This window comes from Pauljensenia sp. C0170B5 (assembly GCF_056590195.1).
On sequence record NZ_JBWPVR010000006.1, the window covers coordinates 1 to 57671 of the forward strand.

At 57.3% G+C, this 57671-nt stretch carries 51 protein-coding genes and 3 tRNA genes (1 of these 54 running past the window's edge); 32 read left to right on the forward strand and 22 right to left on the reverse strand.

The window, feature by feature from the left end:
- The 6 genes from AC1EJZ_RS07910 to AC1EJZ_RS07935 all read left to right on the forward strand — a co-directional run.
- On the forward strand, window positions 1–1056 hold a 1056-nt coding region (locus AC1EJZ_RS07910; RefSeq protein WP_480294499.1), incomplete at its 5' end, for a TNT domain-containing protein.
- Window positions 1053–1604, forward strand: coding sequence for an Imm61 family immunity protein (locus tag AC1EJZ_RS07915; protein WP_092648379.1), 552 nt, complete (start codon window positions 1053–1055; stop codon window positions 1602–1604). The genes AC1EJZ_RS07910 and AC1EJZ_RS07915, both read left to right, overlap by 4 nt.
- A 99-nt stretch (window positions 1605–1703) precedes the next feature.
- Window positions 1704–2177: an Imm61 family immunity protein gene (locus AC1EJZ_RS07920; protein ID WP_157886334.1), complete on the forward strand. Its 474-nt coding sequence runs from the start codon at window positions 1704–1706 to the stop codon at window positions 2175–2177.
- 99 nt (window positions 2178–2276) lie between these two features.
- Window positions 2277–2750, forward strand: coding sequence for an Imm61 family immunity protein (locus AC1EJZ_RS07925; protein WP_157886333.1), 474 nt, complete (start codon window positions 2277–2279; stop codon window positions 2748–2750).
- A gap of 5 nt (window positions 2751–2755) precedes the next feature.
- Complete coding sequence (locus AC1EJZ_RS07930; protein WP_480294501.1) at window positions 2756–3328, forward strand: Imm61 family immunity protein; 573 nt, start codon at window positions 2756–2758, stop codon at window positions 3326–3328.
- 5 nt (window positions 3329–3333) lie between these two features.
- Entirely contained in the window at window positions 3334–3900 is a 567-nt protein-coding gene (locus AC1EJZ_RS07935; protein WP_157886331.1) for an Imm61 family immunity protein, read from the forward strand.
- Between the two features lie 145 nt (window positions 3901–4045).
- Here AC1EJZ_RS07935 and AC1EJZ_RS07940 read toward each other — a convergent pair whose 3' ends face one another.
- The 5 genes from AC1EJZ_RS07940 to AC1EJZ_RS07960 form a co-directional block, all read right to left on the reverse strand.
- Window positions 4046–5533, reverse strand: coding sequence for a DUF1846 domain-containing protein (locus AC1EJZ_RS07940; RefSeq protein ID WP_480289020.1), 1488 nt, complete (start codon window positions 5531–5533; stop codon window positions 4046–4048).
- Window positions 5534–5648: 115 nt separating this feature from the next.
- Window positions 5649–5721, reverse strand: a tRNA-Glu gene (locus tag AC1EJZ_RS07945).
- Between the two features lie 23 nt (window positions 5722–5744).
- A tRNA-Glu gene (locus tag AC1EJZ_RS07950) sits at window positions 5745–5817 on the reverse strand.
- Between the two features lie 34 nt (window positions 5818–5851).
- Window positions 5852–5923 (reverse strand) — tRNA-Gln (locus AC1EJZ_RS07955).
- 104 nt (window positions 5924–6027) lie between these two features.
- Window positions 6028–8697 (reverse strand): DEAD/DEAH box helicase, encoded by a 2670-nt coding sequence (locus AC1EJZ_RS07960; protein ID WP_092648373.1) that lies wholly within the window; start codon window positions 8695–8697, stop codon window positions 6028–6030.
- 153 nt (window positions 8698–8850) lie between these two features.
- On the opposite strand from AC1EJZ_RS07960, the gene AC1EJZ_RS07965 reads away from it, so the two are divergent.
- From AC1EJZ_RS07965 to AC1EJZ_RS07980, 4 genes are all read left to right on the forward strand, one after another.
- Window positions 8851–10266, forward strand: coding sequence for an alanine/glycine:cation symporter family protein (locus tag AC1EJZ_RS07965; protein ID WP_371935767.1), 1416 nt, complete (start codon window positions 8851–8853; stop codon window positions 10264–10266).
- A 48-nt stretch (window positions 10267–10314) separates the two neighbouring features.
- Entirely contained in the window at window positions 10315–11109 is a 795-nt protein-coding gene (locus tag AC1EJZ_RS07970; protein WP_092648372.1) for a fumarylacetoacetate hydrolase family protein, read from the forward strand.
- 156 nt (window positions 11110–11265) lie between these two features.
- On the forward strand, window positions 11266–12708 hold the full coding sequence (locus tag AC1EJZ_RS07975; protein WP_480294552.1) for a purine-cytosine permease family protein: 1443 nt from the start codon (window positions 11266–11268) through the stop codon (window positions 12706–12708).
- A gap of 2 nt (window positions 12709–12710) precedes the next feature.
- Entirely contained in the window at window positions 12711–13523 is an 813-nt protein-coding gene (locus AC1EJZ_RS07980; protein ID WP_070725108.1) for a purine-nucleoside phosphorylase, read from the forward strand.
- On the opposite strand, the gene AC1EJZ_RS07985 is transcribed toward AC1EJZ_RS07980, so the two are convergent.
- The 3 genes from AC1EJZ_RS07985 to AC1EJZ_RS07995 form a co-directional block, all read right to left on the reverse strand.
- The gene (locus AC1EJZ_RS07985; RefSeq protein ID WP_227469069.1) at window positions 13514–15103 is read right to left on the reverse strand and encodes an MFS transporter; all 1590 of its coding nucleotides are present in this window, start codon (window positions 15101–15103) and stop codon (window positions 13514–13516) included. The genes AC1EJZ_RS07980 and AC1EJZ_RS07985 overlap by 10 nt on opposite strands.
- A 124-nt stretch (window positions 15104–15227) precedes the next feature.
- Window positions 15228–16442 carry a Gfo/Idh/MocA family protein gene (locus AC1EJZ_RS07990; RefSeq protein WP_070725104.1) on the reverse strand — a complete coding sequence of 405 codons (1215 nt, stop codon included), beginning with the start codon at window positions 16440–16442 and terminating at the stop codon, window positions 15228–15230.
- 175 nt (window positions 16443–16617) lie between these two features.
- Entirely contained in the window at window positions 16618–17835 is a 1218-nt protein-coding gene (locus AC1EJZ_RS07995; RefSeq protein ID WP_058236314.1) for a MalY/PatB family protein, read from the reverse strand.
- Between the two features lie 304 nt (window positions 17836–18139).
- Between AC1EJZ_RS07995 and AC1EJZ_RS08000 the strand changes: the two genes are divergently transcribed.
- Window positions 18140–19702 (forward strand): MFS transporter, encoded by a 1563-nt coding sequence (locus AC1EJZ_RS08000; RefSeq protein WP_092648368.1) that lies wholly within the window; start codon window positions 18140–18142, stop codon window positions 19700–19702.
- Between the two features lie 47 nt (window positions 19703–19749).
- A complete protein-coding gene (gene gltX / locus AC1EJZ_RS08005) occupies window positions 19750–21264 on the forward strand; it encodes a glutamate--tRNA ligase (protein WP_092648367.1) in 1515 nt (504 codons plus the stop codon).
- A gap of 65 nt (window positions 21265–21329) precedes the next feature.
- Here the strand turns inward: gltX and ybaK are convergent, their stop codons facing one another.
- On the reverse strand, window positions 21330–21833 hold the full coding sequence (gene ybaK / locus AC1EJZ_RS08010; protein ID WP_480294504.1) for a Cys-tRNA(Pro) deacylase: 504 nt from the start codon (window positions 21831–21833) through the stop codon (window positions 21330–21332).
- A 2-nt stretch (window positions 21834–21835) separates the two neighbouring features.
- Window positions 21836–22225 carry a YccF domain-containing protein gene (locus AC1EJZ_RS08015; RefSeq protein ID WP_480294506.1) on the reverse strand — a complete coding sequence of 130 codons (390 nt, stop codon included), beginning with the start codon at window positions 22223–22225 and terminating at the stop codon, window positions 21836–21838.
- 120 nt (window positions 22226–22345) lie between these two features.
- Between AC1EJZ_RS08015 and AC1EJZ_RS08020 the strand changes: the two genes are divergently transcribed.
- On the forward strand, window positions 22346–23050 hold the full coding sequence (locus AC1EJZ_RS08020; protein WP_092648366.1) for a YggS family pyridoxal phosphate-dependent enzyme: 705 nt from the start codon (window positions 22346–22348) through the stop codon (window positions 23048–23050).
- On the opposite strand, the gene AC1EJZ_RS08025 is transcribed toward AC1EJZ_RS08020, so the two are convergent.
- The 3 genes from AC1EJZ_RS08025 to cimA all read right to left on the reverse strand — a co-directional run bounded on the left by AC1EJZ_RS08025 (window position 23047) and on the right by cimA (window position 26909).
- A complete protein-coding gene (locus AC1EJZ_RS08025) occupies window positions 23047–24165 on the reverse strand; it encodes a pyridoxal-phosphate dependent enzyme (RefSeq protein ID WP_480294508.1) in 1119 nt (372 codons plus the stop codon). The two genes, AC1EJZ_RS08020 and AC1EJZ_RS08025, sit on opposite strands and share 4 nt — an antisense overlap.
- Before the next feature lie 9 nt (window positions 24166–24174).
- Entirely contained in the window at window positions 24175–25236 is a 1062-nt protein-coding gene (gene lplAB / locus AC1EJZ_RS08030; protein ID WP_480294510.1) for a lipoate-protein ligase LplAB, read from the reverse strand.
- A gap of 65 nt (window positions 25237–25301) precedes the next feature.
- Entirely contained in the window at window positions 25302–26909 is a 1608-nt protein-coding gene (cimA, locus tag AC1EJZ_RS08035; RefSeq protein WP_058236306.1) for a citramalate synthase, read from the reverse strand.
- A 134-nt stretch (window positions 26910–27043) separates the two neighbouring features.
- On the opposite strand from cimA, the gene AC1EJZ_RS08040 reads away from it, so the two are divergent.
- The 4 genes from AC1EJZ_RS08040 (at window position 27044) to AC1EJZ_RS08055 (ending at window position 28971) form a co-directional block, all read left to right on the forward strand.
- A complete protein-coding gene (locus tag AC1EJZ_RS08040; RefSeq protein ID WP_285014401.1) occupies window positions 27044–27460 on the forward strand; it encodes a twin-arginine translocase TatA/TatE family subunit in 417 nt (138 codons plus the stop codon).
- Window positions 27457–27780, forward strand: coding sequence for a Sec-independent protein translocase subunit TatA (gene tatA, locus AC1EJZ_RS08045; protein WP_480294513.1), 324 nt, complete (start codon window positions 27457–27459; stop codon window positions 27778–27780). The genes AC1EJZ_RS08040 and tatA overlap by 4 nt, the downstream gene beginning before the upstream one ends.
- A gap of 15 nt (window positions 27781–27795) precedes the next feature.
- A complete protein-coding gene (gene tatC / locus AC1EJZ_RS08050; RefSeq protein WP_227469065.1) occupies window positions 27796–28635 on the forward strand; it encodes a twin-arginine translocase subunit TatC in 840 nt (279 codons plus the stop codon).
- 75 nt (window positions 28636–28710) lie between these two features.
- Window positions 28711–28971 (forward strand): DUF6457 domain-containing protein, encoded by a 261-nt coding sequence (locus AC1EJZ_RS08055; protein WP_058236302.1) that lies wholly within the window; start codon window positions 28711–28713, stop codon window positions 28969–28971.
- A gap of 4 nt (window positions 28972–28975) precedes the next feature.
- On the opposite strand, the gene AC1EJZ_RS08060 is transcribed toward AC1EJZ_RS08055, so the two are convergent.
- A complete protein-coding gene (locus AC1EJZ_RS08060) occupies window positions 28976–29674 on the reverse strand; it encodes a TetR/AcrR family transcriptional regulator (protein ID WP_480294515.1) in 699 nt (232 codons plus the stop codon).
- A gap of 336 nt (window positions 29675–30010) precedes the next feature.
- Here AC1EJZ_RS08060 and AC1EJZ_RS08065 point away from each other — a divergent pair, with 336 nt between their 5' ends.
- From AC1EJZ_RS08065 to AC1EJZ_RS08105, 9 genes are all read left to right on the forward strand, one after another.
- Window positions 30011–32464, forward strand: coding sequence for a DMSO/selenate family reductase complex A subunit (locus AC1EJZ_RS08065; RefSeq protein WP_058236300.1), 2454 nt, complete (start codon window positions 30011–30013; stop codon window positions 32462–32464).
- A 161-nt stretch (window positions 32465–32625) separates the two neighbouring features.
- Window positions 32626–33312, forward strand: a complete 687-nt coding sequence (locus AC1EJZ_RS08070) for a DMSO/selenate family reductase complex B subunit (RefSeq protein WP_070725083.1) — start codon at window positions 32626–32628, stop codon at window positions 33310–33312.
- Between the two features lie 28 nt (window positions 33313–33340).
- Entirely contained in the window at window positions 33341–34489 is a 1149-nt protein-coding gene (locus AC1EJZ_RS08075; RefSeq protein WP_480294517.1) for a dimethyl sulfoxide reductase anchor subunit family protein, read from the forward strand.
- Window positions 34490–34532: 43 nt separating this feature from the next.
- On the forward strand, window positions 34533–35315 hold the full coding sequence (locus AC1EJZ_RS08080; protein WP_480294519.1) for a TorD/DmsD family molecular chaperone: 783 nt from the start codon (window positions 34533–34535) through the stop codon (window positions 35313–35315).
- Window positions 35219–36007, forward strand: coding sequence for a TorD/DmsD family molecular chaperone (locus AC1EJZ_RS08085; protein ID WP_083314315.1), 789 nt, complete (start codon window positions 35219–35221; stop codon window positions 36005–36007). The genes AC1EJZ_RS08080 and AC1EJZ_RS08085 overlap by 97 nt, the downstream gene beginning before the upstream one ends.
- Window positions 36004–36876, forward strand: a complete 873-nt coding sequence (locus tag AC1EJZ_RS08090) for a hypothetical protein (protein WP_154955688.1) — start codon at window positions 36004–36006, stop codon at window positions 36874–36876. The genes AC1EJZ_RS08085 and AC1EJZ_RS08090 overlap by 4 nt, the downstream gene beginning before the upstream one ends.
- Before the next feature lie 115 nt (window positions 36877–36991).
- Window positions 36992–37366, forward strand: a complete 375-nt coding sequence (locus AC1EJZ_RS08095) for a TOBE domain-containing protein (protein ID WP_070725133.1) — start codon at window positions 36992–36994, stop codon at window positions 37364–37366.
- A gap of 36 nt (window positions 37367–37402) precedes the next feature.
- Window positions 37403–38251 carry a molybdate ABC transporter substrate-binding protein gene (modA, locus tag AC1EJZ_RS08100; RefSeq protein WP_480294522.1) on the forward strand — a complete coding sequence of 283 codons (849 nt, stop codon included), beginning with the start codon at window positions 37403–37405 and terminating at the stop codon, window positions 38249–38251.
- 64 nt (window positions 38252–38315) lie between these two features.
- Window positions 38316–39884 carry an ABC transporter permease gene (locus AC1EJZ_RS08105; protein WP_480294523.1) on the forward strand — a complete coding sequence of 523 codons (1569 nt, stop codon included), beginning with the start codon at window positions 38316–38318 and terminating at the stop codon, window positions 39882–39884.
- A 115-nt stretch (window positions 39885–39999) separates the two neighbouring features.
- Here the strand turns inward: AC1EJZ_RS08105 and moaC are convergent, their stop codons facing one another.
- Genes moaC through AC1EJZ_RS08120 form a run of 3 tightly spaced genes read right to left on the reverse strand, consistent with a single transcriptional unit; the run spans window position 40000 to window position 42645 of the window.
- Window positions 40000–40488, reverse strand: coding sequence for a cyclic pyranopterin monophosphate synthase MoaC (moaC, locus tag AC1EJZ_RS08110; protein ID WP_058236293.1), 489 nt, complete (start codon window positions 40486–40488; stop codon window positions 40000–40002).
- On the reverse strand, window positions 40485–41786 hold the full coding sequence (locus AC1EJZ_RS08115) for a molybdopterin molybdotransferase MoeA (RefSeq protein WP_480294525.1): 1302 nt from the start codon (window positions 41784–41786) through the stop codon (window positions 40485–40487). Before AC1EJZ_RS08115 ends, moaC begins: the two co-directional genes overlap by 4 nt.
- A 49-nt stretch (window positions 41787–41835) precedes the next feature.
- Complete coding sequence (locus tag AC1EJZ_RS08120) at window positions 41836–42645, reverse strand: HesA/MoeB/ThiF family protein (protein WP_480294554.1); 810 nt, start codon at window positions 42643–42645, stop codon at window positions 41836–41838.
- Between the two features lie 163 nt (window positions 42646–42808).
- Here AC1EJZ_RS08120 and AC1EJZ_RS08125 point away from each other — a divergent pair, with 163 nt between their 5' ends.
- Entirely contained in the window at window positions 42809–43789 is a 981-nt protein-coding gene (locus AC1EJZ_RS08125) for a molybdenum cofactor biosynthesis protein MoaE (protein WP_257590391.1), read from the forward strand.
- 149 nt (window positions 43790–43938) lie between these two features.
- Here the strand turns inward: AC1EJZ_RS08125 and AC1EJZ_RS08130 are convergent, their stop codons facing one another.
- From AC1EJZ_RS08130 to AC1EJZ_RS08150, 5 genes are all read right to left on the reverse strand, one after another.
- On the reverse strand, window positions 43939–44196 hold the full coding sequence (locus AC1EJZ_RS08130) for a MoaD/ThiS family protein (protein WP_058236289.1): 258 nt from the start codon (window positions 44194–44196) through the stop codon (window positions 43939–43941).
- Entirely contained in the window at window positions 44197–45279 is a 1083-nt protein-coding gene (gene moaA / locus AC1EJZ_RS08135; protein ID WP_480294527.1) for a GTP 3',8-cyclase MoaA, read from the reverse strand.
- Window positions 45280–45374: 95 nt separating this feature from the next.
- Window positions 45375–46007: a molybdenum cofactor guanylyltransferase gene (gene mobA, locus AC1EJZ_RS08140; protein WP_257590389.1), complete on the reverse strand. Its 633-nt coding sequence runs from the start codon at window positions 46005–46007 to the stop codon at window positions 45375–45377.
- 338 nt (window positions 46008–46345) lie between these two features.
- The gene (locus AC1EJZ_RS08145; RefSeq protein ID WP_082628476.1) at window positions 46346–48286 is read right to left on the reverse strand and encodes a glycoside hydrolase family 2 protein; all 1941 of its coding nucleotides are present in this window, start codon (window positions 48284–48286) and stop codon (window positions 46346–46348) included.
- Between the two features lie 52 nt (window positions 48287–48338).
- Window positions 48339–49382: a LacI family DNA-binding transcriptional regulator gene (locus AC1EJZ_RS08150; RefSeq protein ID WP_074026145.1), complete on the reverse strand. Its 1044-nt coding sequence runs from the start codon at window positions 49380–49382 to the stop codon at window positions 48339–48341.
- A gap of 184 nt (window positions 49383–49566) precedes the next feature.
- On the opposite strand from AC1EJZ_RS08150, the gene AC1EJZ_RS08155 reads away from it, so the two are divergent.
- The 5 genes from AC1EJZ_RS08155 to AC1EJZ_RS08175 form a co-directional block, all read left to right on the forward strand.
- Complete coding sequence (locus AC1EJZ_RS08155; RefSeq protein WP_082628475.1) at window positions 49567–50916, forward strand: ABC transporter substrate-binding protein; 1350 nt, start codon at window positions 49567–49569, stop codon at window positions 50914–50916.
- An 8-nt stretch (window positions 50917–50924) separates the two neighbouring features.
- A complete protein-coding gene (locus AC1EJZ_RS08160) occupies window positions 50925–51809 on the forward strand; it encodes a carbohydrate ABC transporter permease (protein ID WP_058236285.1) in 885 nt (294 codons plus the stop codon).
- Window positions 51806–52756, forward strand: coding sequence for a carbohydrate ABC transporter permease (locus AC1EJZ_RS08165; RefSeq protein ID WP_070725063.1), 951 nt, complete (start codon window positions 51806–51808; stop codon window positions 52754–52756). The genes AC1EJZ_RS08160 and AC1EJZ_RS08165 overlap by 4 nt, the downstream gene beginning before the upstream one ends.
- A 599-nt stretch (window positions 52757–53355) precedes the next feature.
- Window positions 53356–53553, forward strand: a complete 198-nt coding sequence (locus tag AC1EJZ_RS08170) for a hypothetical protein (RefSeq protein ID WP_058236283.1) — start codon at window positions 53356–53358, stop codon at window positions 53551–53553.
- 142 nt (window positions 53554–53695) lie between these two features.
- On the forward strand, window positions 53696–57671 hold the 5' portion of the coding sequence (locus AC1EJZ_RS08175) for a phosphodiester glycosidase family protein (RefSeq protein WP_480294529.1). Its footprint extends 137 nt past the window's final position; 3976 of the gene's 4113 nt are visible here — the first part of the coding sequence; its start codon is at window positions 53696–53698; the stop codon falls past the right edge of the window.

Here is a 57671-nt window from a genome sequence, read left to right on the forward strand (position 1 = left end):
GGGTATACGCGCTCTGACCTGTCATCTATGAGCGGGCAAACCATCAGCGCGATCACCGTCTTGGAAGCCGACCTGGGTAAGCTGATTGAGCAGGCAGGCAAGTGGGCCAGCGCGATGGGGCAGGCTCTTAACGTTGCTGCCACGCTTGTTCAGATTGTTCACGACCTGGTGCGTGATGCTCTATCTGAAATCATCGGCAAGTTCGCATCCGCCATTATCGAAGCGGTTGCCACCGCTGGGCTGGGTATTCCCGCTATCGCGGCGCAAATATCCACCAGTGTTGCCACGATGACATCCAGGATCAGCACAACTGTTCACAAGGTCATTGATTCAGTTAAGAATCTTAAGGGGCTGCTCGGCAAGCTCACCGAGTTGTTCAGGAAGTTCTCTGACACCCTCAACAGGCTCCTCCGCAAAGGCGCAGACGCCCCAGTGAATACAAAAGGCCTGGACGTGTCTTCGGTGCACTCACCGAAGGGCGCGCATCCCACCACGGGTCCGCCCGTCCCTGAACCGCACACCCGTGCGAGTGAACTCCCGCGAACCAAACAGGAGTTTGACCAATACAACATAGACTTGGAGCATTCGGATCCGCTCCTGAAAGATACGGATGCTGAGTGGGGCAGGAGACCTGACCACACTCCGTACACTGAAAATGAGTGGACACACGAGTTTGTTGATCCAGTAACAGGCGATGAGCTGTATCCTGATCCACCGTATGTGCCGGGCACTAAGGTACGCATGGGACTCGATGAATTCACAGCCGCATACGGCACCAGCGTTGACCGCATCGGCGAACCAAGAGGAAGATGGCTGGCTGTGGCGCCTGGCGGTGTGCCTGTCTCATTTGAAAGTCGCGCACTACCACACAAATCGCTCGCAGAGCCTCACTACTCCTATACGGTATCCAGTTTGCCTGAGGGCTGTACGTTTGAAGTGAGTAAGGTTGCACCCGGGTTCGGCTATTCTGGCGGCGGAACACAGATACAAGTCTTCGACCCAAAGGGCATAGAACTAACGGTCAAACAAATGATCACACTAGGGATTTTGAAATGATGCCACTCACGAGTCTTGACGAGCCGTTTTTCGAGGAGCTGAGGCTGCTGGCGGAATGTCGTAATGCTCTTTTTATGCGCAATATTCACCATCCTCGTTCGATCAGTATCAGTCATGCTGGTGATCCGATTTACCACTTGGCTCAGCTTGAGGATGGGCAGTTCGCATATGGAGGGAGCTCGCGAAACGGGGATATTCAATTTACGTTTTTTTCCCCGGATCTTGACCTGGTGACACGCTGGTTCATTTATCAGGCGGGCGAATCATTCCGCTGGGCGCAGCGCGGCTACGCGTCCTTGTACTTTCCGTGTTACACCTACGAGCAGCGGCCCGGATATGAACTGGTTGAGGTAGAAAAGTACACGTACGCTCTTAAGACGCCAGCTGGCCAGGTCCTGCCTTTCCGTATGCATGACTATATCGTCAATGACTATTCAGAGACTGTGCTGTTTTCTTATATCTGTGATATTCCGGTCCGGGATCTTCTTGACTCTTTTCTGGATCCTGATGGTCATCCAGCCCTCGAAGCATTCGTTGTCGAGGAATAGCGGGTGTGAGGGTGGTGTGAGGCTGTGTCGTTGATGAGTCTTGATGAGCCGTTCTTCGAAGAGCTGAGGCCGCTGGCGGAGAGTTCGGACGCTCTTTTCATGCGTAATGTGTTTCATCCGAATTCAGTCAGCCTCAGTTTCAACAACGGGGATCCGGTCTATCACGTGGCTCAGCTTGAGGATGGGCAGTTCGCATACGGAGAAAGCTCGCGAAACGAGAAGATTTTCTTCACTTTTTTTTCCCCGGATCTTGACCTGGTGACACGTTGGTTCATCTACCAGGCAGGCGAGGCGTTCCGCGTAAGAGCTGACTACGCGTCCTTGTACTTTCCGTGTCACACCTACGAGCAGCGGCCCGGATACGAACTGGTTGAGGTAGAAAAGTACACGTACACTCTTAAGACGCCAGCTGGCCAGGTCCTGTCAATGCGTATGGATGACGATCTTATCAACGACTATTCAGACACAGTGCTTTTCTCCTATATCTGTGACATCCCGGTCCAGGATCTCCTTTACTCTTTCCTGGACCCCGACGGGCGTCCAGCCCTCGAAGCATTCGTTGTCGAGGAATAACGTGTGTGCGGGTGGTGTGAGGCTGTGTCGTTGAAGAGTCTTGATGAGCCGTTTTTCGAGGAGCTGAGGCCGCTGGCGGAGAGTTCGGACGCTCTTTTCATGCGTAATGTGTTTCATCCGAATTCAGTCAGCCTCAGTTACAACGACGAGGACCCTGTCTATCACGTGGCTCAGCTTGAGGATGGGCAGTTCGCATACGGGGAAAGCTCCCGAAGCGGGGGTATCCAGTTTACGTTCTTTTCCCCGGATCTTGAACTGCCTACTCGCTGGCTTATTTACCAAGCAGGCGAGGCGTTCCGCGTAAGAGCTGACTGTGCGTCCTTGTACTTTCCGTGTTATACCTATGAGCAGCGGCCCGGATATGAACTGGTGGAGGTAGAAAAGTACACGTACGCTCTTAAGACGCCAGCTGGCCAGGTCCTGCCTTTCCGTATGCATGACGATATCGTCAATGACTATTCAGAGACTGTGCTGTTTTCTTATATCTGTGATATTCCGGTTCGGGATCTTCTTGACTCTTTTTTGGATCCTGATGGTCGCCCGGCTTTGGAAGCCTTTATCGTCGAGGAATAACGTGTGTGAGGAAGGTTGTAAATGCTGTGTCGTTGATGAGTCTTGATGAGCCGTTTGTCGAGGAGCTGAGGCTGCTGGCGGAATGTCGTAATGCTCTTTTTATGCGTAATGTGTTTCATCCGAACTCTGTCAGTCTCAGTTACAGTAATGGGGATCCGATTTACCACGTGGCTCAGCTTGAGGATGGGCAGTTCGCGTATGGAGGCAGCTCGCGGAATGAGAGGATTTTCTTTTCGTTTTTTTCCCCGGATCTTGACCTGGTGACGCGCTGGTTCATCTACCAGGCGGGCGAATCATTCCGCTGGGCGCAGCGCGGCTACGCGTCCTTGTACTTTCCGTGTTACACCTATGAGCAGCGCCCCGGATATGAACTGGTGGAGCTGGAAGCCCGCCGATATACGCTGAGAACGCCGGCTGGTCGGGTTTTGCCTTTTCGTATGCATGACGATCTCGTCAATGACTATTCAGAGACTGTGCTGTTTTCTTATATCTGTGATATTCCGGTTCGGGATCTTCTTGACTCTTTTCTGGATCCTGATGGTCATCCAGCCCTCGAAGCATTCGTTGTCGAGGAATAACGTGTGTGAGGAAGGTTGTAAAGGCTGTGTCGTTGAAGAGTCTTGATGAGCCGTTTTTCGAAGAGCTGTCGAAGCTGGCGGATTGTGCAGATGTTCATTTTATGCGCAATATTCACCATCCTCGTTCGATCAGTATCAGTCATGCTGGGGATCCGATCTACCACTTGGCTCAGCTTGAGGACGGGCAGTTCGCATACGGAGAAAGTACGCGAAACGAGAAGATTTTCTTCACTTTTTATTCCCCGGATCTTGACCTGGTGACGCGCTGGTTCATCTACCAGGCGGGCGAATCATTCCGCTGGGCGCAGCGCGGCTACGCGTCCTTGTACTTTCCGTGTTATACCTACGAGCAGCGGCCCGGATACGAACTGGTTGAGGTAGAAAAGTACACGTACACTCTCAGGACGCCAGCTGGCCAGGTCCTGCCGATGCGTATGGATGACGATCTTATCAACGACTATTCAGACACGGTGCTTTTCTCCTATATCTGTGACATCCCGGTCCAGGACCTTCTTGACTCTTTCCTGGACCCCGACGGCCGCCCGGCGCTCACCCGATTCATTGAAGACTAGAAGCGGGTGTCTTCGGATCCCGCCGCAGCGTGGAAGGCGATCGGGGTGACCGCTCAGCAGATTAGCTGGCCTCGTGCGGCGAGGCGGATGACTGCAGCGGTGAGGCGGCGACGGCGCTGACGCAACCGCCGCCATGTACAGCCTCTTACTTGCGGTACAAACTCTTGCGCCAGTACTCCGGCTCAGAGGTGACCTGAATGTCGAGATTGCGGAAAATTCCTTCATCCACGGATCCCAGAATCGTGGTGGTGTGAACCTGGCATCCGCGCAACTGTTTGAGATACTCCAACGCCTTCGCAGCGTTCGGATCAGTATCAGCCGACACGGACAGCGCAATCAGCACTTCATCTGTGTGCAGGCGCGGGTTGCGACTGCCCAGATGCTCAGTCTTCAGAGTCTGAATAGGCGCGATTGAGGAGGGCGCCAGCAGGTCGATCTTCTTATCAATCCCCGCCAGCACCTTCAACGCGTTCAGCAGCATCGCGGCCGAACATCCCAGCAGTTTCGACGTCTTACCTGTGATGATTCGTCCGTCATCGAGCTGCAGCGCACTGGCCGGCAGATGCGTCTTTCTGGCCAGCTCCAGTGCGGGAACCACCACCGGGCGGTCCTGGCGCGTGATGCCCAGTTTGCTCATCACAATGGCAATGCGTTGAGATTCAACTGGATCCTTGACATCACGCTTTTCAGCGACCAGAGCCTTGAAGTAACGGCGGATCACTTCCTGTTTGGCAGCTTCGCGGCATACCTCGTCATCGCTGATGCAGTAGCCAGCCATGTTGACACCCATGTCTGTGGGCGACTGGTAGGGGCTCGCCCCGACAAGTTCTTCGAGCAGTTGACGCAACAACGGGAAGACTTCCACGTCACGGTTGTAGTTAACGGCCTGTTTGCCGTAGGCAGCCAGGTGATAGGGGTCAATCATGTTGACGTCATCCAGGTCAGCCGTTGCCGCTTCATAGGCCAGGTTCACCGGATGGTCCAGTGGCAGGTTCCAGATCGGGAAGGTTTCAAACTTTGCGTATCCGGCCTTGTTCCCTCGAGCAAATTCGTGGTAGATCTGCGACAGGCACGTGGCCATCTTGCCCGATCCCGGCCCCGGGGCCGTTACGACGATCAGGTCGCGGCTGGTTTCGACAAAGTCATTACGCCCGAAACCCTTTTCCGATACCACCGTGTGCACAGCAGCTGGATATCCCTCGATAACGCGGTGACGCGCCACCTTCAAGCCCAGTTTCTCCAGCTTGCGTTTAAACGTCTTGGCCGACTTGTTGTCATCTTCCATCTGCGTCATCACGATGTTGTCAACCAGGAACCCACGTTCGCGGAACACGTCGACCAACCGCAATACGTCCTGTTCGTAGGAAATGCCCAGGTCGGCGCGCACCTTGTTGCGCTGGAGGTCTTTGGCGTTCAAGACGATGAGGATTTCCAGGTCGTCCTTGAGCTGTTCCAACATAGCGATCTTGTTATCCGGTGTGAATCCGGGCAGGACACGCGAAGCGTGCAGATCATCAAAAAGCTTGCCACCCATTTCCAGGTAAAGCTTGCCACCTATTTCTTTCCTGCGAGTGGCGATGTGGTCGGACTGTAAAGTGATGTATTTTTCGCGATCGAATCCACTACGGGCCATGAGTCCTCCAAAGGGGGTGTTTCACCGACAAGCCGCCGACAAGCGGATTGCCACCCGGCGACCCTGAAAAAGAGGAAGGACGGACCCGCTGTCAGGTCCGTCCTCCAACGTTTCGTACCCCTAATCGGATTTGAACCGATGTTACCGCCGTGAGAGGGCGATGTCCTAGGCCGCTAGACGATAGGGGCTCTGTTCAGTTATGACGCACTTGTACCCCCAATCGGATTTGAACCGATGTTACCGCCGTGAGAGGGCGATGTCCTAGGCCGCTAGACGATGGGGGCCTGTGAATGGACGGCAAGAAAATGGCCGAATCCGCTGGGGTACCAGGACTCGAACCTAGACTAAGTGAACCAGAATCACTCGTGCTGCCAATTACACCATACCCCATGGCGTTGGTTGCACTCACAGTACTGAAACTATGCCTGCAACGAAAGAAAACACTACCCGACGCGGGCTCTCCTGACAAATCCTACGGACGTGGAACAGCTCACCTACCGCGGCCCTACGTCCACAATATGCAGGACAACCCGGTTCGCCTCGTCGGTCGCATCCACGTCCACGACGGCCACGATGCGCCAGTCGCCATCACCGTTGGGATCATCCAACGTCTGCTCAACCAGCCACAGGTTCGACCCCACCAGTTCGTCAGGCACGCCAACTGCCAGTAGTTCAGCCTCGCTCGGATTTTCATTCAAATTGACGAGGGCGCCTGACCGCGCATTCTGATCAATCCCGATCCAGTCGTACTCCGCCCAGTATCGTTCCAGCGCATGATCCCAGCGCTCCTCATCCCATCCGCACCAGCTGTCCAGACGCGCCAGAGCGTCCACATCGTCTCGACTCATCAACTCCACGCGTTCGAACAGTGCGCGCAGCACGGCGGTGCGCATGGCATGACGGTTGGCGCTGAAAGCAACTGTTCCGTCCTCGCTGGCTCCAAACGCGACTTCCTGTCCTGACGCATCATCCTCACCCTCCTCGCGACGCTGCCCAGATGCCAGGGATTCCCATTCGTCCAGCAGAGAAGAGTCAATGGCGCGGATGAGGTGCGAGAGCCACTCCATGATCGCTGCCACTTCCTCGGTGACAACCCGGTCGGGCAACACCTGCCGCAATGAACGGTATGCATCGGTCAGATACCGCAGGATCACGCCTTCGGAACGCGCCACGTCATAGCGGGAGACAAGCTGCGTGAATGTCATCGCGTGTTCGATCATGTCGCGCACAACAGACTTGGGTGAGATGTGCTGGTCCCCGACCCACGGATTCGTCTGCACGTAGGTACGGAACGCGTCTTCAAGCAGATCAGCCAAAGGTTGCGGCCATGTCACCTCGGCCAGTGCTTCCATCCGCTCGTCATATTCGAGGCCCTCTGCCTTCATCGCGGCCATCGCCTTCGAGCGCGCCATGCGCTGCTGAGCGGCCAGCAGGGGACGAGGATCTTCCAGCACTGATTCGACAACTGAGACGACATCCAAGGCGTATGTGGGTGATTGCGCGTCCAGCAGGTCCAGCGCTGCCAGCGCGAACGGCGACAGCGGCTGGTTGAGTGCGAAGTCATCAGGCAGGTCACGCACCAGACGCACACGCGCCATCCCATCAGATTCAGCCTGCTCAGTGGAGACATGGTCGATGACGCCGGCCTGCCGCAAGGAGCGGTAAATGTCTGCGAGTGCGCGCATATGCGGATTGGAGTCGCGCGGCGGGTCGTCGTTCGTGCGAGCCAGTTCAATGAGGTGCGCAGCGGGATCATGACGCTGCCCTGCCAGCACGTTAAGCACCATCGAGTGACTGATCGCAAAATGTGACTGGAGACGTTCGGGTTCTGCATCACGCAGACGTTCAAACGTTGACCTCGTCCATGAAATCTGACCCTTCGCGGGTGCTTTCGTGGAGCGTTTAGCCGACTTCTTGGCGGCCTTCTTCGCAGCTGCCTCATCGCGCGCCTGACGGGCCGCTTCCTGCGCGGCGCTGAGCCGAGCCTTTTCGCGCGCAGCCTCCACCTCATGTTCGGGAGCGAGAACGCGGACAAATCCAACGGTGTCGTATCCCGTGCGCCCTGCTCTGCCGGCAATCTGATGAAATTCGCGTGCCGACAGGTGGCGCATGCGCCGCCCGTCGAATTTCACCAGCGACGTGATCAGCACGGTGCGGATCGGCACGTTGATCCCCACACCCAGCGTGTCAGTGCCGCACACAATAGCCAGGAGTCCCTGTTGCGTCAGGCGCTCGACGAGTCGGCGGTAGCGCGGCAGCATCCCCGCATGATGCACACCGATCCCCTGTGCGAGCAGTCCGCGCAACTGCTGCCCGAATCCGCGTGCAAAGGAGACAGTCCTGAGGATGCGGCTGATCTGCTTCTTTTGATCGTCGCTGATCAGGGAGGCCCGATCAAACGCGGCAGCAGTTGAGACGGCGTCATTTTGCGAAAAGTGCACAATGTAGACCGGCCAGCGTCCCTCTTTCAGGAGGCGCTCCACGCAGGTGCGCACGTCCTCGACCACATAGTCGAACTCGAGTGGCACGGGTCGTTGCGCATTGTCGACGAGGGCGACGTCCCGACCGGTGCGTTCTTTCCACTGTTCCTGAAAACGGGTGGTGTCACCGAGTGTGGCCGACAAGGCAATGAACTGTGGGGCGGTCAGTTCCAGCAGCGGCACCTGCCAGGCCCAGCCGCGCTCCGGGTCGGCGTAGAAGTGGAACTCATCCATGATGATCATGTCGGCATCGAGCGCATCGCCCTCACGAAGGGACTGGTTCGCCAGAATTTCGGCGGTGCAGCACACAATCGGTGCAAGCGGGTTGAGCGAGACATCCCCCGTGACCATGCCGACGTTGTGCGCACCGAACAGCTCGACCAGGTCGAAAAACTTTTCTGAGACCAGCGCTTTGAGCGGTGCCGTGTAATAGGAGCGGCCCGAATGAGCCAGGGAAACGAAATGTGCGGCCAGGGCGATCATGGATTTACCTGAACCGGTGGGCGTGGCTGCGATGACGTGATTGCCCATCACGATCTCCAGCAGTGACTGCTCCTGATGCGGGTACAGGGGTCTGCCCGTTGATGCCGCCCACGACTGGAACGCGCGCACCAGTTCATCGGGGTCGTCCAGATGTCCGGCATCTTCCAGGTCGTCGAGCAGTTCGTTCAGCGGGGCACTCATACACGCCATTGTGTCATTACTTGCCGCAGTCTCACATGGAGGATGACGCAAACATGATATCCGCGCCCTGTGGAAAGATGAGAACCGCTTTGTTAACTAAAGTGCCCATCACGCGATGAGATGAGAGAGGAGCTCGACGTGGAAATTGCCGATATGATCAAGGTCGTTGCGGATTGGATCACCGGTCACATCACCATGTGGATCCTTATTGGTGTCGGTATCTACCTGACAGTTCGCACCCGCGCCGTGCAGGTTCGCCTCTTTGGTCACATGGTCAAGACCGTGGGGTCATCCCGTCAGGACTCCAAAGGCGGGATCTCATCATTCCAGGCTTTCACCATTTCACTGGCAGCCCGCGTCGGCGTCGGCAACGTCTTCGGCGTAGCCGCAGCACTCCTGCTGGGCGGACCAGGCGCAATCTTTTGGATGTGGATCGTGGCAGCGGTTGGCATGTCCACCGCATTCGTGGAAGCGACCCTCGCGCAGGTCTTCAAGGTGAGGGACGCTGATGGTACGTATCGCGGTGGCCCGGCCTACTACATGCATCTGGGTATGAAGAGCAAACCCCTGGCGAACATTTTCGCCATCATCACGCTGCTCACCTGCGCATTCGTTATTACATCCGTTCAGTCCAACGCGATTGCGGAGACAATGGCCGCCGCCACTCCGATGAGCAAGTGGGTCATCGCAGCATTCCTGCTGGCATTTGCAGCACCTGTCATCTACGGCGGCATCCGCTCCGTGGCTCGGGTGACCGAGTGGATGGCACCGATCATGGCTCTGATATATCTGGTGATGGTCTTCATTATCTGCATCATGAACGCAGGCGAGATCGGCAATGTGCTGTCGATGATTTTCCGTTCCGCATTCGCACCTCAACCTGTGGTGGGCGGCCTGGCCGGCGGCATCATGGCTGCAGTGATCAACGGTGTTCAACGCGGCCTGTTCTCCAACGAGGCCGGTCAGGGCACCGCGCCGAACGCGGCCGCAACCGCAACCGTGTCCCACCCTGTCAAGCAGGGCCTGATCCAGTCTTTGGGTGTCTTTGTCGACACAATCATCGTGTGTACGGCAACCGCATTCGTCATCCTCATTGCAGGACCTTCGGTGTGGAGCGCTGAAGGCGTCAACCCCTCGAACCTGACTGCTCTGGCCGTTGCCGACAAGCTCGGCGCGTGGACCACCGTGCCGATGGCACTGATGATCTTTGTCCTGGCGTTCTCCTCCATCATCGCGGCCTACGTGTACTCCGATGTCAACATGGCGTTTGTGACGAAGCGCCCCTGGGCCACGTGGATGGTGCGCACCGTGTCAGTGGCCTCCGTCGTCATCGGTGCAGTTGCCCAGCTTCCATTGGTGTGGAACGCCGTGGATATTGCAATGGCGATCATGACAGTGACGAACCTGGTCGCCCTCGTCGTTCTGGGTCAATGGGCGTTCGGAGCACTGCGCGACTACGAGGACCAACGCAAGGCGGGCGTCAAGGATCCGGTGTTTGTCGGAGTGGATAATCCGCACCTTCCTGCGGACGTTCCCACCGACGTGTGGACCAAGTCGCGTCAGGAGTAGGACGCGTCATCCAGGAAGATTCAGGCGTGATGTGCGTTACAGTACAGTATGCGCATTGCACACTACATTGATCCGAATTTCCACTCCCCCGCCTGGGGGATCCTGAATGGTAATTGCACAACAATCACTCGCCTGGCGGGCGCGCCTTTCGAGGGGGAGCTGACTCCCCCGCTGCAGGCCACGAACTACGATGTGACGTCGGTTCACCTGCTCGCTCCCACTGAGGTAGCCACGGCCAAGGTGGTTGCTGTCGGGAAGAACTACGCTGACCACATTCAGGAGATGGGCGGGGAAGCACCACAGGAGCCACTGCTGTTCTTTAAGCCATCGACCGCCATCATCGGGCCTGGTGAGACGATCAAGTACCCCTCGTGGTCATCAAATGTGCATTACGAGGGGGAGCTGGCTGTCATTATCGGGTCGACATGTTCACAGGTCGCACCCCAGGATGTGCCGGCACATATTTTGGGGTTCACCTGCGCCAACGATGTGACAGCGCGCGATAAGCAACGCAGCGACGGGCAGTGGACGCGTGCGAAAGGCTTTGACACCTCGTGTCCTCTGGGTCCGTGGATCCTGATTCCTCAGGCAGATGATGAGTTCTCAGTCGGCGACGCTCATCTGCGCACCGTTCTGCGTGACACAGTTGTGCAGGACGTCTCAACTTCTTTCATGATCCGTCCGGTGTACGACTTGATCTCGTTCATCTCCCAATCCATCACCCTCAAGGCGGGAGATGTTGTACTGACAGGCACGCCAGCAGGGGTGGGGGAGCTACAGCGTGGTGATACGATCAGTGTCGAAATAGACGGGATTGGAACGCTGACGAATCCGATCGCCTGAGGCCGATACCTCACACGTAAGTTCCGGTCCTGACTTTTTCGCATCCCATTGGTCACGTTGAAGGAAGCAATCGTGAGTTCCACTGAGCCAATCGCACCCAACGCTGGGGCACCACATGCAGTACAGACACAGAAGGAACAGGGCCTGTCCGTTGAGATGGCCGGCCTGGATGTCATTCCTGAGTCGGATCGTAAAGGCAAACCATCAGATCTGTTCATGCCGTGGTTCGCTGCGAACATCTCCGTTCTGGGAATCTCATGGGGCGCATGGGTGCTCGGGTTCGGCATTTCCTTTACACAGGCCGTTATCGTCTCCATCGTCGGCATCACGTTCTCATTCCTGACCTGCGGCATCATCGCCATCGCAGGTAAACGAGGATCCGCCCCGACGCTCGTTTTGTCGCGCGCAGCATTCGGTGTGAACGGCAACCGCATTTCCGCCGCGATTTCATGGATCCTGACGGTGGGCTGGGAAATGTTCCTGTGCATCATTGCCACGCAGGCGTCCGCAACGGTGATGGGCGCCCTCGGCATGCACAATCATGTTGCCGCGCAGATCATTTCACTGGTACTCGTTGTCGCCATCGCAGGCGGTGCCGGCATCCTCGGGTTCGACACCATCATGAAGGTGCAGACCTGGATCACCTGGTTGACGGCGATCCTGACTGTCATCTACCTGGCATTGACCATCCCCACCATCGATCTCAGCGCGATCTCCGCTCTGCCGTCCGGCCCGTTCTCCGCAATGCTCGGCGCACTGTGCATGCTGCTCGCCGGTTTCGGATTCGGCTGGATCAACGCGGCCGCCGATTACTCGCGTTACCTTCCTCGTCGTGCCTCCACCGGCGGCGTGGTCGGCTGGACCACCTTCGGTGCCACGCTGCCCACTGTTGTCCTCGTGATCTTCGGTCTGTTGCTCGTTGGGTCCGATGAGTCGCTGGGACAGGCAATCGACCTGGATCCGATCGGCGCGCTGACCACGATTCTGCCGACCTGGTTCCTCATTCCGTTCGCCCTTGTCGCGATCCTCGGCCTGGTCGGAGGCATCGTCATGGACATCTATTCGTCGGGCCTGTCGCTGCTGGCGACGGGTGTGCCCATCAAGCGTCCGGTTGCCACCGCTCTGGACGGCACCATCATGCTGGTTGGCACAATCGCCGTCGTGTTCTTCTCCGCGAACTTCATTGACCCATTCACCGGCTTCCTCACCACGCTCGGCGTGGTCATCGCGGGCTGGGGTGGCGTCATGATCGCTGATATTCTGCTGCGTCGCTCCGACTACAACGAACCTGATTTGTTCCGCTCCTCCGGCGTGTACGGGTCCGTGAACTGGGGCGCGATCGCCTCCCTGGCTGCTGCAACATTCGTGGGTTGGGGCCTGGTGGTCAACAACGCCGCCAGCTGGCTGTCATGGCAGGGCTACCTGCTCGGCCCGATCGGTGGCCGCGAGGGTGACTGGGCGTACTCGAATATCGGGATCCTGCTGGCCATGCTGATCGGTTTTGCCGGCTATTTGCTGACCAGTCGTTCGCGTGTGCGCAAACAGGAAGAGGCTGGTGCCCGCACTTACGCTGACGGCGCCCAGGAAAGCGAGCTCTGACCATGTCTGACGAGTCGATCCGCAGCGTTCTTCTGGATCAGCAGGCCCAGGACGGGGCCCGCGCTATTGCGGAGCTGTCGGGGCGTGACCACCATGACCTGTTCGTGGTGCTCGGCTCGGGTCTGGCACATGCACTGGATGCTGTGATCGACGCGCCGGATTCTCAGCGCCGCTCGTTCGCACTTTCCGACATTCCGGGGGTTGAGGCTCCCGTGGCTGATGGACACGTCAACACGATCCACTCGGTGCGAGTCGGCGCATTGAATGTTCTCATTGCTCTGGGGCGTACGCATTTGTACGAGGGTGTCTCCCCCGCGTGCGTCACAGCATGTTCGAGGGCGGCTGCCGCAACCGGTGTTCACACTGCCCTGTTGTGCAACGCGAACGGGTGCGTGCGTCAATGGCAGTTGGGCGATGTTATGGCTATCGATGATCACCTGAATTTCTCAGGATATTCCCCATTTAACGGGCCAACATTCGTGGATGTGACCGGCGTGTGGAATCGCGAACTGACCGATATCCTCGCTCAGCATTGTCAGCGCCGGGGCATCTACGCATGTATGCGCGGACCGGAGTATCAGACGCTTGCCGAGGGCCGCTGGCTCATGTCGACGGGTGCCGACTGCGTGGGCATGTCCACGGTAATGGAGGCAATCACCTTGCACGCTTTGGGCGTGCGCGTGTGCGGGATGAGTGTTGTGTCCGACCTGTCGTTTGCCGACGCACCCACTGACCCAAACGCAGTTGTCGAGGCAGCCGCAGCTGCCTCGACAACGATTGAATCAGGTTTCAGAGCGATCTGTTCTTACGAGTAGATCTTCTGCATGTGCTCTTCGATTTCTTCCAGAGACCGCTTCGAGGTCTCCGGCATGATCTTGAACAGCACGACTGCGATCACGAGGTTCATCACACCGTAGATGGTGTAGGTAATTCCGCCACCGAGCGTGTCCATCATCTTCGGAAACGTCCAGGTGATGATCGCATTCGTGATCCACATGCAGAAGACCGCGAATCCGTTCATGACACCGCGCGCATTTGCCGGGAACATTTCGCCCAGCATGGTCCAGACAACGGTTCCGTTGGTGGACTGCACGATCAGCATGAAGACGCCCATCATGCCCAGCACTGCGTACGGTGCCCATGATGGAGGCACACCACCATCATTAATTGCCGGAGCAATGGTGAACTGGAAGAAAGCGGCAATGGCCAGCAGGCAGATGCCCACACCTGTGACGTCGAAAATCAGCAGCTGGCGCCTGCGGAAACGACCGATCAGCAGCAGGCCCAGTGCTGAGCCGATCACTGACATGACACCGTTGGCGACCTGCGCGGTAATCGCGGCAGACGTTCCCATGCCGGCGAAGGACAGAACCTTCGGCGCGTAGTACATGATGGTGTTCACGCCGGTTGTCTGGTTGACGATTGCAAGGAAGATGCCCACGGCCAGAAGCTTGCGCAGCCACGGGATCCGCATGATCTCACTCAGACTGAGTTTCTTCTCAGCGACCTGGCGTTTGCGGGCCTCGATCATTTCGTTGATTTCGTCCTCGATCGGGCCGTCCTTTTCAGGGTCACGAACGCGCTTGAGCGTGCCGATCGCTTCGTAGACCTGTTTCTGGATAATGTGCCAACGGGAGGATTCGGGCATCAGGTGCATGCCAATCCACAGGAACACTGCGGGCAGAGTACATAGGACGATCATCCAGCGCCATGCCGAACCGTTGCCGGCGCTGATCGTCATCTGCATCATGAACTCGTGGATAGCAGACTGGTCGTTCCCGACCTGCTGGGCGACCAGTTCGTTCAACGAGTCCCATTCGTAGGTGCCTGGCGCAATCGCGCCCGTCGGGTCAGCCTTGACGGTGAGCTGAGGGCCACCGTGAGCCGAATTGATCGCCGCGTTCATGCTGAATGCGAGGAGCTGGCCGGTGACGATCATGAGCTGATCGACGGCAACAATGGAGCCTCGAATACGTTTGGGGGCACTCTCTGCCAAGAACACCGGGACAGTTGCGGACGCGCCGCCAACTGCCAAGCCCAGAATGAGGCGGAAGATGTACATGATCCACACGTTGGGTGAGAAGGTGTTGCCCAGCGCGCCAATAATGAACAGGATAGCCAGCATGATGATGTTGTGGCGACGACCGAATTTATCCGACAGGCGTCCACCGATCAAAGCGCCAAATGCAGCACCGATGGTGAGGACGCCGCCGATGGCTCCTTCTTCGAGCGGTGTCAGTTCCAGGCCGCCAGCTCCGGCGGGCATGTACATGTACGGCAGAGCACCTGAGATCACACCGGTGTCGTAGCCGAACAGCAGTGAGCCGAGGGTCGCTACTACCGTCAGCGCGACGATTCCACGTTTCTTACCTGATGGCGGGGTTTCGTCCGCCATCTCCTTGATTCGTTCAGGCGTGTAGTCCGCGTAGGACAGCTCTGCCTCTTGCCTGTTGTCTGCCATGATTCTCCTCTTCAGCGAGTAAAGTGTGGCTGCACCGCCACCAGTCGTAGTACCTGGATCACGCCTGCAGGGCGTTGTCGTGGTCGAACGTTGTGACAACATCAACTGGCGCTACTTCATGCCATGTCCGGTCTTCAGCCGACTTCTCAATGGCGTTGTCCACTTCAGCTGCCGCCCATCCGTCACCGGCAGATGGCCCGTACTGCTTATTGTCAAGCACACCTTGGATGAACTGCGCGGCCTCGACCACTTTCAGATCATCGAAGCCCATTGATGTTCCAGCTCCCGGCTGGAAGCGGCTGAATCCGGGGTAATCGGGGCTGGCCATCGCGTCGACATATCCTTGCTGGAATCCATGATCGTTTCCGATGCAGATCTGCAGTCTGTTCAGATCTTCAAAGTTCCACCGCAATGAGCCTTCGGTGCCGTAGACCTCGATAATGTATTCGGCGCGCGGTCCCACGCTCACGCGCGAGGACTCCATCGTGACCAGGGTGCCTGATTCGAGGGTGCCCAGAACTGCAACATAGTCTTCGTTGCCGACCGGGCCTTTCTGGTCGGATACCTGCACCGTGGCATGTCCCATACCCTGTTCAAGGGGAATCGGACGCTCCGTGATGAACAGTCCTGTCTGCGCTGTAACAGCGGTAAAGCGGTCCTTCAAAACGTACTGCACCAGGTCGGCTCCGTGTCCGAGCAAATCGAGGATGACTCCTGCTCCGGCCTTTTCCTTCGCGTAACGCCACGTCAGCGGCCCGTCGGGACTCGAGGCATAGTCTGCAATCAGCCACACGCGGGCATTCGTGATACGACCGATTGCGCCCTCCGCAACGATCGCGCGCGCCATTTCAATGGCAGGAGCATGGCGGTAGTTGAATCCGACGGAGGTAATCAAGCCTGCAGATTGAGCCCCTCGCGCAATTTCTTTGGATTCTTGAGCGGAGATCCCCATCGGCTTTTCGATCCAGAAAGGTTTGCCTGCCTCGATCGCGGCCATCGCGATCTCGTGGTGAAGGAAGTTGGGCGCACAGATCGACACAACGTCGACCTCCGGGTCACTCAGAACATCTCGGTAGTCCTCCACAGCCTTTTCAAATCCCAAGTTGTCAACTGCGAACTGACGGTTGCTTTCCACAACATCGCAGCACACCACCAGCTTGATATCTACTTCAATTTCCGGATACTTCTCCCGCAGTGCTTTGAACGACCGTGTGTGAAGACGCCCCATCCATCCCAGCGAGATCACGCCTACGCCGATAGTCTTCCTGCTCATATCTGCTCCTTCGCGTTGTGGTCATCTCATCGACCCACAGTGCAACTGCGACTGCCATAATCGCATTTGTTACAACAAGCCAAGACTAAATCAAATTTGCGGTAAGCACAAGAGCTAATTTTGACAGGATTACGTACCGAGTATCTGACGTGCATAAACAGGTATTTGTTAAGGCTTACTCGCGTCGTGTCGGAGGAAGCGAGGATGTGATCGCCTGGATTATTCTGTGCGCATTCGCCTTCGAACACGCCAGATTGACGCGAATCCAGTTCTCGTATCCGGTTCCCAAAGTCGCACCGGCATTGACACCCACCCGAGCATTCTCACGCAGGAAGGCGGCAGGACTATGCACGCCTGACCAGTCATACGCATCCAGCCCCCACCATGTCAGGTATGTCGCTTCAGGACTGACAAAGTCGACCAGAGTGTCTGACAGTGCTTCATGCGCGAGCGTCATATTCGACGCAACCTCCTCACGCACCACGTCCTGCCACGGGTCACCGTCGCGGTAGGCAGCAATTGTTCCGATCGCCCCCAATGAGTTTGTCAGGTGACTAATCTCGCCACAGGAGTCGTCCCATTGTTCAAGCAAAGCGTCATCAGTCACGATGATTTGTGCGCAGGGAAGTCCCGCAATGTTCCATCCCTTCGATGCAGCTGTCGCCGTAATCGTGCGCGCCGCCACCTCATCATTCAGGCGCGCAAATGAGAAGTGACTCGTGGGATCTGTCAGGACCAGCGGACTGTGGATCTCATCGGCAAAAATCATCACATCCGTATCGCGAATCGCTTCCCACAACGCTTCCAGTTCGTCACGCCGAAAGGCACGCCCCGTCGGATTCCACGGATTGCACAAGATCAGCAGTGCACCACCCTGACGGGCTTCTCGGCCGATCGCTTCCACATCGAGTTGCCATTCACCCCCACTGCGCCGGTCTCCCTCGTCACTGAATGGAACACGAACAGCGGGGACTTCAACGATGGGATGCCCAGCGACACCGGGCATCGTCAGGAAGGGCATGTAGGCAGGGGTCGGTACAATGACTCGGCTCCCCTCGGGGATCATCGAGCGCAACACGACATCAAGGGCTGGCAAGACGGACTGGACCGTGCGCACGCATGTTGGATCAAGTGTCCAGCCGAATCGGCGTTGCTGAAAATCGACGAGGGCGTCTCGCACCGCGCCATCCAGCCATGACGGCTGGTATCCGAGCAGGCCGTCATCAATCGCTTTCTTCATCGCCTCGACAACCGGTGGAGCGGTACCAAAATCCATCTCAGCGACCCATGCACCCAGTGTTGGCTCACCGCTGGCAGTGCGAATGCCTGTCCATTTGAGCGATCCAATGGTCCAGTTCTCTTCAGGTGAGCGGTCAGGCAGCACAGGTTTCATGGAACATACTCCTTCATTCATTCAGCACCATGCTAATGCTCTTCACGCACTTCACGCCCGTCACTCGATGCTGTCCCCGTCGTCTGCTTCTGTCCCCCGCCACCGGACTCAGTGTCGCTGCCTGTGCGGGTACTCGCTCAATTGCTTGCGCGCACCTGACATTTGCAGTGAACCGTGTCATATGCATTGTCAGACTGACAACGTTTTGTTCTTCCTCATTGTCACCTTCCTGGACGCGCCTTAAAATGGATGGTCGGCCCTCGTTGATCAGCCGTTCAGATTACTGTGTGTGAAAGAAGGTTAAGTGGCGACTTCACGCTATTTCACGGTACCGGGATCAGATCGACAATACGACCGCAACAGAATGCTCATTGCCATCCTTATACCACTGGTCATGGCACTGCTTCAGGTTTCAGCAGTCAATACGCTGCTCCCCGCTATCCAGGAGACGTTGGGAGCCACCTCGTCAGGCATTCAGTGGGTGCTGGCTGGCTACGCGCTGGTCTACGGCATCATTTTGGTGCCCGCAGGACGTATCGGTGACCTTGTCGGACGCTCCATGATGTTCGTCATCGGGCTGGCGATTTTCAGCGCTGGCTGCCTGGCCTGCGCACTGGCAACTGACACCGTCATGCTGAACGCCATGCGGATTCTTCAGGCGGTGGGAGCGGGAGTATTTTCGCCTCAGGTCAACGGAATGATCCAGCAGTACTTCGATGGACGTGCGCGCGCCAAAGCTTTCGGCCTGATGGGGTTGACCATTTCTGCATCGGTTGCAGCCGGACCGCTAATTTCCGGCGCTACGGTAGCGATCTTTGGCAATGATCCAGGGTGGCGCTACGCGTTCGCGATCAACACTCCAATCGGCCTGCTCGGACTTTTCCTTGCCTTCCGGTGGCTGGCCTTCTCAAAGGAGCGACGCACCATCGGCCCGAATCGCAAGAAAGCACGCGAAGAGTACCGCCGTCAGGAAATTGTCGCGGGGCGTCCTGCTTCGAAGCGACGCGGTCGCACCCTGGATCTCGACCCTGTCGGCATGATCACACTGTGCATAGGCGTATTCCTGATCATGATGCCGTTTACGATGCACGCGTCCTGGCGAATGTGGCTGCTGCCTGCCGCCGTGCTTGTTCTGACTGCATGGGTGTGGTGGGAATACACCTACGAGCGCCGCGGCCACATCCCGATGGTGAACCTCAAACTGTTCAAGATCAGCTCATTCAGTTACTGCACGGCAATCTCCGCACTGCAGTTCCTGGGCTCCACCTCCATCTTCGTGCTCATCGCACTGTTCGTACAGCAGGGACTGGGGCAGACTGCTCTGTTCACCGGCCTGATCGGCCTACCCAACGCCGTGATTTCAGCCTACTTCGCGGTGTTCGCTTCACGCCACGCGATCGAGAAGGGTCGCGTGCTGCAGGTCGTCGCGCTGCTGATCGTCATCGGCTCGGTTCTGGCCACCGTCGCTGTAGCGTACGGTGTGGCCAATCTGGGATGGCACCCGGCATGGCTGACTCTGCCAATCACGCCCGTCGGTATCGGACTGGGCATGATGGGCTCGGTCAACCAGACTCAGTCCATGCTGGAAGTTCCAGCGGCTCACGGAGGTACGGCCGGTGGCATGGTCCAGACCGCCCAGCGCATCACGACTGCCATCGGTAATGCTGTTGTCACTGCCGTCTTCTTCGCCAGCGGAGCTGCTGTGGGACATACGCCCAGCGAATGGTTCCGCGGCTTCGCCTCAGCCCAGGCTCTGGTCGTTGGATTCATTTTGTTGGCAGTGATCGTCGCAGTGGTCTACATGATACGAGGGCGTCGCTCCATACCTGGCACATCGCAGGCACAAAGGACGATCCGCAACCGGTGACCTGGTGTTTTCCTGGGCACCGTTTCAACGGTAGAATAGGCAGCACTATGACTGTCACGAATGCAACTGGACGCGATATTCGCCTCCGTTTTTGTCCTTCACCAACTGGCACTCCGCACGTCGGAATGGTACGCACCTGCCTGTTCAACTGGGCGTATGCGCGTCACACCGGCGGAACGTTCGTCTTCCGCATTGAAGATACGGACGCGCAGCGTGACTCCGAAGAGTCCTACCAGCAGATCCTCGACTCCCTGGAATGGTTGGGACTGGACTGGGATGAAGGTATCGGTAAGGGCGGGCCGCACGCGCCCTATCGTCAGTCAGAGCGTATGGACATCTACCGTGACGTCGCACAGAAACTGCTGGAAGGCGGATACGCGTACGAGTCGTTTTCAACGCCCGAGGAAGTTGAGGAACGTCACCGTGCCGCTGGCCGAGATCCGAAGCTCGGCTACGACGGTTTCGACCGTGATCTGAGCGAGGAGCAGAAAGAGGTGTTCCGTGCTGAAGGCCGCAAACCTGTTCTGCGTATGCGCATGCCGGATGAGGACATCACGTTCACGGATCTGGTGCGCGGCGATATCACCTTCAAGGCGGGTTCGGTTCCTGACTATGTCATCGTTCGTGCCAACGGTCATCCGTTATACACGCTGGTCAACCCTGTCGACGATGCGCTGATGGAGATCACACACGTCCTGCGCGGTGAGGATCTGCTCTCGTCAACTCCTCGCCAGATCGTGCTCTACCGTGCACTTGAGGAGCTGGGGATCGCCTCATTCACGCCGCGTTTTGGCCACCTGCCTTATGTGATGGGTGAAGGGAACAAGAAGCTGTCCAAGCGTGACCCGAAGTCGAATCTGCTGCTGCACCGCGAAAACGGCATGATTCGTGAAGGCTTGCTGAATTACCTGGCATTGCTGGGCTGGTCGATCAGCCCGGATAATGACATTTTCTCCGCTGAGGAAATGATTGAGGCGTTCGACATCGAAGATGTCAACCCGAATCCGGCGCGCTTCGATCAGAAGAAGTGCACCGCCATCAACGCCGAGCACATCCGCATGCTCGACATCGACGATTTCACCCGCCGCATCGTGCCGTTCCTTCATCGCGATGGCGTAGTCAGTGCGGACACTTTCGATGCACTCACCGATGAGGAACAACGCCGCCTGGTTCCTGCTGCCCCGCTCATCCAGACACGCATTCAGGTGCTCTCTGAAGCGTCCGGCATGCTCGGGTTCCTGTTTGTGGCTGACAAAGATCTTCAGATCGATGAAAAGTCGCAGGGCAAACTCAAAGATGATGCGGCAGATGTCCTCAGCCGTGCCATCAAGGAGTGCGAAAAGGTTACTGAGGCTGACTTTGGGACGGAAAAGCTGGAAGAAAAGCTCCGCTCGGCCCTCGTCGATGAAATGGGAATTAAGCCGCGCCTGGCGTTCACACCCATGAGGGTGGCTGTGACCGGCAAGCAGGTGTCTCCCCCGTTGTTTGAGTCGATGGAAATCCTTGGTAAGGAATCCTCGCTCAAGCGTCTGCGTCACCTGCGTGACGTACTTGCCCAGTAGGTCAGGGCTCCGGAGCTCAGGGATTGAGCATCTTAGCGGCGCGGGGCAACGGGAATCGCGCCCGCCTAGTCGAGCGCGATGAGCGGGGCGAATTCGCCCTCTGTCAGTTCTGCCAGATCAGTGGCGGCAACCAGTACGGAAAATCCGCGTTTGCCGCCGCTGACCGCGATCGCATCGTAGGCGAGCGCTGACTCGTCGATGAAGGCGCGGTGCCGGGTGGTCTGTCCCAGCGGGGAGATTCCACCGACCACATACCCGGTTCGGCGCTGCGCGACAGCAGGATCTGCCATCTTTGCCGAGCGAGCGCCCGCTGCACGCGCAATGAGTTTGAGTGACAGGTGGTGGTCTACTGGAATCGCCGCCACGACGAACTCACCGTCGGAAGTTTCCACCATGAGGGTCTTGAAGACCTGCTGTGCCGGCAGATCAAGCTGGTCGGCGGCTTCTCCTCCATATGAGGCTGCCGACGCGTGGTGCTCATAGTGCAGGGGCGTGAAGTTGACTCCTGCCTGCGTCAGCTCCTCGACAGCTCGCGTCGGGCCGGTGCCGTGATGATTTTTCTTCGCCATCGTCAGATGATGCTCGCGTCAGGCGAATCGACGACCTCTTTGCCGAAGGGGAAGCATGTCACGGGGATGAGTTTGAGGTTGGCAATTGCCAGCGGGATCCCGATGATGGTGACGAACTGTGCGATTGCGGTGGTGATGTGTCCGATGGTGAGCCATAGTCCTGCCACGAGGAACCACACGACGTTCATGAATGTTGAGCCTGTGCCGGCGTCCGGCCGCTTGACGACCTCGCGGCCAAATGGCCAGATCACGTAGGACGCCATACGGAAACATGCCACGCCGGCTGGGATCGTGATGATAAAGATGCACGCGATGATGCCGAAGAAGATGTATTCGAGGAAGAGCCAGAAACCGGCCAACAGGAACCAGATGATATTCAAGAGTGTGCGCACTGTGATCTCCTAGAGTTAAACCCGCTCATTTTACCTTATCTGCTTCCTTTATTGTCCCACGGCGTTCTTCTCCAACAGAACCGGCTACATAGCGAGGACAAAGTGCGTAGTATCGACCAAGTGAGCATCAACGACAACATTGCCCGAGTCCGCGACAGAATCGACCGTGCCTGCGAAGCTGCAGGCCGATCCGATACTGCGACACTCGAGCTTGCTGTCAAGACCCAGGACGCACAAACCTGCCAGGCTGCGGCTCGTGCTTTGTACGAGGCAGGCCTGCCTGTCCTCCTCGGACACAATCGCGTTCAGGAAGCCCGCGCTACCGCGGAGGCGATCCGCACTGTTCCGGGCGCCAGCATTCATCTGATTGGCTCATTGCAGACCAATAAGATTAACCAGGCGCTGGCCTGCACCGACTTGATCGAAACGGTTGATTCGCAGCGTCTGGTCGATCACCTCGATAAACGTGCCAACGGGCTGCGCCCCGTGTTTATCCAGGTCAACGTGTCTGGTGAAGACTCCAAGAGCGGGTGCCGACCTGATGATGTTCCAGCATTGCTGGATGCGATCGAATTGTCCAGCGCGCTCACGCTCGAAGGATTCATGACGGTTGGACTGAATTCGGATCACGAATCTGACGTGCGTCGCTCATACTGCTTGCTGCGCGACATTCGTGACGCTGCCTCCTGGCACCTGGGTGTACCTGAACCTGATCTGCAATTGTCGATGGGGATGTCACGCGATCTGGAGTGGGCAATTGCAGAAGGTGCCACGATCGTTCGGATCGGAACCGACGTGTTCGGCCCGCGCCCTCGTCGCGACTAGCCTGCTGCCGGATCGTGGTCTTTCACACCGGAACCACATAGCGGAATGATGCATGAAGCCGGACCTCGACCACTCGAGACATACTGACGGTATGCCGCATAGTTGGCGGCTGACGTGATTTCACAGTAAATTCCGCGGTGCGCAAGGTCGCTGTGTGCACGCACAATGTCCTGCTCATGTACGGCAAGAAATTCAATCGAGCAGGCGCGCGCATATCTCATGATTTGCTCAACCCGTGCAGGCCTTGCAATTGCGATTCCATCGGCAAGCGTCGCTGTGGCATGGAAATCGCTGAGATTCTCACCTGCCGCCATACGGCGCAGCGGATCACAGCGCTCACTTTGCACCGCCACAATATGCGGAAAATGATCGATGCATCCTGATGTCATCAAATGTTCAAGCGCCTTAACCGCGCCGATCAGTAGCGTGCCGTTGCCAACCGGAATGAGCAGGACCTCAGGGAGCCTCCCGCCACACTGCTCAAAGATCTCGTACACATAGGTCTTCGTGCCTTCATAGAAAAAGGGGCTGAAAACATGCGACGCATAGAACGCATCATCGCGCTCCCGAACGTAGGTTCGCGAGACATCTGCGCAATGATCGCGCGAGCCTTTCACAATGTGCACCATCGCGCCAAAGGATTCAATCATCGCGATTTTCTTGTCGGATGCCGCTTCCGGCACGAAAATCTCGCACTCTATCCCCGCTCGTGCAGCGTAGGCTGCGATCGCGCATCCGGCATTTCCGCTTGAATCCTGCACCACGCGCGTGATTCCAACCGAAGCGCACCACGTGATCAGCGCGGCCGCCCCTCGATCCTTGAATGACAGGGTCGGCATGGCGTATTCCAGTTTGCCGAGGACACCCTCGTCAATAAAGACGAGGCCGGTCATCCCCTCCCCCATGCTGACGCGCTGCCATGTGGAATCATCTGACCCAACTCCGATCATCGACGCACGATACCGGAACTGTGACCACTGCGAGGAATCCACGGTGTCGAGCGCGAACGGTTCCAGATCGCCGTGCAGATCCCACAGTCCGCCGCATCGACATTTTATCGAGGTCGCGGGCGTCGCCTCCGCGGTGCTGCCGCACTGCACACACTGGTAGTACATAGTGACAGTTTACGGAAGACGGTACGTCCACTCGTGGGTCGCGAACTTGGTACGGCACCGGTTCTCAGCGATCTCAATATCATGCTGCGTGATTTCGCCGTCCGTCGCGTGGTACTTGTCGCGGAAATGCCCCAGGAACGCATCGATGATGTCTTCGCGCGCCATACCGGTCTGCGAGCGCATGGGGTCGACTCTCTTGACCGCTGAACGCGTCCCCTTATCGTGGATCTTTTCTTTGCCGATGCGGATCACTTCCAGCATCTTGGCTGCATCAATGTCATACGACATCGTCACGTGGTGCACCATATAGCCGTTCGCGAATCGTTTCTGCGCTGCACCGCCGATCTTGCCTTCCTCGGACGCAATGTCATTGAGCGGTACGTACCGCGCTTTCACGCCGACCTTTTCGAGGGCTTCCATCACCCATTGGTCAAGGAATTCGTATGACTGGGCGAACGAGAGTCCGTCGACCAGGGCGGTGGGAACCACAAGCGAGTACGTCACACAGTTGCCGGCTTCCATAAACATTGCGCCGCCCCCGGTGATGCGGCGGCACACTGTAATGCCGTATTTGTCGATACCGTCCTGCCACAGTTCGTTGGCATAGGACTGGAATGATCCGATCACAACAGCCGGATCGTCCCATTCCCAGATGCGCATGAACGGTTTGCGGCGCCCTTCGGCGACATCCTGAGCAAGCGTTTCGTCCATCGCGACGTTGACCATTGGAGGTACCACCGGCCCGTGGATGACGTCGAAGTCAATGTCATCCCAGCTCAGTGCTTTACCCAGTGCACGCCGCAACGCGATGCCAACGCCTTCAGGAGTGATGCCCAGCAGGTTGTCGCTGGGCTGCAGGGCTTCAGAAACACGCTGAGCGGCCTGTGCCGCGCTCATGTCGGCTGGGGCGCCTTCCAGGGCATCGCGCATACGCGTCAGTGCGCTGTCTGGTTCCAGGAAGAAGTCTCCTGACAGTTGTACATCGCGCAGTATGGCGTCCGAATCCGTCTGGTCGACTTCCACGTCGAGGACGACGAGTTTGCCTCCAGGAACTTTGTATTCTCCATGCATGTCTCTATTGTCGCTGTTCGGAGCGATCCACGCTCGGCAACCGGAACGCGAAACCGGTCATTTACTCAGCGCGGCAGAAGTCCCCAGCGGTATCCGTCGAAGAGTGCTTCCCATGACGCCTCGATAATGTCGGTGCCGATTCCAACTGTGGACCATTCGCGCTCCCCGTCACTCATGGTGATCAGGACGCGGATCGTTGAGGCCGTCCCGGCGTGATGCTGGTCGAGGATATGCACCTTGAAGTCACTCAGTTCAATCACCGCGGCTTCCGGTTTGTACTGTGTGAGTACGGCGCGCAGCGCACGATCAAGGGCGTTGACCGGACCATTTCCTTCGCTGGTGTGGATGTAGCGCGCGTGGGTGCGGATCGTGACGGTAGCGCGTGTGCTCGAGAGCGGCTGTCCCTCAGCAGGTCGCTGACCCGTCGACACGTCCCACGATTCAACGTCCACGAACGGGGGCAGCATTCCAACCTCGTTGCGCAGCAGCAACTCGAAGGAGGCGTCTGCGCCGTCGTACATATAGCCGTCCGCTTCGCGCTCTTTCACAATGCGAGCCAGTCGTGTGGCAACGTCAGGACTGGTGAGGTCAATGCCCAGTTCCTGCGCTTTCAGTTCGATCGATGCACGTCCCGCCATCTCCGATACCAGCATTCTCATGCCGTTGCCTACCTGCTCGGGATCGATGTGCTGATACAGGTCAGGATCGACCCGAATGGCTGATGCGTGCAGTCCAGCCTTATGCGCGAAGGCGGAAGCCCCCACGTATGGAGTGCGCGAGAACGGCGCAATGTTGACGATGTGTCCGATGCTGCGTGCCGTTGAGGTCAGGTGCGTCAGCGCGTGGTCACCAAGCAGGTCAAACCCCATCTTGAGCTGCAGGTTTGCGAGACAGGTCAGCAGGTCTGCATTCCCGGTTCGCTCTCCGTAACCATTGATGGTTCCCTGGATCTGTCGCGCGCCTGCCCCGACAGCTGCCATCGTGTTGGCCACTGCGCAGCCGGTGTCGTTGTGGGCATGTATTCCCAGCACCACATCTTCATGTCCGTCATTGACGAGGGCGTCCCGAGCCTGTTCAATCATCTGCGCAATAGTGGCAGGCAGATTTCCGCCGTTCGTGTCGCAGGGAATGACGGCTGCCGCGCCGGCACGTGCCGCCTCGATCATGACCTGAATCGGGTATCGTTCGCGTGAGTCCCACGCCAGGCCATCAAAGAAGTGCTCCAGGTCGACCATAACGGTGATGGGACGCCCCACCGCGTCGGGTGACGACAGGTAGGAAACGGTGTCGCGCACCATGCGCAGATTCTCCTCTAGCGTTGTGCGCAAAGCACTGGTGACATGTCTGGGATCGGATTTGGCAACGACAGTGATGACGCTGGCGCCGCTGTCAACGAGCCCCGCAATCTGAGGGTCTTTGCTGGCCTTCATTCCGGCTTTCGTCGTTGCTCCGAACGCGACGAGGGAGGAATGTGACAGGTCAAGACGCGCTGCCTGCCTGAAGAACTCGGTGTCTTTCGGGATCGCTCCGGGCCATCCGCATTCAATGAAGTCGATCCCCAGGCGATCCATAATTCGCACGCACTCGATCTTGTCAGCAACTGACAGGCTGATGCCTTCCTGCTGGGCACCGTCACGCAACGTGGTGTCATATGTGAATACGTGCTCTTTCATGGATACAGTGTGTCAGTTCCGTGGCCCGTGACCTAATTCATGACGAGCATCGACCACAATGCGGGCTGTCTTGAGGCGCTGAAAAATGGCCTAACCGTCTACACTGAACGGATAGAAGCTGAAGGGGGTGTGCCATGTTCGGGATCAACGGAGCTGAATTCGTCATTCTTTTACTACTGGCGGCGTTGCTGCTGGGACCCCGATCGGTGGCACAGGCTCTGCATGGTTTGAAAAAGGCTCTGACAATGTTTCGGCAGTGGTCGGCCCGGCTTCGAGCCGACGCGTTAAGCGAATCATCTGCCTTGACGCCTCAGGATCTGAAGAATCTGCAGATGTTACGCGAATTTGACCTGTCGCAGTATTCCCCCAAACAGATGGTTCGAGAAGCTGTCCAAGACGAAATCAACGAGTGGATGAAGCAGGCAGGCCTGTCAGCCACCTCGCTCAAGGACGCCGTGCAGTCCGTGCCGGATGGGACGCCCTCGACCAATGACACGAAACTTTCAATACAGCAATTGGATGCAGATAATCCCACTGGAGGTACGCCATGAGGCCCAGCCACATCGTCATCATCATCGTCGTTCTCATTATTTTGTTTAGCGCCTCGAAGCTTCCCGATATTGCGCGCTCGATCGGGCAGTCAGCCAAGGTTCTCAAGAAAGAGATGCGCGAGCTGTCTGACGACGATGGCTCCACGCCGGTTGCGCAGCCCCAGTCCCAGGCTCCGCAACCGCAGGCTCCGGTTCAGCAGCCCCCGGCCGAGCAGCCGCAGGCTCCCATGCCGCAGTACCCGCAGCAATCTCAGCAACCGCAAACCGGCCAGCAGCCAGACAACGGCACGCCTGAGAGCCCAGCGCCCTCTCAGAACTAGCTCCGAGCTGCGGGCATGAAGAAGTCCAATCCCGCAGGCCGGATGCCCATCAGCGCCCATCTGCGTGAACTGCGCAAACGCCTTGTGATGGTGCTGGTGGGAATCGTCCTGGGAGCCATCGCAGGATGGTACCTGTATAACCCCGTCATGGCGTTCATGACAGAGCCGCTGCGCGCTCTCGACTCGGCGACCACCCAGATTAACTTCCACACGATCGGCGCTGCGTTCGATCTGAAACTGCAGGTTGCGATCTGGATCGGCACGATCATCACGTGCCCGTGGTGGATCTTCCAGATCGGCGCTTTCATCGCTCCCGGCCTGCGCAGACGCGAAAAACTCTATATCACCGTCTTCGGCCTGGTCGGCGTCGTACTGTTTTGTGCGGGCGCTGCAACCGGCGTGTGGGTGGCGCCCAAAGCCGTCCATATCCTGCAGTCCTTCATACCCGACGGTGGCGTATCCCTGCTGCAGGCCTCCAGCTACGTCAGCTTCTACATGCGCCTGGTCATCATTTTCGGCCTGTCGTATCTGTTCCCGGAGGTCCTGGTTCTGCTCAACTTCCTCGGCCTGCTGCCGGTTCGCGCAATGCTGCGCGCATGGCGATGGGTCACCATGATCTGTTTTGTGTTCGCCGCAATCGCCAACCCACTCCCCAGCCCGTGGCCGATGACAATCCAGGCGTTGGTGCTGATCGCGCTGTATCTGCTTGCCGTCCTGGTGTGCTGGATTCGCGAGCGTTACATCAAATACGGCCGCAGGCTCCGCCCTCGTCCATCCGCCCAGTCCTCCAACGACATTGGCGAGGGCGTCTCACTCCCACGCAGACGGCGGATTCCACGCAAACGCGTAGACTGACCGTAGGTCACACATGGCGCACTGAGCAATTGAATCGGTGCCGACTGATCGGCATCCGCTACTGGAGGAGATGACATGGCAGACGCTGCAAAAAGCCCTGAAATGGCGGCCTGGTTGAAGGACGTCGCTGAGTCCCTCAAAATTGAAGACAACCCGCTTCCTGGTGCTCAGGAGGCTTTGCTGGATATGACCAGCAGTGTTGCACACGGGCCGAGCCGTCCAGGTGCTCCGCTGACGAATTTCCTGGTCGGATACGCTGCCGGAAAACTCGGCGTGGATGCAGCTGAGGCTGCGCGCGCGGTTGCCGAGCAGGCCGACACCTGGCAGATGAAGTAAGGTCTCAGGTTTCGTCCTCAGCTTTCGACGCCGTTTCGTCGATGAATCCGCGACGCGGCATGGGCGCTTTCCCGCTTTCCGAGAAATGCACCAGCTGCCACGGCGGTGCAAGCGTCAGATACGTGGCGACCACTTCCTGAGCGTTCGCCGTCATTCCTGTGCGCAGCCACGCCGTAATCATCGCCATCATGTTGTGAAGCTGCTGGGAAACAGCCATTTCGATCCACAGTTGCGACGCGTTCCATTCCAGGCGTTGCGCAAAATCGGTCACATACTGGCTGAAAACTTCTTCCAGACGCTGCGCGAACAGTGAGCGCACAACCGAAGGCGCGTTGGTGGCGAAAATCTTGTGATAGATCTCGGGCTGTTGGCTGATTGTGCTCATCATCCGCACATACACGTCAGTCAGGCGTTGGCGCGGATCCTGTGTCACCGACGACAGCAAAGTGGCGAGGTCGGCGAAATCAGGCTGGAGCTGGTCAATCAGATAATTCGCCAGCAGGTCAGCTGGTGTGGACGCATGCTTGTAGAAGGTTTGCCGCGCGACGCCGGCGCGTGCTGTCAGCTCTGAAACCGTAATCTTGTCCGCAGGAGTGGTACGAGCCAGCTCGACGACTGCGTGAACTAGAGCAGTGCGGGTGCGCTGATAGCGAGGGTCTTCTTCAGGACTGCGCTGTTTTGAAGCACGACCAGTAGCGCTCACGCATCCTCCTTGGCACCTCGGTCCTGATTGCGCATCAGGCGCTTTTAAGTGACCATACACAATTCCCGACAACATGGGTTGATGCGCTCAGCAGGAGCGGCAAGGCGATCAAGTACTCCGTGGTCCGCCATGTCGGCAATGGCGTCAACGGGGACCACTTCGTCGGGGGTTACACACGCCGAAAAACACCTAGGAAACGCCCCGCCATTTATGCAACACAGATGCCATCATATTCATCACTTCGAATGGCGTATTATCAGGCATTTCGCAGTCTTCAGGCATAATTGGATTATTCGTTATTTGACAGGTGTCAGCTAGTGAGACAAAGGGGTTGCAGTGAAAGCAGTCAAGACCGCGTCGGGACCGTCCCGACGTTCGTTCCTGCAGTGGTCGGCAATCGCTGGGGCCAGCGTCGGTCTAGTGGGATGTTCAAACTCCAACGTGCAGTACTCCCACACAGACGATTCAGGCACACTCGTCCCCAACGGCACGGGACGCCTGGATGTCGACAAGACAGTTTCGTCGGCATGCATCGTCAACTGCGGTTCGCGCTGCCCACTACGCCTCCAGGTCAAGGACGGCACGGTCGTTCGCGTCCTGCCGGACAACACCGGCGACGAGACACTGATGAACCGCAATATCCTGGCATGTGTGCGCGGCCGCAACATGCGTGAGCGTATCTACAACCCCGACCGTATCAAGACACCGCTGCTGCGCGTGGGAGCCAAGCGCTCCGACGGCGAGTTCAAAGCCATCAGCTGGGACGAAGCCATCGACCTGATCGTTGAGAAACTGCGCTACACCTATGACACCTACGGCCCCGAAGCGGTCTACAAGAACTATGGATCAGGAGTGTGGAACGCCCTCGTCGCTTATTCGGGAGGCTGGCACCGCCTGTTCAATCTGCTTGGCGGCCACCTGAACTACTACGGAAACTACTCCTACCTGCAGATTTCTCAGTGCACAAGGTACGTGTACGGTTCACCCGATGAGCAGATCTCCAACTCGATCGAAGATTGCATCGACAATTCCAAACTCATCGTGTTCTGGGGCAACAATCCTCTGGAAACACGAATGTCAGGCGGCGGCATCGCCTACACGGCAACGCGTGCGAAGAAAGCTGGCGTGAAGATCATCGTGGTTGATCCTCGCTACTCCGATACAGCCTCCCTGATTGCGGATCAGTGGATCCCGATCCGTCCCGGAACCGACGCCGCCCTCGTCGCTGCAATGGTGCACGTCATGCTGTCCGAAAACCTGCACGACCAGGCTTTCCTCGACAAGTACTGCATCGGGTTCGACGAACAGCACATGCCCGAGGGCGCCCCGAAGAACGCCTCCTACCGTTCGTATGTGGAAGGCAAAGGCGAAGACGGGATTGAAAAGACTCCGGAGTGGGCCGCACAGATTACGGGGATCCCGGCCGACACCATCCGCAAGTTTGCACGTGAGGTGGCCACTTCCACGCCCGTCAACATCAACCAGGGGTGGGGTCCGCAACGCCACGCCAATGGTGAAAACCAGGCGAACTCGATTTATCTGCTGGCCTGCGTGACCGGCAACGTCGGTATTCCCGGCGGCGGTACCGGCGGGCGTGACGGTTATTACTGGCCACTGTCCCAGTGGCTTGACGACGGGACGAACCCGGTGGAAACGTCGATCAGCTGCTACAAGTGGACCGACGCGATTGACCACGGACCGGAGATGACGGCTCTCAAAGATGGTGTGCACGGCAAGGACAAGCTCGATGTCGGCATCAAGTTCATGGTGGTGTACGGCTCCAACATGCTCTCCTCGCAGCACGGCGACATCAATCGCACGCGGGAAATCCTTGACGATGACACCAAGTGCGAGTTCATCGTCGGGATGGATAACCAGATGACAGCGTCGATGAAACTGTGCGACCTGGTGCTGCCTGATACCACCACTGCTGAACGATGGGATCTGGTTCCCAGCGAATACACCGGTGAGCTCGCCTACGAAATTATGGTCGAACAGGCTATCGACCCGCTGTATGAAGCTCGCAGCTCGATCGAGGTGACCACGGAGATCGCCGAACGTATGGGTATTGGTGAAGAGTTCGCGCACGGCAAGAAAACCACGGAAGACTGGGCGCGTGACGTTCACGAGATGACACGCAAGGATCAGCCGCAGTTCCCGACATTCGACGAACTGCGCGACATGCGCGTCTACCGCTATAACCCCGACGAACATGTGGTGCCCCTCAAGGAGTTCCGCGAAGATCCGGAGGCCAATCCGCTGGAGACGCCGTCGGGCAAGATCGAACTGTATTCCAGCCAGCTGGCCGAGATGGCCAAGACGTGGGAGTTCCCCGATCCACTACCCGGTGACCGACTGACTCCGATCCCCGAATACGTCCCCACTCGTGAGGGCGTCGAGGAGGCGCGCACCAACAAGAAGTATCCGCTGCAGGTCATTGGACACCACTACAAGTCACGTACGCACTCGACGTACGGCAACCTGTCGAAGAACCGCGAGGCTCACCCGCAAAAGGCATGGATCAATATTCAGGATGCCCGCAAACGAGGGATCGCAAACGGCGACCAGATCCGCATCTTCAACGATCGCGGCACAATCCAGACGCAGGCGTTCGTTTCAGCGCGCATCGCACCAGGCGTTGTCTCTGTTCCGCAGGGTGCATGGGTTGAATGGGACGAGAACGGTGTGGATCACGGCGGTGCAGTCAACGTTCTGACATCTCAGCACCCCACTCCCCTGTCGAAGGGCAACGGTCAGCACACGAATCTTGCACAAGTGGAGAAGGTGTGAGGCACATGGACGTGACGCTGCCATTCGCGAAGCCGGCTTCGACAACGCCCGTGAGGCTGCCCGTATAAGCGGCGGCTCCGCACAAGCCCCACGACCTACCAACCACAGATTTTCACAGACTTGACCGTTCAGTACTGAACAGATCACCACGAGGAGGACCGATGGATCAGGACGCGATCCCACAGCCAGGCAGGCACGACACGGTTGATCAGCCGTTGACGCAAAAGGACGCCGGTTACGGATTCTTTTTCGATCAGAACATGTGCAATGGGTGCAAAGCCTGCCAGATCGCATGCAAGGACAAACATGACCTGCCTGTCGGCATGAACTGGCGCCGCGTGATCGAATACACCGGTGGCACGTGGAGCACCAACGAGCAGGACGGCACGTTCACGCCCAACGTATTCAGCTACTACACCTCCATCTCGTGCAACCACTGCGAGAACCCGATCTGTATGCGCGTATGCCCCACCACTGCGATGAGCCGACGCGACGACGGCACCGTCTACGTTGATCAGAGCAAGTGCGTGGGATGCCGATACTGCCAATGGGCATGCCCCTACGGCGCGCCGCAGCTCGATTCACGCACCGGTCACATGTCCAAGTGCGACCTGTGCTATGACTACCGCGAGCAGGGTCAGAACCCGGCATGTGTCGACGCCTGCCCGACCCGCGCGCTCGGATGGGGACCGATCGAAGCTCTGCGCAAGGAGTTCGGGTCCGAATCAGGTATCGCACCCCTGCCGGATCCGTCGATCACGAAACCGCACCTGGTCATCAAACCGCACCGTGATGCCCAAAAGTGGGATGAAGGCACCGGTATGATCCAGAATCCTGAAGAGATCTAGACCCGTTACATCGGCACGAAGGAGCATCATGCACATCGGCGAACTCCCCATGATCATATTTACTGTCGTGGCTCAAATGTCGGTCGGAGCATTCTGGATTCTCGGCCTCATTCAGTTGATCGGACGGCGCTCAGGCATGAGTAACACCACGATTGACTGCATCACGAATGCCGGCATGTATGCGGCCGGCCCACTGTTGCTTTTCGGTTTCTTCGCGGCGTTCTTCCACCTCAATGATCCCTTCCATGCGCCCTTCACACTGCTCCATATCGGATCCTCGTGGCTCTCGCGCGAACTCATCTCCGGGGTTCTGTACGCCGGTCTCGGCGCCTGTTTCGCGATCGCTCAATGGTTCAACATCCTCAGCCGCACTGCCCGCGACACCCTCGCAGGACTGACCGCACTTGCCGGTCTGGCTCTGATCATCTCTATGACGGGTGTCTACTACTTCACCGAAACGGTTCCCGCCTGGCACAACATCTTCACGTGGGTTTCCTTCTTCTCCTCAGCGTTCTTTACCGGCTCCCTCGCTGTTGCGCTAGCCTTGTTCATCGCATGGAGTATGCAGTCCGGCAACGCCGCCCCCGCACGCAAGCAAGTCCGCGAGCCAGCTCGTGCAGGTGCTTACGCCGGCACTTCGTCCGTCCTCATTGACGAAGGCGACTCACCCATCACCGACGCTTCACCGAATTCTTCAGCCACGCAGCCAGCGCCACAGGCTCGCGCCGGCAAGAAGACAGGCCTGGTGACCAAGGTGCTGGATATCGTCAAACGTGGCGTGTTCCCTGACGGCCAGCTCTCCGATGAAACCGTGACACTTGCGCAGCGTTCCATGCGCCTGTCCACCGCGATCGCAGCCATTGCCGGGATCGTCCTGATGGTCGCCTACCCCTTCTACATGACGTCTCTGGGATTAGGCAGCGAAGTGGACCGCACCGTCGCTCACCACATTGCCTCACACGGATACCTCGCAATGCGCCTGGTGTCACTGGCCGTTGTGGTCGTGCTGATTGTGCTGGTTGTGCGCAAACAATTGGAAAAGGCAACCAGCCCGTCCAAGCCGCTGGTGTGGCTGCTTGCCGGAGCTTTCGTCCTGGCCGTTCTGACCGAGCTACTCGGCCGCGGTCTGCACTACGAAGGGCTCGTCCGAGTCGGAATCAACACCGTCTTCGGATAACATGACGTATCCGACACGCTGATTCATCCACGATAAGACACTGATGCTTGATACTGATTCACTCGACGCTTTCAGCGCCGCCTTTTCCGTACTTGGCGCTCTGCACCGCGTGCCGGCGCGCGACACGACGGCACGCAGCATTCAAGGCATGCTCAGCGACTGGCCGCTGCCTGCCAGCGGCGCTTCAGCAACGGGTATTGACCTGCTGCGTACCAGCTGTAACGAAGATGAGTATTCGCGTTGGTCGGATCAGGATGCGCTCTACGGCATCTCCGCGCGTGCACAGATCCCACCCTACGAGTCTGTTCACCGCGGCACTGACGGCCTGATCTTTGGCGTGGAGACTTTGCAGGTGCGTCAGTATTACGCGGCTCTGGGCTATGAGGCGCCACGACTGGGCAAAGAACCCGATGACCACATCGGTCTCGAGCTCGACTTCATATCAAAAGCGCTGCTGGTCGTACTCGATCACCTTGAACAGGGCGACAGTGATCAGGCAGAAGACGCCCTCGTCCTTGCCGCATCTTTTACGTACACGCACCTGCTACAGTGGGCGCCTCAGATGCTGGAAAGTGCGGTCGAGCTTGCCCGGACACGTTGGGTACGCGGCCTGATCGAGCTGACCGGTGGCACGCTCGAGCAGTGGAAACAGGCTCTTGAAGATGACGGTCATCCTCTCGAACGCTATGTGCCGGATGAGGCTGCCCTGCACGAGGGTGACCTGACTGCATGCCAGGACGCACAGCGAAGCGGTGGCCCGGTGCCGGTGAAGATTCAGCCGGCACCGTCGCACTCCGCCTCACACAGTTGGCTGAGCGACCTGTGATGACCGCATTCGATCCGTTGAGCGCGCCTGACGCATCCGATGTGATCAGCCGGGGCACACGAGTGGGCACAGCCGCCTCCGTTTTGTCGATGCTCTTCGCATCCACACCCGAGACAGGCGTTCTGCATAACGTTGCGAACCCCGAGATGCTGCGGTTGTGGCCGCTGCGAGATGACGACTCACTGGAAGCGGCACGACAACTTGCCACTGCCGATGAGAGTGCCCGCCAGATTCGCGATGAGTATCTGCTGGTTCTGGGCTTTGGCGGCCCCATCCCGATGACGGAACGCGCTGCGGGGCTGGCGCAGCGTAATGCGTGCGCAGACCTCGACGCTTTATATGCCCGCCACGAATTCCCGACCGTCATGTTGCGCGATGTGCCTCTTGATCACGTGGGCGTGGAGATCGCCTTCGCCGGGCACCTGGCGACTGCTCTTGCCCTGGCGTGGCGCACGCGCGAAGCCGCCGCATGCGCGCAGCAGGCTCACAGTCTCGGCGATTTTCTCGATCACCACCTGGGCCCACTTGCAGCGCGTGTCATTCACGGGATCCGCACACAGTGCGCAACTGCGACGTATCGTGCGGCGGCTCTTCTGCTCACTGGGATGCTCAAGGAAAGCGTGGCGCTCGCCGATTTTGCCGTGCACGCGGATCCAGGCCAGGCGACTTCCAGCGAAACCGACATCTCATGAGCGCGATGCAGGCGGTGCTGCGGTGGCTCGGCGCCTTCGATCCGGCGCACCGCCTGGTGCTGGTGTGTGACCATGAGGCGGTTCCCCCGATCAGCTCTGGAGATGCGGCCCTGGTGTGGGATAGCTGCCTACACACCGTGACCGCTTCTGATACAGCACAGCTGCTGGTCCAAGGTGCCGAGGCTGTTCACTTCGTCCCCTGTTCGGAGCACCCATCGCAGTGCCAGGATACTTTGAAGCATTTGCGCAACATTTTCGGTGACCTGCTCGGCGCCTATAAGACTCCCCGACGCGCAGCCCATCGTCCACGTGTCACTTGGATGGCACACGTGCAGATGCCCCGACGTGCCCTGCTTCCTGTGCCCTCGGATTCGGCGCTGACAATCTCAGCAAGCAACGAGTGGAGAAGCTTCGAAGCTTTCCATGAGTTGGCTGACCAGCGCGCCATCGTCCGGCCCGCGGTATTCGCCGATACCGACCGGGTGCACATGCTGCGCTGTTCGACGTGTTCGGCTCAGGTCGTTCACTGTCAGGTCAACCAGTCCGCAGGCATCGATGCCTCTCAGGCGTTCCACGATTTTTCGGCGCTGTGTCCGGCATGCCAGGTCGCTGTCCATTACTGTCCCGCGCACACCACTCAGGACGAGCAGGGCGCGGCGCTTCTCGCACCTTTCGAAGCTGACGAACAGCGACGCGAGCAGACTGACCTGACGCCATGCACAAAATGCCACAACTTGCATCCCGCGTCGGAGGGCGCTCTGTGCGCGCTGTGCACATTCCGCATGGCGCACCCCTTTGATGCCGCGATTCCTCGCGACGTGTGGGGAACCTTCCCTGAGGACGTGCGCACGCAGTTGCGCGGCATCTGAGCCGCATGGTCGTCTAGCCTGTAGAGTCCCGCAATGCGGGGGTTTGCCGTACCACTTCCGCAAATGCGGCATTAGTGACGAGATAGTTCCGCTATTACCCGATAGGATGATGAAGATGAATTATCGTATCTCGGAAGTGTCAGAGCTGTTGGGAGTCTCTGACGACACGATCCGTCGATGGATTGACGATGGACGCATCGAATCAGCCGAAGGCTCGTCACCCCGTGAGATCACGGGCGAGTCGTTGGCGCGTTATTTGATGTCCACTAACAACCTGTCAGGTAGCCACACGGCGTCGAGCCGTAACCTACTCAAAGGCCTGGTTCTGGAAGTCGAATCAGACAAAGTCATGAGCCAGGTCGTCATGCAGTGTGGCCCCTTTCGAGTCGTGTCACTGATTTCAACCGAGGCAGTACGAGACCTCGATTTGAAACCTGGCGTCATCGCGCGTGCGCAGATCAAAGCAACGAACGTCGCGATCGTTACGTAACTCGCTCGCGGCCATGCCGCAATGAAAGGATGAACAATGCTTCGCAAATTTGGTACCAGCTTTGCGCTGCTGGCAACGGCAGCATGTGCACTGGCAGGATGCTCCGGTGGCGGCTCAACAGAATCTGAGCAGTCCGAACCCGCAGCTGCCCTTCAGTCAGAAACTTCGCAAAGCTCCGAAGCCGCTTCCGCGTCAGAGGGTCAGAACTACGGTGACATCACTATTTTCGCCGCAAAATCTCTGACGAAGTCCTTCACCGAACTCGGTGAAGCGTTCGAGGCGGAGAACCCAGGCTCGAAAGTGACGTTCAGCTTTGACGGCTCGCAGAACCTGGTCGACCAGATTCACCAGGGCTCCCCCGCCGACGCATTGTTCACCGCCGACCAAAAGAACATGGACAAGGCCGCTGAAAATGGCGACGTCGAAGCTGATGCCTCCTACGCCACCAACACGCTGGTCATGGTGGTTCCCAAGGGCAACCCCGGCCAGGTCGAAGGCTTCACTACCGAGGCGCTCGAAGGTAAGAAGCTCGTGGTGTGCGCCGAGGGCGTCCCATGCGGCAACGCCACCAAGACTCTGGCTGAAAAGAACGGCGTCACTTTCCAGGCCGTGTCCGAGGAGCAGAACGTAGGCGACACGCTCGCCAAGGTTGAAACCGGTGAAGCTGATGCCGGACTCGTGTACAAGACCGATGCCATGTCATCAGACAAGGTTGACGTCATTGAGATCGAGAATGCCGATCAGGTTGTCAACGATTACCGCGTGGCTCTGACGAAGAGTGCGAAGAACAAGGAAGGCGGACAGGCGTTCATCGACTTCATCCTCTCCGACAAGGGTCAGCAGGTCCTCGACGCCTACGGATTCACTGCTCCGACTACGAAGTAAGCAGTACATACCGACATCCATGTGTGACCCGCTTCGGCGGGCCACACTCACGTAAGGGGCATTCGTGAAACTGAAATACGCGCCGTGGCTGACGGCACCGGGGATCCTGGCCGCACTGTTCCTGGTATTCCCGCTGCTCACGATCTTTGTTCAGACGCCGTGGACTGATTTTGGCCGCTTCATTTCCACTGATATTTCTCAGGATGCCCTCTGGCTGTCACTGAAAACGTGCGGAGTATCGGTCGCGCTGTGCGTGTGTCTGGGCGTTCCCCTCGCATTCGTCCTGGCGAATCTGCCGGATGTGTGGTGGACGCGGTTGCTGCGCACAATCGTCACCCTGCCGATGATGTTGCCGCCGGTGGTGGCTGGCTTGGCGCTGCTGCTCACCTGGGGGCGGCGTGGCCTGCTCGGCCAGCACCTGTCGGTGATCGGCATCGAAATCGGCTTCACCTCCATCGCGGTTGTCATGGCGCAGACCTTCGTCGCCATGCCGTTCCTCATCTCCTCTCTTGAGGGTGCGATCCGCACCCGTGGAAACGAATACGACGAAGCCGCCCGCGCGCTCGGCGCCTCGCGTACCCGTACGTTCTTCCACGTCACCTTGCCCGTCATGTTCCCGTCGATCCTGTCAGCAGCTGCCATGTCATTCTCTCGCGCGCTGGGCGAATTCGGTGCGACGATCACATTCGCAGGCTCGCTGCAGGGCACCACCCAAACCATGCCGCTCGCCATTTACCTGCAGCGTCAGTCCTCCACAGAAGAAGCGCTCGCCCTGTCAGTCGTCCTTCTCACCATGGCAATCGTCATTCTGTTCGGAGCGAATCTCCTCGCTGTGCACCTTCCCGGTGTCCGCCCTGCAACCGAGCGGAAACCATACAGCGATCACGCGCAGCGAATTGACGAGGATGCCCTCGACACTCCCCTTCCCGACGAAAACAAGACGGACAGCGTTGACCACTCCAAGGTGGATTCGACCACTGCCACTGCTGCGCGTCCCTCATCGAGCACGGACATCGATGTCGATGCGGAAGTGGCTCAACGTGGAGTAATGCTGAAGGTGCACATTCCCGGCGGTCAGATGACGGCCGTCATGGGGCCGAACGGTTCAGGCAAATCGACGCTGCTGGGGCTGATTTCTGGCACAGTGACTGCGTCCAGCGGTGGAGTCACGTTCTCGCAGCCGTCACCCAGGATCGTCCTACTGCATCAAAAACCGTTGCTGTTCCCACATATGAGTGTGCTCAAGAACGTGGAGTTCGGGTTGGGTTCGTGCGGAGCGTCGCGCGCCGATGCACGCAGGCGCGCAATGGCTGAGCTGCGGGCGGTGCGAATGGATGGACTGGCGGATCGTCGTTCCACGCAGCTGTCGGGAGGCCAGGCTCAGCGGGCTGCCATTGCCCGCGCCATGGCGTTGGATCCGGACATTGTGCTGCTCGATGAGCCAATGGCCGGGCTGGATGAGCGGTCAGCGCAGTCGGTGCGCACTGAGCTGGAACGCCGCATGCGCACCTCTCCCTTTACCGGCGTGCTGGTAACGCATGATCCAGAGGATGCCGAACAGCTCGCTGATTTCAACGTGCTGATTCGCCACGGCCGTGTCGATCGTGCAGAATCGGTCGACTCCGCTTCCTGAGCATCCAGCCGGGGCGTTGGACCCTCCATTACCCAGCCAACTGGCGTCCGGCCATTGCTTGAACGTCCATCGGGTCAGCGGCTAGCTGCCTGGCGCACGACCCAGCGACTATCGTTCAGCCAGCGTCAGGCTCAAATCCGGGGCGATACCAGTCGCCCGACCGCCCGCCAGCCTTGTGGATGATCTGGCAGTTGGTGATTCTGGCTGAACGATCAACGCCTTTCACCATGTCAATAATCGCCAATGCGGCCACCGAAACAGCGGTAAGCGCCTCCATCTCCACTCCCGTGCGATCTGCAGTTCGGACCGTTGCGCGAATCAGCACCCGGTCCGCGCCCAGTTCAAGATCCACTTCGCAGCCGTGCACGCCGATGACATGAGCCAACGGCAGCAAGTCAGGCACCTTCTTTGCCGCCGCGATTCCCGCAATGCGCGCCACTGCCAGCACATCGCCCTTGGGGACGGTTCCGTCGCGCAGCGTCTGCATGATCTTCGGTGAGCACTCAACCTCGCCAATAGCTGTTGCTTCTCGAACGGTTGGCTTCTTGGCGGTGACGTCCACCATGAAAGCACTGCCGTCTTCATTCAGATGCGTCAGTTTCATCGCGCCCTCCCTAACCACATCACATCAACCAGATCGCCAGCCTCCACCTTCGCACGTTCAGCCGGCACGCGCGCCAGACCGGCTGCACCGGCAAGGGAGGCCACAAAATGAGACTTCGAGCCGCCGTGGCTGGACGGGTAGATCAGCACGCCATCAGGTGCGACAGTGCCACGCTCGTCCCTGTTGCACTCCCCAATCGTAACTTTCCGCTCGCGGGCAGTGACCGGCAGAAACTGTACGCGGCCAGGTTTGCGTGACCAACCGGTACCTGCGCGAACCGTGGTAAACAGTGCATCAAAATCGACGGGAGGCTCACCGGCGAGCGCGCGCATCAGCGGCACGGCAAACAGGTGCCAGGAGACGAAAACGCTGACGGGATTGCCAGGCAGGCACAGAATCGGGATGCGGCGCGCAGAATGACCCGCAGGCTCGAGCACACCACATCCCTGGGGCTTACCCGGCTGCATCCCCACCTTCACGAACTCCACGCCGTATGCCCGCAAAGCGGCTTTGACCACGTCAAACGCGCCGGCCGAAACGCCGCCTGCCGTGATGAGCAGGTCAACCTGGTCGAGGATATCCTGCAGATCCCTCATGAAATCTTCCACTGTATCGGCGTGGAATGCGCGGACCAACGGCACCGCACCGGCTTCACGGACCATGCCTGCCAGCAGGATTGAGTTGGAGTCCGGGATCTGCCCGAGGGCAAGGTCAGCTCCAGCCTCGCGCAGCTCCTCCCCCGTCGTGATCACTCCGACACGCACCTGTGAACGTACCGCCACCTGCCCGTATCCCACAGAGACGAGGGCGGACAGGTGAGCTGCGGTCAGGTGCGTTCCTGAAGGATAGAGCAGGTCGCCCTCGTTGATGTCCTCACCGCGTCTGCGCACATTTGCGCCTGCAGGAACTGTCGCGGTTGGAACAATCCGGGCGGGCGGATCTGGCGCCATGTTGGCTCCGGCATCCTGTGTGTTTTCAACCGGGATCACCGCGTCGGCGCCCTCCGGCATCGGCGCACCTGTCATGATGCGTATGGCGCAGCACGCGGGAAGAACTGGAATATCAGTGCGGCCGGCGGGAATATCGTCTGAGACACGCAGTGCGTGGCCCTCGCGTACCTCGTCAGCACGCACGGCAAAACCGTCCATCGCGGAGTTTGTGAACGGTGGGACGGCGAAGCGTGCGCGGATGTCCTCAACCAGAACTCGCCCCAGAGCTTCGTCGATGGGAACAGTACTTTCCGGAAGAGGCTCGCCCAAGGCCACCACGTCGCGATAATGATCGGCAACGTCTTTCATCTGCTTGTTCCTTTCTTCTGCGCGTGCGGTTCCTTACGGCATTTCAGGCTTACTCCGGGTGACCGGAGATGCGCGTTGAAGTCCGCCGCTTAAATGTCATGTCCCGTAGTTGCCCCGCAGCTGTGTCGATGAACGCGACACGTCCCAGCAGGAGCTGCCCGTATCCGGCGGCAAGTTTAGTCACCTCTCCTACCATAAGGGATCCGACCATCCCGGTAATCGGACCGATGATAGGCGAGCTCGCTCCCTCTGGGACCACGTCTTCTCGCGGCGCGCACGCATACAGGTCAGTGAGGCGAACCTCGACGGGTACGCCCGCTGTACGCGCAGCAGGACCGCTCCAGAAGGTTGAGACTTGCCCGGCAGCTCCCAGCACGGATCCCCACACTTCAGGTTTACCCAAGCGTGTGGCCGCCGCGTCGATAAGGTAACGGGTGGCGAAATTGTCCGTGGCGTCAACAATGATGTCGAATGGCTCGAACAGGTCATCAACATTTTCAGCCGTCAGGCGCAGGTGGTAACACGTCACGTCCACGTCCGGATTGAGATCAGCGATCCGTCGCGCTGCACTGTCTGTTTTCGCTTGTCCGAGCTCGCTCATGGAGTGAATGACCTGGCGATGCAGATTCGACGTATCCAGTACATCGGAATCCACGATGCCGATGTGACCAATGCCGGCACCTGCCAGATACATCAGCACCGGCGAGCCGAGCCCTCCGGCCCCGATCACCAAAACCGACGTGCCCAGCAGTCGGCGCTGGCCTTCTTCTCCCATGCCGTCGAGCAACATCGGGCGCGCATAGCGTTCGCGTTGTTCGTCGGTCAGTGCCGTGCCGGCTCTTCCAAGCGCTGTGATCATCACCCACCTACTGTACGCGAGTCGAATTGCTGATGAACTGGCGCTGCAACGCTTACCGTGTCAGACCAGTCGCCCTCGGACATGCGCGTAAGAAAACGCGGAGCAGCGGTGCCCGACGGACGGGTTGTTGGCCGCTTCGAGGCGCGTGAGTATGATTGCCTTCATGCCTCATGTTGCGGTGGTCACGATATCTGACAGGTCTGCGGCCGGAGTGCGAACCGACCGTTCCGGGCCGCTCGCACAGAAATTGCTGAGCGAATATGCGCAAGTCAGCGGTGTGGTCATCGTCCCTGACGACGCTGACGCAATTACCGCCGCGATCAGGGATGCTGTTGCCGGCGGAGCCAACGTCGTGTTCACCACGGGCGGCACAGGCTTTTCCACGCGTGACGTCACTCCCGAGGCGACCATGCCACTGTTGTCGAAGCGGGCCGAGGGCGTCGAGGCGGCTTTGCGTTCCAATCCGGAGGTTCCAGCTGCCGCGTTGTCACGCGGGGTGTCAGGCGTCATCGAGTGTGAGGGGCGGCGCGCTTTCGTTGTCAATGCTCCTGGGTCAACGGGCGGAGTGCGCGATGCTGTGGCCGTAGTCGGCCCGCTGATCTCGCACATCACCGAGCAACTTGCTGACGCTGACCACACGGCGCCCGCCGAGCAGATCGGCCAGTCGGCTCATCAGCGTGCCACCCATGCGATCCAGAGCCGCGGGGTCAGCGACGGTTCAGATGCGCGCGTTGTGATCGCAGAAGTCACGGATCAGCCTATCGATGTGACCGCGTTGCAGGAAGCGGTGCGCGATTCTCAAGCAGGTGCCGTGGTTCTTTTTGATGGCCGGGTGCGCAACCATGATGACGGCAAGGGCGTGGTGTCGATTGACTATGAAGCGCATCCCGATGCCGGCATAGTGATTGAACGGATTGCCCGAAGATGTGCGCACGGGTCAGGTGCGATCAAGCTGGCGGTTCAGCATCGCTACGGTCACCTTGAGGTGGGTGACGTGGCGTTTGCGGCTGCGGCGTCGGCGGCGCACCGGCGCGAGGCGTTCGCCCTGCTGGAAAGTGCGGTTGAACAGGTCAAAGCCGAGTTGCCGGTGTGGAAAAAGCAGGAGTTTGTCGACGGCTCACACGAGTGGACAGGCAGCGCGTAGGGAACGTAGGGTGCGAAGGCTGCGCGCGTGACGCACAGGTCCCGTCCTCGCTCTATCCAACAGCTGCGCACGTGGCGCGAAGTCTCGAGCTACCGGAATCCTGACGGCGTGCGTGTGCCAACAGCTGCGCCCGTGGCGCGGAGTCAGAATTATCCGCCGGCAAATGGTGGCAGCACTTCGATCTGAATGTTGTCTCCGAGCTGACAACGCTCCGCCTCGCTGATGGTCTGGCCGTCGATAATCAGAGCACACACCCCGACGAGGTCTGCAAAATGCGCTGACTTTCCTACGGCTAAGCAGGCCCGCAATTCGGCCGCGTCTATTGACTGCGGCACGTCAACAGTTTCGGTGCGCGTGCCAGCTGCTTCTGCTGCACCAGCGAAGTACGTGACGTGAGCTCGAGTCATTTATCCTCCGATCGCGCTCATGGGGCGGCGCGGTTTCAAGAAGTCTGGGTCATTGATCCCGTGACCCGGTTGTTTACCCCACATGGCAAGTCGCCACGTCTGCGCGATGTCCTCGTCGGTGGCGCCTGTGCGCATCATCGTGCGCACATCAGTTTCTGAGCGGGCAAAAAGACAGGTTCGGATATTCCCATCTGCGGTCAGGCGTGTGCGGTCACATTCGCCACAGAAAGGTCGTGTCACTGACGCAATGATGCCGAATCTGCCGCCTGGGTGATCGGCACCCGACATCACATCCCACTCTTCTGCCGGGGAGGCTCCTCGTTCCCGATCGGGCCGATGAGCCAAATCAAAGTGTGGGCGCAATGTGTCCAGAATGTCGTCGCGAGTGATCATATCTTCGCACTTCCACGATCCGCGCGGTCCAAGTGGCATGAATTCGATAAAACGCAGTTCGTATCCGTTACGCAGCGCGTGCCGAAGCAGCTCTGGCGCCTGATCCTCGTTCACACCCGGCATCAGCAGCGCGTTCAACTTGACTGGACGAAGGCCGGCCTGGGCAGCCGCAGCAGCTCCCTGAACCGCATCATCGAATCGGTCCCGTCGGGTCATCATGCGATAGCCCTGGCGAGTCGCCGAATCCATTGAAATGTTGACTCGCTGAAGGCCAGCGCGCGCCAGAGCTTCAGCTCGGTGCGTCAGGCCCAGACCATTGGTCGTCATGGATAGATCTGGCCGCGTCCCTTTCCAGGTACACAAACTCGCCGCGTATGACACAAGTTCTTCCAGGCTGCGGCGCATCAACGGCTCGCCGCCGGTGAAGCGTATTTTTTCTATTCCGCACTGCTGAACGCCAATATGGATCATCCGTTTGATTTCATCATCTGTGAGGATTCGGTCAGGGGAAGAAAACTCCACACCTTCTGCAGGCATGCAGTACTGGCATCGCAAATCACACCTGTCAGTTACCGAGATGCGTAGATCTCTGGCGACTCGCCCAAACTGATCGAGTAACACGGGAACATCCGGGCGCTTTGCCGGATCAAGACGTGCCTGCATCAGTGGCATATTCAATGCGATGCCCAAGAAACCTCCTCCGCAATGCACCTAGTGTAAGGAGCCTAGTTTAGCAGCGCAGATCAGCGAACTCTTTGCGCACAACTAAGGCAGTCTGCTCGGCATCAAAGATCAGACCGCGCCTCCCGCCCGTCATCGGAAAGCAGGTATTCTTCGAGCGTTGCGACTTCTTCCCACGTGTCCACGTCAAACCCGCATTGCGACTGATCCGGTACGCCGACAAGATGCGCATCTGAAAACGCTCGCCGCAAGGACTTGTTGCGCACGTGATCGCGCATGACATCTTGCAGGAATTCGGATCGATAGATTCCCTGGGTGAGTTGCAGAATGTCGCCTTCTGGCGTGTGCTGAACCGGTACTGCACCGTCGCATGATTCTGCTTCGAACGCTTCTAGCAGCGCCGGGAATAATCGCGCCGACAGTGGTGCATCACACGTCATGAATGCCACGAGGGCGCCCTCGTCAATCGTGAGCGCATGGAATCCCGCAGCATAACCGGCCAGCGGCCCGCCAAAAGGCGGATCCTCGAGTATGCGAATGACGCTGGGCGGCACTGACACTTCGGGGGGCGCCACGACGACGATGCGTGCGCGAGGGGCGGTGCGGCTGATTTCGGCAAGCGCATGATCGAGAAGCCTCTTTCCCGCGACCATCACGTCCGGTTTGGACACTCCACCCATGCGGGCTGCGGTTCCGCCTGCCAGCACGAGAACGCCTGCAAGATGATGCATGCTCATGTCGGGCTCCCCTTGTTGGCCATGCGCAGTGGACATGCGGGCAGGCTCAGTAGTGGCTTTGGGTTGCGAACTGTCACGTTCATGTTACCTTCCCGGCTGAGGACCAATCCGGGAAAACTCCTTGGTCGCGTGTCATCTGACCAATCCGAAGATGGACACCGTCCAATCATGAAAATGTACTCAGCGCCGTGCCACCATCCAGGCATCTCCATAAGGAGCAGAGCGAAATCTAGGACGCTCCAGTACAGGGCACTGATCGTCCCCCGATACGCCCACCACAACGCATGGAACTCAAAAGCAACAGAAAATGTCCTATAACCTCAAAGGTTCCGGTGGCCTCACTCTTTTTCATATGCTGCCGTTCTTTCTTGAATGGCACGCAGCTTTTCATGATCGAATTTGGGCGTGCGATCGAAATTGACGATTCCGTTTTTCTCTTGGAAAACATCTGTCAGCTGGGTGTAGCAGTACCCAAACATGTTGCTGTCGCAGCTGAGAACTTGTACTAATCCCTCGAATCGTTCGTAAAACTCCTCCAGACTGTTCACCCTATCTCCGTAGCCCCACGATTCAGCTTGATCGTTGTTTCCTCGTCGATTTCTTGCCTCTTCCTCATTCCACCAGATGCCGCCAAATTCCGACACGAAGAAGGGCTGGCCGTCGTAATCAATCGAAAAACGCCCATCTGCAAAGGGCATCGTGTTGTCTTCCAAGACCACTCGATTGACATACGGTTTTCCGTCTTTCAAACCTGCTTGTTCACGTTTAAACGCTGCAGGATCTTGCTCATAAGAATGCGAATCATAGATATCTGCGCTGCGGACTCTGTGCGAATACCCGGATGCATCAAGCACGGGGCGAGTCGGATCTGCCAGCTTTGTGGCCCAGTACATTCCCTGCGTGACATCATCCAGCACTGTGATGTGATCATGCAGCACTTGGTGCGTCTCATTTAATGGGCACCATCCGATGATACTTGGGTGTGAAATATCCCGGTTAAGTGTTTCAATCCATTGCGTAACGAACGACGCAGTAGGCTCCTGATTGTATCCAAGAGGTCCTCGACCAGAAACTCCCCAGTCTCCGAATTCTCCCCAGAGAAGATAGCCGTACATATCGGCCCAAAACATCATGCGCTCTTCGAAAACCTTTTGATGAAGCCGCGCACCGTTAAACCCGGCAGAAAGAGCCAGTTGAATATCTTCGACAATTGCATCATCACTCGGTGCAGTCATCAAGGAATCTGGCCAATATCCCTGGTCCAGGACCAGTCTCTGGAAAATCTTCTTCCCATTTATCCGGAACTCGTTGCCCTTAATTGAGATAGAACGAAGACCGCAATACGACGAAATTTCATCCCTGATCGATCCGTCCTCGTTTGCCAGCAGTATCGTCAGTCGGTATAGTTCTGGATCTCCCGGTCCCCATATACGAACTTTTTCAGCAGGAATCTCCACTACGACTTTTGGAGATAGATCCTTCCCAACTGCTACGTGGGCCGACGCGACAAAGTCTCCCTCAGGCTCACTCACAACGACCTTCAGTTGACCATCACATACGCTCCTCGAAACCGAAGCTGTCACTTCAAAGCTCTGCGTTCCCATATTCGGAAACACCTTAACTGACTTAATATGCTCCCGCGGGACGCCTTCCAGCCAAACAGTCTGCCAAATTCCTGTCGTACGCGTGTATTGGCAGTGTGTCGAGTCATACCACGTAGCCTGCTTTCCGCGAGCCTGAGGCATGCCGCGTAAGTCGCGAGCTCGAACAACAACAGTCGCCTCTTCACCGGCACCAACCACACCATCCAAGTCTGCGTCGAATGGTGTAAAGCCGCCCCGATGCCGTGCCACCTCGACTCCGTTAACCCAAACCGTCGTATCGTGATCGACCGCTCCGAAATGCAAAACCGGTCGGATATCATCGTCTTTCCATTCGGATGGAACTGTCAGCGTTTTTCTATACCAGACCGCGTTCAAGAAATCAGTGTTTTCAATTCCCGACATTTTCGACTCAGGCGCAAATGGGACTTCGATAGAATCAGCTAACTGCCGATCCAGCAAACCCCGCTCACGGCCAGAGTCTCCAGGGTCAACCTCAAATTCCCATTGACCATTGAGATTGACCCAATTCTTCCGAGCAAACTGAGGTCTAGGGTGTTCAGGCTTACATGACCCACTCTCCTTATCTGCGGGCCCATCTAGGAGTGCGGCCAATTTTCTTGCTCTTTCACGCACGTCATCCAGAGATGTTTTTTTCTCAGCCTGCTTATTCACCATTTCAAATTCCTCTCATATTTCAATCGGCAAATTGTGAAATTCTTTAGCTATCTCACGATGATTCTCTAATGATCATTTCATGTTGAACCACAAAAGAAATGCCAGGCCCCACAGTAGTAACCGAGCTATAACTTGCCCTCTCCAGAAATCGGTCATCACCAACTGCCAGAAACAATGCAAGACGTGCAAGGGAGTCCAAATCAGGAGAAATAGTAGTAAGTGAGGGCAACGAGCTTTCACTCTCTGGAATATTGTCCCACCCGGCTACACGCACTGTCTCACCGACCCGAATGCGTTGTTCACGAAATGCATCCATAGCACCCAGGGCAAGAAGATCATTTCCTCCAATAACGACATCTCCAACTTTCCCCAGGGATTTTTCGGACTGGATCAATTGTTTTGTCAACCGATATCCCTCTTCGCGACTCCATTCCGCACTGGAGACGAACAACCTCCTATCAGGAGAAATCTGCGCTTTGTCCAACTCGGCGGCGACGCCTATGAGGCGTTCAGATCCGGTGGACGACGCACCATGTTGAGCCCCTAAGAAAACAACTCTCTGCGTGTTCTTTCCGATTAGATGCCTTGTCAGTTCAGCAGCACTAGCCACGTTGTCAATCGATACGTGATGCATTGCCCCACGATCGGTAACTGCTTCGCCTAGAAGAACAACCGGCATATCATCTCGTTTTACTAGACGCTTCGTCGTATCGGGTAAAGTTGGAGAAATAATCAAGGCATCTATTGATCGTGATAATTGGCCTAACACATAGCGACGCTCTATTTCACCATGTTGTCCACTCAATTCAATTTCTATAGTATAATCTGCTTGATTTGCAATGATATGAAACTTTTCTGCCAACCTTGCGAAATATGGGTTAGTCAAATGTGGTATTACAAGCCCTATTCTTCTGGTGGCATGACCTCTAATATCGCGCGCGGAAAAATTCGGAATGTAGTTGAGATCTTTCACTGCGGCCATTACTCGATCTTTGGTGTCAGGGCTGACGCATGGTCTTCCGTGCATGACATTCGATACCGTTTTCCACGACACACCTGCGCGCGCTGCCACGTCTTTGATGGTTGCTCTTTTCACTTTAGGGCAGGTACTCCTGGTTCTCTAGGCGCTCATCAATGAGCGACATTCAGACTCTCCTCGCTGCTGTTTCATTTGACCTCACTGCAGTCAAGTGCCATACTCTCACGTGAGAATTCAATCTGCAATCCCATTGCAGCTTTTCCGCCAATCAACGTTGATCAGGAAGGTGGCATGTTTGGCCGTGGATGATCAGGACAATATGCTTTCTAGCAGTGGAATCTCACGGCGCTCTTTTATAAAGGGTTCCGCTTTAGGCTTGTTCGGTTTGGGTCTTAGTGCACTCGGCTTAACATCCGGTCTTTCTGGTTGCTCGTCTTCAGCATCGCAGAAAGTAACGGTGAGCGTGTGGGACTTGTTCAGCGGAGCGGATGGCGCGAATACGCGCGCGATGATCGAGTCAATCGTCCAAGAACATCCTGGCCTATTCGTTGCTCCCACTACTCTCAGCTGGGGAAACCCTTATTACACCAAGTTGGCGATGGCATCGGCTTCTGGCGCACCACCTAGCACTGCGATCATGCACGTTTCGCGCATGCCTGGTTTCGCACCTGGAGGCCTTATTGAGCCGTGGGACATGAAGCTGTTTCAAGAATTTGACGTAGGTCCGGAGTACTTTACTGATGCGCTATTTGGCGCAGGAACATACGAAGGCAAGCAGTTCGCTATTCCTCTCGACACCCATCCTTTTATTACTTTCTACGACCAGGATGTCGCAGACAAGGCCGGTGTGCTCGGCTCCGATGGACGACTCAAGGTCGATTCAGCCGAGGCCTTTTATGAAGTCGGCGTCAAACTGGGTGAGGTTATCGGTGGCCCGGGCGTGGCGTTCGGTTTCCAACTCGACACTGCGCAAGCATGGCGTCTTTTCTGGGGACTTTATAACCAAACCGGTGGTGGATATGATTTTTCTGCCGGACAGCGGGCACAGCTGGACATTGACAAAGCGGCCCAAGTAGTTGAGGCCGTTCACATGTGGATGGACGGCAAGTGCATGGCAAAAGACCAAGACTATGGCGGAGCTTTATCTGCTTTTAACGGAGGCAGGAATGCTCTGATTTTCTCCGGGGTTTGGGAGTTAAACGGATTCATTGAAAACGTACCTGCGCTTGCAGCCTCACCGACTCCCACTATGTTTGGTCAACCTGCCAACTACGCCGACTCGCATACCTACGTTTTGCCGACTAATCGCCGCATGACTGACGATCTTCGCCAAAAGACCTATGAATTCGTTGCAGCAATGCTGAAGTTGGGCGACCGCTGGGGCAAAGCCGGCCACATTCCTGGATATCTGCCTTCTCAGGAAAAGCCGGACTATCAGAAACTAGAGCTGCAAAATCAATATGCAGATGCAGCACAGACCGTGATCTTTGATCCACCTGTCTGGTATGCCGGGGCAGGAACTGACTTCCAAAATCGCATGTGCCAACACCTGATTGAAGGATTCCGAGGCACCACCGAGCCAAAACGAGTAATCGAGCAAATGCTTGAGACCGCATCGTCAATTGCCCAGCAACCTAATCCAACCGAGTAAAGATCGTCATGAAAACACAATCAAAACTAGCTTCCCGCGGAACAGTTTGGTTCGCACTTCCGTATATGGTCGTATTTACTCTTTTCCTGATTACTCCTATTATCTGGGGAATTTGGATGAGCTTCACGAACCAATCGCTAGCCTCACGAAACGTTAAGTTCGTAGGTCTTCAGAATTATATTGAAACCCTCACAAGCGCCGAAATGTGGTCCAGCCTTGGTAATACTATCTTTTTCACCCTCATTTCGACCATCCCTCTGGTGATGCTCTCCTTCATCCTCGCTTACCTCGTTGTCACAGGTTTACCTGGCCAATGGCTCTGGAGACTCACATTCTTCGCTCCGTACCTCCTGCCGGTATCTGTCGTTACCGCGATGTGGGGAGTGATGTATGCAAATGACTTTGGATTTATCAACGGGCTTTTACAGCATCTGGGAATTGATCAAATCGGCTGGCTCAGCGACAAACAAGTGGCAATGTGGTCAATTGCCCTTACGACCGTGTGGTGGACCATAGGATTCAATTTCCTCCTATACCTGTCAGCACTGCAAAACATACCCGATCAAATCTACGAAGCAGCGCAAGTTGACGGCGCTGGATCATGGAGACGTTTGATCTCAGTGACACTGCCCCTTATGAAGTCGACAACAATCATGATCGTCCTATTGCAGATTCTTGCATCGCTTAAAGTCTTCGATCAGATTTTCCTGATGACCGCTGGTGGACCAGATGGTGCGACACGTTCGATTATTCAGTACATATATGATGTCGGCTTCAGCGGATACCGCGTCGGGTACGCTTCAGCTGTTTCTTATGTTTTCTTTGCTCTGATCGTGCTTGTGTCAATCATTCAAATCACCATCGTTAATCACAAACCAGAGGAGCAACGATGAGCACTACCCAAACTGCTAACAAAATTGGTATGAACGATTTATCTCAGACGTCATCGACGCGTCGTTCTCCCCGCTTGGTTAAGTCTTCTGAAAACTCTAAGGCGCGTTCCTTAACACTGGGAAATTCTGCGGCAGCGCAAATTTCTGCTTTTGCAGCACTAGCAATTGCCGCTTTGGCATGGGCCATACCAATTCTTTTTGCGCTTCAGATGTCTTTCAAAAAGGAAACCGATGCCTCTGCGGCACCCCTTCAGTTCTGGCCTTCGCAAGGATGGACTTTTGAAAACTACATAGCGGTGTTTAAAGCAGGTGATATTCCATTATGGTTGTGGAATTCCTTCATCGTTTCTGCAGCCGTCACCCTCATTACGCTTCTTGTTTCTGTTCCAGCAGCGTACGTGTTTTCTCGTCATGACTTTCCGGGTAGAAAGATATTCTTCGCGTTGACAGTTGCTGCGATCATGGTTCCGCCACAGATCCTCATTGTTCCGCTATTCGAACAGATGAGGTTTATGCGACTGTCAGACACCTTGGCAGGTGTTGCGTTGCCACAAGTGGTGGCACCGTTAATGGTTATCGTGATGAAGAACTTCTTCGATCAGCTGCCCGTAGAGCTAGAGGAAGCTGCCCGTCTAGATGGTGCCTCGAACTTCAAGATTCTCACTTCTGTGGTTCTTCCGCTATCTCGCTCGATTGTTGTAGCCGTGGCCATCTTTGTTTTTATTGGATGCTGGAACAATTTCCTTTGGCCATTTATCATTACGAACTCGCCTGACCTCATGACGATCCCCGTTGGTCTGGGTACTGTCAAGAACGCCTATGGCGTGCAATACGCTCAGGGGATGGCTAGTGCTGTCATAGGCGCCTTGCCTCTTGTCATCGTATTTATGATTTTCCAACGTCAGATTGTCAAAGGATTCGCAACAACAGGAATGGGCGGGCAATAGGAACGAAGCAAGCAAGATTGTCAAGTGTCGTGGGCCTGGTTCCACTTCTTGTTCTGAAGTCTCCAGCCGAGGGACTTAAGTTGTTCATTGCTGATCTTCCTGCCTAACTGACGATTTTGCGACTAAACGAATCAGTCCCAAACACGGCAAAGAACCACAGCAAGTGCGCGCCTAGGTAGTTGCCGGCTAACAGCCACAGTTCATTGTGCTGTGTCTGACTTAGACCGGCGCTGCACCTAGGTCGAAAGCACGTGTCGGATGTCTGCGCGTGGCCACGTCGTCGCAGGAGAGCAGCCTCTAGGAGCGTCGCAGATTTTCAGTACATCTCATCAGCCTGACAGCTTGGTTTTGGGCAACATTTCAGCCGGCACGCCAGGCAGCAGGCCCTATTTTTCGCACCCATCAGCCCCAGAAGCCTTCGTATGAATACTCCGTAGTTCTTAACAAACAATTTATCACGAACGCATCTCGCGCTAGTAGGGCGCAGCTTGGCATCCCCATCGCCGCAACAGATTGTAGATTGGCCACCAGCATGCCCGCCAAGTCTCCGGTAGCTCGACCGGACATGGAAACAATCCCCATACACATCATTAAGAGCAATGGCGATGATGTGTGTATTCCTGCCAACAACCGGTAACAACACAACCAGAACACTTCAGTTCGAAGCTACTGCTGCCGTCCCGTTTGACATCACCGAGGCTGAGTTGGATAGGGCGTCACTTTCCCGTCACGGTCCGATCACCTCGTGGCAACAATCAGGTGCCATGGTGATTATTGAAGCCCGCCACGATGGTTGACGCTGCGCAGCTTCACATTCAGCGCCAGCGCTATTGCCCATCAGCACAGTACGCGACCTTATTCACGAATACGGTGCCGCTATCGAGCCGTGCGCAATTTTCCTGCAGGCTTCACGACTACGTAAGAGGAAGGATCAAGAAGATGCTCCGAAATGCATCACGTGTAGCAACCACTTTGCTGGCGTCGATGTTGACGATCGCAGGGATTGGGATCGGCTCCCATCCGCTTTTCGCTGCGTATGCCGAATCTCCCGCAGATGTTGCGGCATCCGGATATCTAGACCTGACAATGAGCGGTCAAGCCAGCGTGACCCGACAGGAAGAAACACAGGTTGGACCGGGAATCATGTTGACTGAGTTCGAGCGCCTTGAACCACGAGGGTGGCAGCAGGGCGCAGTTCTCGACGTCGACCTGACCAATCCTGAGGTATCACTGGACTACCTCGATTCAGGTATCGTCGCCGACACGGCCACCCTGGTTGAAATGACTCAAGTAACAGATGACATCAAAGCCGCGGTCAACGGTGATGGATTCGACATCAACAACTCAGGAGCTGCCAATGGTGTTGGTGTGGATCCATCTGAAGGAATTGTGAAGAGTTCAGTTCCCGGCAGACCGATCCTGTCTTTGGTGATGGATCATAACAAGATCGCGTCGATCACCGATGCAACTCTTAAGGGAAGTGTTTCCGCGCAGGACTGGACCACGCCCATTTCCTCCGTCAATACTCAGGGCCTTGCCTCCGATGCAGTAACCGTATATACCTCCCGATGGGGAGAATACCAACGCGGCTCGGGAACGCTGCAGAAATATCCTGACGCGTTGGAAGTATGGCTTGATTCTGATCACCGTGTGGTCAAGACTGCGCAGAAACTCGGACAGGAGGCTATTCCAGCTGGTCAGACGGTTGTTGCCGCAGGGCAGGGTGAAATCAGAGACCATCTGGCTTCACTGGCACTGGGCGACGTCGTCAATGTCGAATATCAGGTTGTCACGTCAGATAATGAGGAACCCCTCTTCGCAATAGGTGCATTCCACCCGCTGGTGCGCGCGGGGCAAAACGTCGCAACAGATAAATCGGTGCACCCTCGCACTGGTGCCGGTATCAATACTGATGGGACCCGTTTGATTCTTGCTGTCATTGATGGACGCTCGTCAAATTCCCGAGGTATGACGCTTCCGGAATTCGCTGATTTCTTCCTCCAGCTGGGTGCAAGCGACGCAATCAATCTTGATGGCGGTGGCTCATCCACAATGGTGGTCAATGATCCAGGCGACCAGGATGTCACGGTGGTCAACACGCCTTCTGACGGATCGCTGCGCGCCGATGGCAATGGACTGGGAGTGGGCGTCAAGAAGGGATCCGGACAGCTGACCGGCTACGCTGTTTCGCCGCTTTTCCAGGCAAACGGAGCTAAACGCCTGTTCCCCGGCTTCCATCGTCAACTTGTCGCCAAGGGCTTCGATGAGAATTCTTGGTCGGTTGATCAGCCGGTTCAGGAGTGGACATCCAGTGACCCTGCGATCGCAACTGTAGATGCGGACGGCCTCGTCACTGCTGTGGCTGCCGGCTCGGTCACAATTACTGCCACGAACGGGAATGCTTCGGGCTCTGTTGAGCTGAAGGTACTTAACGAGATGGATCGTCTGCTGATCACACCAAACACGCTGTCGATTCCTGACCCGAACGTGACACGTTATGCCAATGTCATGGGATATGACTCCTTTGGATTCGGAGCTCCCATTGAAGTGACTGACATCACCGCTTCCGGGGCGACCGGCCTGGTCGACATTACTGCGGGGAAGAACGCGTCGCTTGCTCTTCATCCGCTTGTTGAGTCAGGCGCAGGAACGCTGACGATACAGGCCGGCGATTTTTCACAGCAGCTCGCCGTCATGGTGGGCACGTCACGCATGAAGATCACGTCAATGGAAGGCGCTGATCAGTACACGAATTACGGTGCTCGCACGACGACCTCGTCGATTGCTGTGTCGACTGAAGGCCACACCGGCGAGGACGACATCACAGCGGGCATTAAGGACACTGAAGCCATTGCACTGACCAATGGTTTCAATAAGCAAGGTGGTACACGCACCAACAACATCAAACCCAATGCCGCAGCCGAGCACTATGTCCTCCCCCAGGGCAACGTGATCGAAGTGGGCGCATGGTTCAAGGATGACGGTACTCCGGGAAACCAACCGATGGTGTATTTCGCCGTTTCCGATGCTAACGACCAGTGGAAGTGGCTCTACGCTCAGCCACGTATTTCAGGGAACGACTGGCAGTACATCTCCGTTCCGGTCCCCCAGGACATGGCAATGCCTGTGCAGGTTCAACGCGTGGCAACGTATGAGACTGTCGGTAGCAAACAGTACGTGTCGACGACGCTTATCGACGACATTGAAGCGGTTGTCGCACCTTTCGCCACCGCGCCGGAAGTCAGTGTGTATCAGGATCCATCCGTCGATCAGGCCGGATCAACTGATTCGTCTCCACTTCGGGTCGCGATCATTTCCGATGCACAGTTTGTTTCTGAAAACCCGAATTCATCTCTTGTGCAGGCTGCCCGCCGCGTGCTGCGCGATGTGGTCGCACAACGCCCTGATCAGATCCTCATCGTCGGCGATTTCACTGACGAGGGCGAACAGGGCGACATGGAACTCGCCAAGCAGATACTTGACGAGGAACTTGCCGGCACCAACATTCCCTATACGTATGTTCCCGGCAACCATGAGGCGATGAAGGCCGATGATCTTGCCCCCTTCAAGGCTGTTTTCGGTGACACCTACACGGCGCAGACCGTCAAGAACACGCGGATCGTTACACTCGATTCGCATCCATACAACCTGTCGCATGATGCCGCACAGATCAAGTGGTTCGAGCAGCAGCTCAACGATGTGATCACCGATCAGGACACCACCGGGTTGATTCTGGCTCTGCATCATCCCACCCGCGACAATCTGACGAACGCCTCTGCGCTGAACGATCCGCAAGATGCAGCGCTCATTGAGCACTGGACTGCGAAGGTTCGTGATGCCGGCAAGTCGGTGCTCGTCGTCAACGCAGGCGTCGGAGCTTTCGATGTGTATCAGGTTGATGGCGTGGTCCACGTGACGAACGGCAACGCAGGCAAGGGACCGCACTCTACACCGGATCGTGGTGGATTCACAGGCTGGACCATGTTGGGAATCAATCCAGACCAGGGCCTGTGGCGAGATTCCGCTGGCGAATGGCTGAATCTTGAGATTCGCCCATTTGTCGACGAGCTGACAATTGAGGGACCAACCCAGCTCACTCAGGACGATCCCATCAAACTGACTGGCACCATTGTTCAGCATGAGGGCGATTCTCAGCGGGATGTACCGGCAGCCTGGCCTGTGTCGTTCCTGTGGTCATCGGCTTCTCCGCTCGTGTACGAGGGCGACCCATCCGCTGCTCCAGCGCATGCGGCAGCGGCTCTCGATTCGTCCACAGGAGAGCTGGTTGGACTTGAACGCGTACTTGTTGACGGGCAGATCGTTGTTCCCGATGAGAATACGCGTGTGGTGAACGAGGGTGACGGCGTCAAAACGGAGAGCCGTGACGTGCCGGTGACTTTGACTGTCAACGGCACGTCGAAGAGTTATCAGGTCTCAGTTGTTCTTCCTGTCGCTGAGCGTGTTGAACCCGTGTTGACTCCGTCGGTAAGCGCTGAATCTGCTCAAATTGAACGCGGCGAGATGCAGGCGTTCAAGGCCAGCGGTTTCCAGCCGAATGAGCAGTTGAGCTTTATCGTCCACTCTGAGCCCATTGAGGTGGCAACTGTTACCTCTGATGCAGAGGGGAATGCGGCTGTGCAGTGGCGCGTACCTGCAGATTTCCAGGTCGGACCACACACCGTTGAGGTGACAGGCGTGGCGTCGGAAAGCACTGCGTCGTCTCAGTTCGAAGTTGTTTCCGCATCTCTTCCAGATCCGGATTCACCTGGCGATCCTGACAAACCGTCACATCCAGATACACCTGGTACTCCCGACGGCAATGGCAACTCGTCAGGGACGCCGTCGGATACGAATGCCGGCCAGGACGGAACCCCCGGCGCCGGCCAGACGTCAGCGTCTGATCCGACTGGTCGCA

Excerpts from the sequence above, each read along its gene's own strand:
- AC1EJZ_RS07915 (WP_092648379.1), top strand. The coding sequence starts at position 1,053 with ATGATGCCACTCACGAGTCTTGACGAGCCGTTTTTCGAGGAGCTGAGG.
- AC1EJZ_RS07920 (WP_157886334.1), top strand. The coding sequence starts at position 1,704 with ATGCGTAATGTGTTTCATCCGAATTCAGTCAGCCTCAGTTTCAACAAC.
- AC1EJZ_RS07925 (WP_157886333.1), top strand. The coding sequence starts at position 2,277 with ATGCGTAATGTGTTTCATCCGAATTCAGTCAGCCTCAGTTACAACGAC.
- AC1EJZ_RS07940 (WP_480289020.1), bottom strand. The coding sequence starts at position 5,533 with ATGGCCCGTAGTGGATTCGATCGCGAAAAATACATCACTTTACAGTCC.
- AC1EJZ_RS07960 (WP_092648373.1), bottom strand. The coding sequence starts at position 8,697 with ATGAGTGCCCCGCTGAACGAACTGCTCGACGACCTGGAAGATGCCGGA.
- AC1EJZ_RS07965 (WP_371935767.1), top strand. The coding sequence starts at position 8,851 with ATGATCAAGGTCGTTGCGGATTGGATCACCGGTCACATCACCATGTGG.
- AC1EJZ_RS07970 (WP_092648372.1), top strand. The coding sequence starts at position 10,315 with ATGCGCATTGCACACTACATTGATCCGAATTTCCACTCCCCCGCCTGG.
- AC1EJZ_RS07975 (WP_480294552.1), top strand. The coding sequence starts at position 11,266 with ATGGCCGGCCTGGATGTCATTCCTGAGTCGGATCGTAAAGGCAAACCA.
- AC1EJZ_RS07980 (WP_070725108.1), top strand. The coding sequence starts at position 12,711 with ATGTCTGACGAGTCGATCCGCAGCGTTCTTCTGGATCAGCAGGCCCAG.
- AC1EJZ_RS07985 (WP_227469069.1), bottom strand. The coding sequence starts at position 15,103 with ATGGCGGACGAAACCCCGCCATCAGGTAAGAAACGTGGAATCGTCGCG.
- AC1EJZ_RS07990 (WP_070725104.1), bottom strand. The coding sequence starts at position 16,442 with ATGAGCAGGAAGACTATCGGCGTAGGCGTGATCTCGCTGGGATGGATG.
- AC1EJZ_RS07995 (WP_058236314.1), bottom strand. The coding sequence starts at position 17,835 with ATGAAACCTGTGCTGCCTGACCGCTCACCTGAAGAGAACTGGACCATT.
- gltX (WP_092648367.1), top strand. The coding sequence starts at position 19,750 with ATGACTGTCACGAATGCAACTGGACGCGATATTCGCCTCCGTTTTTGT.
- ybaK (WP_480294504.1), bottom strand. The coding sequence starts at position 21,833 with ATGGCGAAGAAAAATCATCACGGCACCGGCCCGACGCGAGCTGTCGAG.
- AC1EJZ_RS08025 (WP_480294508.1), bottom strand. The coding sequence starts at position 24,165 with ATGTACTACCAGTGTGTGCAGTGCGGCAGCACCGCGGAGGCGACGCCC.
- lplAB (WP_480294510.1), bottom strand. The coding sequence starts at position 25,236 with ATGCATGGAGAATACAAAGTTCCTGGAGGCAAACTCGTCGTCCTCGAC.
- cimA (WP_058236306.1), bottom strand. The coding sequence starts at position 26,909 with ATGAAAGAGCACGTATTCACATATGACACCACGTTGCGTGACGGTGCC.
- AC1EJZ_RS08040 (WP_285014401.1), top strand. The coding sequence starts at position 27,044 with ATGTTCGGGATCAACGGAGCTGAATTCGTCATTCTTTTACTACTGGCG.
- tatA (WP_480294513.1), top strand. The coding sequence starts at position 27,457 with ATGAGGCCCAGCCACATCGTCATCATCATCGTCGTTCTCATTATTTTG.
- tatC (WP_227469065.1), top strand. The coding sequence starts at position 27,796 with ATGAAGAAGTCCAATCCCGCAGGCCGGATGCCCATCAGCGCCCATCTG.
- AC1EJZ_RS08055 (WP_058236302.1), top strand. The coding sequence starts at position 28,711 with ATGGCAGACGCTGCAAAAAGCCCTGAAATGGCGGCCTGGTTGAAGGAC.
- AC1EJZ_RS08070 (WP_070725083.1), top strand. The coding sequence starts at position 32,626 with ATGGATCAGGACGCGATCCCACAGCCAGGCAGGCACGACACGGTTGAT.
- AC1EJZ_RS08075 (WP_480294517.1), top strand. The coding sequence starts at position 33,341 with ATGCACATCGGCGAACTCCCCATGATCATATTTACTGTCGTGGCTCAA.
- AC1EJZ_RS08080 (WP_480294519.1), top strand. The coding sequence starts at position 34,533 with ATGCTTGATACTGATTCACTCGACGCTTTCAGCGCCGCCTTTTCCGTA.
- AC1EJZ_RS08085 (WP_083314315.1), top strand. The coding sequence starts at position 35,219 with ATGCCAGGACGCACAGCGAAGCGGTGGCCCGGTGCCGGTGAAGATTCA.
- AC1EJZ_RS08090 (WP_154955688.1), top strand. The coding sequence starts at position 36,004 with ATGAGCGCGATGCAGGCGGTGCTGCGGTGGCTCGGCGCCTTCGATCCG.
- AC1EJZ_RS08095 (WP_070725133.1), top strand. The coding sequence starts at position 36,992 with ATGAATTATCGTATCTCGGAAGTGTCAGAGCTGTTGGGAGTCTCTGAC.
- modA (WP_480294522.1), top strand. The coding sequence starts at position 37,403 with ATGCTTCGCAAATTTGGTACCAGCTTTGCGCTGCTGGCAACGGCAGCA.
- moaC (WP_058236293.1), bottom strand. The coding sequence starts at position 40,488 with ATGAAACTGACGCATCTGAATGAAGACGGCAGTGCTTTCATGGTGGAC.
- AC1EJZ_RS08115 (WP_480294525.1), bottom strand. The coding sequence starts at position 41,786 with ATGAAAGACGTTGCCGATCATTATCGCGACGTGGTGGCCTTGGGCGAG.
- AC1EJZ_RS08120 (WP_480294554.1), bottom strand. The coding sequence starts at position 42,645 with ATGATCACAGCGCTTGGAAGAGCCGGCACGGCACTGACCGACGAACAA.
- AC1EJZ_RS08125 (WP_257590391.1), top strand. The coding sequence starts at position 42,809 with ATGCCTCATGTTGCGGTGGTCACGATATCTGACAGGTCTGCGGCCGGA.
- AC1EJZ_RS08130 (WP_058236289.1), bottom strand. The coding sequence starts at position 44,196 with ATGACTCGAGCTCACGTCACGTACTTCGCTGGTGCAGCAGAAGCAGCT.
- mobA (WP_257590389.1), bottom strand. The coding sequence starts at position 46,007 with ATGAGCATGCATCATCTTGCAGGCGTTCTCGTGCTGGCAGGCGGAACC.
- AC1EJZ_RS08145 (WP_082628476.1), bottom strand. The coding sequence starts at position 48,286 with ATGGTGAATAAGCAGGCTGAGAAAAAAACATCTCTGGATGACGTGCGT.
- AC1EJZ_RS08160 (WP_058236285.1), top strand. The coding sequence starts at position 50,925 with ATGAAAACACAATCAAAACTAGCTTCCCGCGGAACAGTTTGGTTCGCA.
- AC1EJZ_RS08165 (WP_070725063.1), top strand. The coding sequence starts at position 51,806 with ATGAGCACTACCCAAACTGCTAACAAAATTGGTATGAACGATTTATCT.
- AC1EJZ_RS08170 (WP_058236283.1), top strand. The coding sequence starts at position 53,356 with ATGGCGATGATGTGTGTATTCCTGCCAACAACCGGTAACAACACAACC.